General features: G+C 72.2%; 45 protein-coding genes (2 of these 45 only partly in view). 32 read left to right on the top strand and 13 right to left on the bottom strand.

Annotation, left to right across the window (positions count from 1 at the left end; genetic code table 11):
* Together WMF36_RS16265 and mutS are read left to right on the top strand one after the other, a co-directional pair.
* Nucleotides 1–1724 carry the 3' portion of a hypothetical protein gene (locus tag WMF36_RS16265; RefSeq protein ID WP_437580518.1) on the top strand. The gene continues 1144 nt to the left of window position 1, outside the view, so 1724 of the gene's 2868 nt are visible here — the last part of the coding sequence; its start codon lies off the left edge, out of view; it ends in the stop codon at nucleotides 1722–1724.
* Nucleotides 1725–1864: 140 nt separating this feature from the next.
* The gene (gene mutS / locus WMF36_RS16270) at nucleotides 1865–4558 is read left to right on the top strand and encodes a DNA mismatch repair protein MutS (protein ID WP_437580519.1); all 2694 of its coding nucleotides are present in this window, start codon (nucleotides 1865–1867) and stop codon (nucleotides 4556–4558) included.
* Between the two features lie 34 nt (nucleotides 4559–4592).
* Here mutS and WMF36_RS16275 read toward each other — a convergent pair whose 3' ends face one another.
* Both WMF36_RS16275 and WMF36_RS16280 read right to left on the bottom strand, forming a co-directional pair.
* Nucleotides 4593–6629: an IgGFc-binding protein gene (locus WMF36_RS16275; protein ID WP_437580520.1), complete on the bottom strand. Its 2037-nt coding sequence runs from the start codon at nucleotides 6627–6629 to the stop codon at nucleotides 4593–4595.
* Nucleotides 6629–8734, bottom strand: a complete 2106-nt coding sequence (locus tag WMF36_RS16280) for an IPT/TIG domain-containing protein (RefSeq protein WP_437580521.1) — start codon at nucleotides 8732–8734, stop codon at nucleotides 6629–6631. The genes WMF36_RS16275 and WMF36_RS16280 overlap by 1 nt, the downstream gene beginning before the upstream one ends.
* Nucleotides 8735–9157: 423 nt before the next feature.
* On the opposite strand from WMF36_RS16280, the gene rpsB reads away from it, so the two are divergent.
* From rpsB to WMF36_RS16305, 5 genes are all read left to right on the top strand, one after another.
* Nucleotides 9158–9988, top strand: a complete 831-nt coding sequence (rpsB, locus tag WMF36_RS16285) for a 30S ribosomal protein S2 (RefSeq protein WP_437581921.1) — start codon at nucleotides 9158–9160, stop codon at nucleotides 9986–9988.
* A 258-nt stretch (nucleotides 9989–10246) separates the two neighbouring features.
* Nucleotides 10247–11197 carry a translation elongation factor Ts gene (tsf, locus tag WMF36_RS16290; protein ID WP_437580522.1) on the top strand — a complete coding sequence of 317 codons (951 nt, stop codon included), beginning with the start codon at nucleotides 10247–10249 and terminating at the stop codon, nucleotides 11195–11197.
* 9 nt (nucleotides 11198–11206) lie between these two features.
* A complete protein-coding gene (locus WMF36_RS16295) occupies nucleotides 11207–12151 on the top strand; it encodes a polysaccharide deacetylase family protein (protein ID WP_437580523.1) in 945 nt (314 codons plus the stop codon).
* 43 nt (nucleotides 12152–12194) lie between these two features.
* On the top strand, nucleotides 12195–13559 hold the full coding sequence (locus tag WMF36_RS16300; protein ID WP_437580524.1) for a hypothetical protein: 1365 nt from the start codon (nucleotides 12195–12197) through the stop codon (nucleotides 13557–13559).
* On the top strand, nucleotides 13556–15565 hold the full coding sequence (locus WMF36_RS16305; RefSeq protein ID WP_437580525.1) for a hypothetical protein: 2010 nt from the start codon (nucleotides 13556–13558) through the stop codon (nucleotides 15563–15565). The genes WMF36_RS16300 and WMF36_RS16305 overlap by 4 nt, the downstream gene beginning before the upstream one ends.
* Before the next feature lie 247 nt (nucleotides 15566–15812).
* Here WMF36_RS16305 and crcB read toward each other — a convergent pair whose 3' ends face one another.
* Nucleotides 15813–16196 (bottom strand): fluoride efflux transporter CrcB, encoded by a 384-nt coding sequence (gene crcB / locus WMF36_RS16310; protein WP_437580526.1) that lies wholly within the window; start codon nucleotides 16194–16196, stop codon nucleotides 15813–15815.
* Between the two features lie 88 nt (nucleotides 16197–16284).
* Here crcB and WMF36_RS16315 point away from each other — a divergent pair, with 88 nt between their 5' ends.
* Nucleotides 16285–17859: an ATP-binding protein gene (locus tag WMF36_RS16315; protein WP_437580527.1), complete on the top strand. Its 1575-nt coding sequence runs from the start codon at nucleotides 16285–16287 to the stop codon at nucleotides 17857–17859.
* A 72-nt stretch (nucleotides 17860–17931) separates the two neighbouring features.
* On the opposite strand, the gene WMF36_RS16320 is transcribed toward WMF36_RS16315, so the two are convergent.
* Nucleotides 17932–18855 carry an ABC transporter ATP-binding protein gene (locus tag WMF36_RS16320; protein WP_437580528.1) on the bottom strand — a complete coding sequence of 308 codons (924 nt, stop codon included), beginning with the start codon at nucleotides 18853–18855 and terminating at the stop codon, nucleotides 17932–17934.
* A 111-nt stretch (nucleotides 18856–18966) separates the two neighbouring features.
* On the opposite strand from WMF36_RS16320, the gene WMF36_RS16325 reads away from it, so the two are divergent.
* From WMF36_RS16325 to WMF36_RS16340, 4 genes are read left to right on the top strand one after another with little or no spacing between them, the layout of a single operon-like run.
* A complete protein-coding gene (locus tag WMF36_RS16325) occupies nucleotides 18967–19257 on the top strand; it encodes a hypothetical protein (protein ID WP_437580529.1) in 291 nt (96 codons plus the stop codon).
* 15 nt (nucleotides 19258–19272) lie between these two features.
* A complete protein-coding gene (locus WMF36_RS16330; RefSeq protein ID WP_437580530.1) occupies nucleotides 19273–20106 on the top strand; it encodes a CheR family methyltransferase in 834 nt (277 codons plus the stop codon).
* Between the two features lie 19 nt (nucleotides 20107–20125).
* A complete protein-coding gene (gene glnD, locus WMF36_RS16335; protein WP_437580531.1) occupies nucleotides 20126–22987 on the top strand; it encodes a [protein-PII] uridylyltransferase in 2862 nt (953 codons plus the stop codon).
* The gene (locus WMF36_RS16340; RefSeq protein ID WP_437580532.1) at nucleotides 22984–24042 is read left to right on the top strand and encodes a tetratricopeptide repeat protein; all 1059 of its coding nucleotides are present in this window, start codon (nucleotides 22984–22986) and stop codon (nucleotides 24040–24042) included. The genes glnD and WMF36_RS16340 overlap by 4 nt, the downstream gene beginning before the upstream one ends.
* A gap of 43 nt (nucleotides 24043–24085) precedes the next feature.
* On the opposite strand, the gene WMF36_RS16345 is transcribed toward WMF36_RS16340, so the two are convergent.
* Nucleotides 24086–24997 carry a ParB/RepB/Spo0J family partition protein gene (locus WMF36_RS16345; RefSeq protein WP_437580533.1) on the bottom strand — a complete coding sequence of 304 codons (912 nt, stop codon included), beginning with the start codon at nucleotides 24995–24997 and terminating at the stop codon, nucleotides 24086–24088.
* Complete coding sequence (locus WMF36_RS16350; protein WP_437580534.1) at nucleotides 24994–25920, bottom strand: ParA family protein; 927 nt, start codon at nucleotides 25918–25920, stop codon at nucleotides 24994–24996. The genes WMF36_RS16345 and WMF36_RS16350 overlap by 4 nt, the downstream gene beginning before the upstream one ends.
* 657 nt (nucleotides 25921–26577) lie before the next feature.
* Between WMF36_RS16350 and WMF36_RS16355 the strand changes: the two genes are divergently transcribed.
* From WMF36_RS16355 to WMF36_RS16400, 10 genes are all read left to right on the top strand, one after another.
* Nucleotides 26578–26739, top strand: a complete 162-nt coding sequence (locus WMF36_RS16355) for a transcriptional regulator (protein ID WP_437491693.1) — start codon at nucleotides 26578–26580, stop codon at nucleotides 26737–26739.
* Between the two features lie 214 nt (nucleotides 26740–26953).
* A complete protein-coding gene (gene tig, locus WMF36_RS16360) occupies nucleotides 26954–28222 on the top strand; it encodes a trigger factor (protein WP_437580535.1) in 1269 nt (422 codons plus the stop codon).
* A 297-nt stretch (nucleotides 28223–28519) separates the two neighbouring features.
* Nucleotides 28520–29164, top strand: a complete 645-nt coding sequence (locus WMF36_RS16365; RefSeq protein ID WP_437491697.1) for an ATP-dependent Clp protease proteolytic subunit — start codon at nucleotides 28520–28522, stop codon at nucleotides 29162–29164.
* A gap of 326 nt (nucleotides 29165–29490) precedes the next feature.
* A complete protein-coding gene (gene clpX / locus WMF36_RS16370; RefSeq protein ID WP_437580536.1) occupies nucleotides 29491–30747 on the top strand; it encodes an ATP-dependent Clp protease ATP-binding subunit ClpX in 1257 nt (418 codons plus the stop codon).
* Nucleotides 30748–30767: 20 nt separating this feature from the next.
* On the top strand, nucleotides 30768–30923 hold the full coding sequence (locus WMF36_RS16375; RefSeq protein ID WP_437580537.1) for a hypothetical protein: 156 nt from the start codon (nucleotides 30768–30770) through the stop codon (nucleotides 30921–30923).
* 68 nt (nucleotides 30924–30991) lie between these two features.
* Nucleotides 30992–33484: an endopeptidase La gene (lon, locus tag WMF36_RS16380; protein ID WP_437580538.1), complete on the top strand. Its 2493-nt coding sequence runs from the start codon at nucleotides 30992–30994 to the stop codon at nucleotides 33482–33484.
* 68 nt (nucleotides 33485–33552) lie between these two features.
* On the top strand, nucleotides 33553–35121 hold the full coding sequence (gene purH / locus WMF36_RS16385) for a bifunctional phosphoribosylaminoimidazolecarboxamide formyltransferase/IMP cyclohydrolase (protein WP_437580539.1): 1569 nt from the start codon (nucleotides 33553–33555) through the stop codon (nucleotides 35119–35121).
* 167 nt (nucleotides 35122–35288) lie between these two features.
* Entirely contained in the window at nucleotides 35289–36716 is a 1428-nt protein-coding gene (locus tag WMF36_RS16390) for a ParA family protein (RefSeq protein ID WP_437580540.1), read from the top strand.
* 209 nt (nucleotides 36717–36925) lie between these two features.
* Nucleotides 36926–37270 (top strand): hypothetical protein, encoded by a 345-nt coding sequence (locus tag WMF36_RS16395; RefSeq protein WP_437580541.1) that lies wholly within the window; start codon nucleotides 36926–36928, stop codon nucleotides 37268–37270.
* A 315-nt stretch (nucleotides 37271–37585) separates the two neighbouring features.
* Entirely contained in the window at nucleotides 37586–38290 is a 705-nt protein-coding gene (locus tag WMF36_RS16400) for a Bax inhibitor-1/YccA family protein (protein ID WP_437580542.1), read from the top strand.
* 165 nt (nucleotides 38291–38455) lie between these two features.
* Here the strand turns inward: WMF36_RS16400 and WMF36_RS16405 are convergent, their stop codons facing one another.
* Nucleotides 38456–38956: a DUF4112 domain-containing protein gene (locus WMF36_RS16405; RefSeq protein ID WP_437580543.1), complete on the bottom strand. Its 501-nt coding sequence runs from the start codon at nucleotides 38954–38956 to the stop codon at nucleotides 38456–38458.
* A 100-nt stretch (nucleotides 38957–39056) separates the two neighbouring features.
* Between WMF36_RS16405 and WMF36_RS16410 the strand changes: the two genes are divergently transcribed.
* Nucleotides 39057–39581, top strand: coding sequence for a DUF4126 family protein (locus tag WMF36_RS16410; RefSeq protein WP_437580544.1), 525 nt, complete (start codon nucleotides 39057–39059; stop codon nucleotides 39579–39581).
* 203 nt (nucleotides 39582–39784) lie between these two features.
* Entirely contained in the window at nucleotides 39785–41386 is a 1602-nt protein-coding gene (locus tag WMF36_RS16415) for a hypothetical protein (RefSeq protein ID WP_437580545.1), read from the top strand.
* An 18-nt stretch (nucleotides 41387–41404) separates the two neighbouring features.
* On the opposite strand, the gene WMF36_RS16420 is transcribed toward WMF36_RS16415, so the two are convergent.
* The gene (locus tag WMF36_RS16420) at nucleotides 41405–41584 is read right to left on the bottom strand and encodes a hypothetical protein (RefSeq protein ID WP_437580546.1); all 180 of its coding nucleotides are present in this window, start codon (nucleotides 41582–41584) and stop codon (nucleotides 41405–41407) included.
* 74 nt (nucleotides 41585–41658) lie between these two features.
* Here WMF36_RS16420 and WMF36_RS16425 point away from each other — a divergent pair, with 74 nt between their 5' ends.
* The gene (locus WMF36_RS16425; RefSeq protein ID WP_437580547.1) at nucleotides 41659–42306 is read left to right on the top strand and encodes a hypothetical protein; all 648 of its coding nucleotides are present in this window, start codon (nucleotides 41659–41661) and stop codon (nucleotides 42304–42306) included.
* Nucleotides 42307–42324: 18 nt separating this feature from the next.
* Here the strand turns inward: WMF36_RS16425 and WMF36_RS16430 are convergent, their stop codons facing one another.
* The 4 genes from WMF36_RS16430 to WMF36_RS16445 all read right to left on the bottom strand — a co-directional run bounded on the left by WMF36_RS16430 (nucleotide 42325) and on the right by WMF36_RS16445 (nucleotide 47846).
* The gene (locus WMF36_RS16430; protein WP_437580548.1) at nucleotides 42325–44265 is read right to left on the bottom strand and encodes a molybdopterin-dependent oxidoreductase; all 1941 of its coding nucleotides are present in this window, start codon (nucleotides 44263–44265) and stop codon (nucleotides 42325–42327) included.
* Nucleotides 44266–44315: 50 nt separating this feature from the next.
* The gene (locus WMF36_RS16435; protein ID WP_437580549.1) at nucleotides 44316–45278 is read right to left on the bottom strand and encodes a hypothetical protein; all 963 of its coding nucleotides are present in this window, start codon (nucleotides 45276–45278) and stop codon (nucleotides 44316–44318) included.
* Between the two features lie 230 nt (nucleotides 45279–45508).
* Nucleotides 45509–46561, bottom strand: coding sequence for an RluA family pseudouridine synthase (locus tag WMF36_RS16440; protein WP_437580550.1), 1053 nt, complete (start codon nucleotides 46559–46561; stop codon nucleotides 45509–45511).
* Nucleotides 46562–46673: 112 nt separating this feature from the next.
* A complete protein-coding gene (locus WMF36_RS16445) occupies nucleotides 46674–47846 on the bottom strand; it encodes a vWA domain-containing protein (RefSeq protein WP_437580551.1) in 1173 nt (390 codons plus the stop codon).
* A 401-nt stretch (nucleotides 47847–48247) separates the two neighbouring features.
* Here WMF36_RS16445 and glgA point away from each other — a divergent pair, with 401 nt between their 5' ends.
* The 6 genes from glgA to hflX all read left to right on the top strand — a co-directional run bounded on the left by glgA (nucleotide 48248) and on the right by hflX (nucleotide 56548).
* On the top strand, nucleotides 48248–49705 hold the full coding sequence (glgA, locus tag WMF36_RS16450; protein ID WP_437580552.1) for a glycogen synthase GlgA: 1458 nt from the start codon (nucleotides 48248–48250) through the stop codon (nucleotides 49703–49705).
* 141 nt (nucleotides 49706–49846) lie between these two features.
* The gene (locus tag WMF36_RS16455) at nucleotides 49847–50836 is read left to right on the top strand and encodes a hypothetical protein (RefSeq protein ID WP_437580553.1); all 990 of its coding nucleotides are present in this window, start codon (nucleotides 49847–49849) and stop codon (nucleotides 50834–50836) included.
* Entirely contained in the window at nucleotides 50829–51290 is a 462-nt protein-coding gene (locus WMF36_RS16460; protein ID WP_437580554.1) for a FixH family protein, read from the top strand. The genes WMF36_RS16455 and WMF36_RS16460 overlap by 8 nt, the downstream gene beginning before the upstream one ends.
* A gap of 11 nt (nucleotides 51291–51301) precedes the next feature.
* Nucleotides 51302–52726, top strand: coding sequence for a WD40/YVTN/BNR-like repeat-containing protein (locus WMF36_RS16465; RefSeq protein WP_437580555.1), 1425 nt, complete (start codon nucleotides 51302–51304; stop codon nucleotides 52724–52726).
* 228 nt (nucleotides 52727–52954) lie between these two features.
* Nucleotides 52955–54874: a GAF domain-containing protein gene (locus WMF36_RS16470; protein ID WP_437580556.1), complete on the top strand. Its 1920-nt coding sequence runs from the start codon at nucleotides 52955–52957 to the stop codon at nucleotides 54872–54874.
* A gap of 237 nt (nucleotides 54875–55111) precedes the next feature.
* Nucleotides 55112–56548 carry a GTPase HflX gene (gene hflX, locus WMF36_RS16475; RefSeq protein WP_437580557.1) on the top strand — a complete coding sequence of 479 codons (1437 nt, stop codon included), beginning with the start codon at nucleotides 55112–55114 and terminating at the stop codon, nucleotides 56546–56548.
* Nucleotides 56549–56583: 35 nt separating this feature from the next.
* Here the strand turns inward: hflX and WMF36_RS16480 are convergent, their stop codons facing one another.
* Nucleotides 56584–56781: a hypothetical protein gene (locus tag WMF36_RS16480; RefSeq protein WP_437580558.1), complete on the bottom strand. Its 198-nt coding sequence runs from the start codon at nucleotides 56779–56781 to the stop codon at nucleotides 56584–56586.
* A gap of 123 nt (nucleotides 56782–56904) precedes the next feature.
* On the opposite strand from WMF36_RS16480, the gene WMF36_RS16485 reads away from it, so the two are divergent.
* Nucleotides 56905–57320 carry the 5' portion of a DUF309 domain-containing protein gene (locus tag WMF36_RS16485; RefSeq protein WP_437580559.1) on the top strand. Its footprint extends 16 nt past the window's final position, so 416 of the gene's 432 nt are visible here — the first part of the coding sequence; it begins with the start codon at nucleotides 56905–56907; its stop codon lies off the right edge, out of view.

Genomic DNA, 57320 nt, shown 5'->3' on the forward strand with positions numbered 1-57320 from the left:
TGAGCCAGCCGTTGCCGCCCGACTTCCGCCGCTACCTCTACGCGGTCGACGCGGGCGACGGCAGCGTGATGGTCTTCGACGTCAGCGACGGCGCGTCCGGCCAGTCGCCGCTCGTGCGCCCTCACCCGGAGTGGAACCCGTTCCAGCCGCCCGACCGGATCCGCCTGACCGCGCCGGTCCGCGATCTCGTGGTCGTGCAGCGCGATGCCCCCGCGATCCTCCCCGCGACGGGCGTGGCCCCGGAGGGGCTCCGGTGCGATCCCGATCCGAGCCTCAAGCCGTGCGACAGCAACGTCGCCTCGTGCGACCTCGAGACGCTGTACCGGACGTCGGCGAACCGCGACGCCGGCGCCGGCCCGCTGAAGCTCCGCGGCTCGTTCGCGTACCTGGTGCTCACGAACGGCCAGGTCGCGATCGTCGACGTCGACGACCTCGACGCGGCGTGCCGCGGGCCCGAGCAGCGGAGCCTCCGCGCCGGCTGCGCCGAGGCCGCATCGGAGGGCGACCCGCGGCTCGAGACGAGCGGCGAGGTCTCCTGCAACGTCGTCCTCCCGCACGCGCTCCGCTCGGAGAGCTACGTCGCGACGAGCGACGCCGTCGGTGTGCGCGAGCCCGGCGTGCAGGGCCTGCCGATCCTCTACGATCGCAGCGGCACGGTCGTGCAGCTCTCCGCGGCGAGCCCGAAGATGCGCGCCACGTTCCCGTCCGACGCGGCGGACGCGCCGGCGCTCACGCTCGCGGTGGGGGTCGAGCCCCAGGCGATCGCGTCGGTCGACAGCGTCGAGAGCGCGCTCGACGAGCAGGGGCTCGTGCTGAGGTCCGGCGAGCCGCATCACGCGCTGACGATGAACGTCGAGGACCCCCGCGTGCACCTCGTCAACGAGACGTGGATCGTGACCTACGAGGGGGTGCTCCCCGGGTTCACGAAGACCTTCGTCCACTTCGACGGGGACGGCCACCTCAGGAGCGGCGACGCCCGCTTCTGCCGTCGCGGCGTGCAGAGCCTGAACAGCGTCAAGGACCAGCCGATCCCCGCGGGCGTCGACGCCGCGCAGCTCGCCGACTTCGTGCAGATCACGTCCGAGCTCCCGGGCGAGGACACCCAGTACTGGACCGACGTCGACAAGGCCGTGTGCTCGTTCGACAGCTGCAACGCGAAATACGGCAACGTCATCACGTCGCGCCCGGGGCTCCGCGTCGTGGAGGCCTACGATGACCACCTCGAGCTCGATCAGGGCGACCCCGAGGTCGCGTTTGCGGCGTGCTGCTTCCCCGGAGAGATGCAGATCGGTGTCCGCGCCGGGGGCCAGTGGGTCGTCCGGAGCAACGCGGCCGGCTTCCTGCACCACGTGATCACCGATCCGGCCACGGGCACCTGCCGCAACTCGTGCGACGCGCGCCTCGCGCGGCTCAACGGGCGCGTCGTGCACACGCCCGGCGACGGGCGGGTCACCGACGGCGATCCGGGCGCGTTCGTCAACCCGATGTTCCGCTTCGCGATCACGGGCGGCGCGCCCGAGCCCGAGCAGGACATGCAGTTCCGCTTCACCACCCAGGGGGCGTTCAACCCCCTGCTCGTCGAGCTCGTGAACGAGGCGGAGCTCCAGCCGCAGGCCATCCGGCTCGTCCCGGCGACCGGAGAGCTCGCCATCACCGACGGCTCGCTCCAGGGCCTGATCCTGCTGGGCGGGAGCGGCGCCGAGGTCGTGCGCCGGTTCCACTGAGCCGCTCGCCCAGCCCGCGCGCCATTCCGATCTCCTCGCCAATTTTTCCACGAAAACGTGGCGAAAACGTCGAGCGAACGCTGAAATAACGCTCGAATCCCGCGTAGACCTCATCGGGCGTCGCGGCTAATACGCCGGCGATGCATCCGTCCGAGCAGCCTGCGGCCAGGAAGAAGCTGACGCCGGTGATGCGCCAGTACGAGGAAGCGAAGGCGCTCCACCCGGACGCGGTCCTCTTCTTCCGGATGGGCGACTTCTACGAGATGTTCAACGAGGACGCGGTCCTCGTGTCGCGCGCGCTGAACCTGACGCTCACGAGCCGCAACAAAGGGGAGCCCGAGGAGTCCCCGATGGCCGGCGTCCCGCACCACGCCGCGCACGGGTACATCGCGCGGCTCCTCGCGCTCGGCCACAAGGTGGCGATCTGCGAGCAGATCGGGGACCCGTCGAAGATCAAGGGGCTCGTGCCGCGGCAGGTGGTGCGCGTCGTCACGCCGGGGCTCGTGACCGAGACCGATCAGCTCGACGCGCGCGCCAACCACTACCTGGCGGCCGTCGACGGCGGCGGCGCGCCGCGCGGCGACGGCGGCGCCGCGGGCGGGCCGTACGGCCTCTCGCTGCTCGATCTCTCCACGGGCGAGCTCTCGGCCACCTCGCTCCCGGACGCCACGACGCTGCTCGCGGAGCTCGCCCGCGCGGATCCGCGCGAGGCGCTGATCGCCCGGGATCTGCCGGACATCCGCGCCGCCGCGACCTCGCTCTCCTGCCGCGCGGCGCTGCGCGACGACGACGAGCTCGACAGCGCGCAGGTCGCGTCGATCCTCGACGACGCCGCGATCGAGCCGATCTCGGCGGCGGCGCTGGCCGAGCACCCGCTCCCGGCGGTGCGCGCGGCGGCGCGGGCGCTGCGCTTCGCGCGCCGCTGCAGCCCCGGCGCGCGCATCCCGGTGCGCCGCATCGCCCCGCACGACACCTCGGGCACGCTGCGCATCGACGAGACCGCCCAGGCGCACCTGGAGCTCGCGCGCGCCGCCGACGGCGGTCGCCGCGGCACGCTGCTCGACGTCATCGACGGCACGGTCACCCCGGGCGGCGCCCGGCTCCTGCGCCGCCGCCTGCTCACGCCGCTCGCGGACGTCGCGGCCATCCGCCGGCGCCTCGACGAGGTGGAGCTCTTCGTCGCGCACCCGCGCGCCCGGGGCGAGCTGCGGGAGGCGCTCGGCGGCGTCGGCGACCTCGAGCGCCTCAGCGTCCGCGCGCTCCTCGGCGAGGCCACCCCGCGCGACCTCGGCTGCCTGCGCGACGGCCTCACGGCGGCCCCGGGGGCCGTCGCCGCGGTCCGGTCGATCCCCGACCTCGGCGACGCGGGCGCCGAGCCGCTGCTCGCCGAGGCGGCGGCGGTGGATGTCGTCGCCGACGTCTGCGCCGAGCTCACCGCCGCGCTGATCGAGCGGCCGCCGCCGAACGCGCGCGAGGGCGGCATCTTCCGCGAGGGCTACGACAAGGAGCTCGACGAGGCGCGCGCCGTCGAGAAGAACGCGACGGAGCTCATCCTCGCGCTCGAGGCGAAGCTGCGCGCGCAGACGGGCGCGCCGTCGCTCCGGGTCAAGTACACGCGCGTGTTCGGCTGGTACATCGAGGTGACGCGCGCGCACGTCGCCAAGGTCCCGGAGAGCTTCCGCCGCAAGCAGACCGTCGCGACCGGCGAGCGGTACACGAGCGACGAGCTCGACGAGCTCGCCGACAAGATCGAGCACGCCGGCGCGCGCGCGCTGGAGCGTGAGGCGGCGCTCTTCGAGCGCGTGCGGGGCCTCGTCGCGAAGAGCGAGGGCCGCCTCCGCGCCCTCGCGCGAAAGGTCGCGTCGTGGGACGTCGCCGCCGCCCTGGCCGACGTCGCCCACCGCAACGACTACGTGCGGCCGCACGTCACGTCGGGCGAGGCGATCGCGATCCGCGACGGCCGCCACCCCGTGGTCGAGCGCTACGCGGCCGCGGGGCACTTCGTGCCGAACGACACCCGCCTCGATCTCGCGGGCGAGCGGCTCTGGCTGATCACGGGCCCCAACATGGCCGGCAAGTCGACGCTCATGCGCCAGGTCGCGCTGATCGTGGTGCTCGCGCAGATGGGCAGCTACGTGCCGGCGCGCGAGGCGGAGATCGGCCTCGTCGACCGGATCCTCTCGCGCGTGGGCGCGAGCGACAACGTCGCGCGGGGCGAGAGCACGTTCATGGTCGAGATGCGGGAGACGGCCGAGATCCTCCGCGACGCAACGCGGAGATCGCTGGTGATCCTCGACGAGATCGGGAGGGGCACGAGCACCTACGACGGCCTCGCGATCGCCTGGGCGGTGGCCGAGCACCTGCTCGACGCGATCGGCTGCCGCGCCCTGTTCGCGACGCACTACCACGAGCTGACGGAGCTCTCGTCGCGCGCGCCGGGCATCGCCAACTACTCGGTCGCCGCGCGCGAGCACGGCGACGACGTGATCTTCCTGCACAAGCTCGAGGCGGGCCCCGCGAGCCGCAGCTACGGCGTGGCGGTCGCGCGGCTCGCGGGCGTCCCCGAGGGCGTGCTCGCGCGCGCCCGCGCGATCCTCGCGACGCTGGAGTCGGGCGCCGCGCTGCCGGGCGGCAAGCACGCCTCGCTCCGCGGCCGCACGCGCGGCGGCGCCGCGCAGCTCGACCTGTTCGTCCCCGCGCAGGCGGCGGTGGCGCCGGAGCAGGCGGCCGTCATCGAGACCCTGCGCGCGGTGGACGTCGATCGCCTTGCGCCGCTCGACGCGCTGAGGCTCGTGGCGAAGCTGAAGGGCTTGCTCGGCGGCGCCGGCAAGTGACGGCGGCCCTCGCGCCGGCCGCGGCCGGCGCGGCTCAATCCGGCGCCGCGAGCTCCCGGAGCTCGGTGCCGCCCGCGTACGCGTAGCTCACGAACGAATCGAACCCGGTGACGAGCAGCCCCACGGGCGCGGAGGCCGCGATCCGGTGCACGCCGTCGCGCTGCCGCCCGGGCAGCACGTTGTCCGGCGCCTGCTGCGCCGGATCGATCGTCGCGAAGCTCAGCTGGCAGCGGTAGACGACGAACGGCGGCGCGCGGCGCCCGCGCTCCTCGTCCGTGAGCCCGTCCGCGGGCGCGATCTCGCACTCCTCCGGCCCGAGCGCCACGCCGTCGAGCCGCACGACGGCCGACCGCGGCGCGATCACGGAGATGAAGTCGAACGCGTACTTGTCCGGCGTCAGGAACACGTAATCCGGCCGGAACTGCTCGATCGGCGGCAGGATGACGAGGCTCGGGTCTCCGCCCGGCAGCCCTTGCCTGACCCCGGTCGCGTTCTGGCTGGCCATGATCTGCGACACGATGACCGGCTCGGAGCTCTCGATCAGGAAGTCGCCCCAGGCCATCACCTCGTGGAACTGGCCCTGCGACGCCAGCGTGATCTGGTCGTCCGGCGGCGGCAGGGTCGTCTTGATCACGGCGCCCTGGCCGGTGGCGGCCATGATCCTGACGTACTCCGGCTCGGGCACGACCTCGATCTGCGCGCCGGCCTGCTTCACCGTCTGCGACCGGTTCGGCGTGTGCGGCACGGCGAACCGCTTGCCGGTCGCGCGGATCGGATCGAGCTGATCCTCCAGGTGGTCGGCGCAGCAGCGCCGATCCGCGAGCGTGGCGAAGTGGGGCGCGTCCGAGGCCTCGCTGCCGGTGAAGACCGCGATCGGCTGATCGGCCCTGACGATCGAGCCGGTGAAGTCCGCGTTGAACCCGCCGGTCTCCAGGTTGAGCACGTCGAACGCGCCGAGCTTGACCTCGATCGACCCGCCCGCCGGCGTCTCCGGGACCGGCCCGCCGCCGACGACCTTCGCCGTCGTCTTCACCTGCACGGTGGTCTCCTCGCGCGTCCCGACGATGGTCAAGAACGCCCGCAGATCGATCGGGTTCAGCGGATTGAAGTTCGTGTCCGGATCGTCCGTGCTCGCGATGGTCTGCGGCCACCCGGCGACGACGTACGCCGTCGACATCGCGCCCGGGTTGTACGTCAGCGCCTCCCGCGGCTTCAGCAGCGAGGCGTCGTTGGAGAACACGTTGGCGTTCTCCAGCGGGTTGAACTGGTAGGCGACCACGGGAAACTTCGACGTGATCTTGTACGCGTGCCGCGTGAGCGCCGTGTGCGTGCCCGTGTTGTACTTGCCCTCCGGGCTGCCATCGACCTCGCGCGGCCCGAGCTTGAACACCTGGAGGTAGAGCGGCGCGATCAGCGCGCTCGCGATCTCCACCGGGGCGGGCGGATCGCCGGGCGCGCCGTCGTCCTGGAAGATGTGGACCTCGTTGGGCACGTCCGGCTGCGGGTTCGACACCACCACCGCGAACTGCTGCGCCGCCGCGTTGCTCGTCGCGTCGATCCGCGCGTTGTCCAGATCGACCGCCCAGTACTCGCACCCCACGTTGCTCCGCTCGACCTCGGCGACGGCGCAGAGCGGGAGGCAGCTGCCGCCGCGGCACGCCTCGGCGGCGTCCGTGTCGCACGTGTCGAGCACGTCGCCGAAGCTGCCGTCCGGCTCGCAGGTCACGACGTCCTGCCCTCGGCACGACGTCACGCCGGGCACGCACGGCCTGCACCCGAGCTCGATCGACGCGCACACGAGCCCCCGGGCGGCGCAGTCGTCGAGCGTCACCCAGGCCGGCCCGGCCGCCGTCTCCTCGCAGCGCGCGAGCTCCGCGCCGCACCGGGTCTCGCCGGCCGTGCAGGGCGGCGGCTCCTCCGGGCGATCGCCCCACCGCACGCCGCGGTCGAAGCAGCTCGGCGAAAGCGCGAGCCCCGCGGCGGTGGCGAGGAGGGCGGCGGCCGCCGCGGGCCGCGGGCGGGCGCGGCGTCGTGACCTGCGGGCTCGCCTCGGGGGGACCGGCTCGCTCATCACAGGTGCGCGCTGAAGCTGTCGAGGGAGTAGGCCGCCATCCCTTGCGGCTTGAGCTGCCGGTAGACGAGCTTGCCGTACTCGAAGGCGTCGATCCGCGCCCCGTACACGCCGATCGTGACCGGCCCCGGCGGCAGCGCGCCGTGCTCGATCCCGAGCTGCCGGAGGTCCGGCAGCTCGACGGCGTGCGACCCTGCCGGCACGGCCACGGTCCACCGGATGAGCCCGCTGCCGCTCGCGATGTCGTAGACGCTGAGGTCGACGGGCGCGCCCGCGCTGAACGAGGTCGCGAGGTGCGCGCCGTCCCAGGCGCTGTTCTGCGCCGGCGTCTCCACGGTTGGTACGCCCACGAAGTCGCCGATGCGCACCGGCTCGCTCGTGCTCGTCGAGAGCACCCGCCCGACGACGGACAGCGGCGCGAGCCCGGCCTGGCCGGTGACGGCGCGCGCCGAGGAGTGGTAGCTCGCCCCGAACAGATCGCGGTTGAGCGGCGGGACGCCCACGAACGTCAGCCGTCCGTCGAACGGGATCAGCGGGCTCTGCGCGCCGATGGGCAGCGTGGCGAACCCGTCGTTGCCGATCATCAAGGACACGTTCGCCTGGATCCGATCCGGCCCCTTCGGCCCCTTCGCGGGCGCGATGACGTCCATCGAGAGAGCGTGGTCGAGCGGCTGGTCGATCCGCACGAACACGTCCGTCGTCACCTGGTTCGGGAGCAGCGGGATCCCGCGGACGACCCCCATGGCGTAGGCGGTGAACCGCGGCGGCGTCGTCGATCGATCCTCGAGCCCTGCCAGCGCGTAGATCGAGCGGTTGCCGGGCGCGAGGTACATCGTGAACCCATGCCCGAGCTCTCCCGACGTGTCCGGGGTGATCGCCTGGTACTCGGGCGGCAGCTGGAAGGTCGCGAGCGGATCGACCCCCGTCGTGAACACGTACGCCGCCTGGCGCTCGGTCGCGCGCTTCGGGTTCGGGATGTTGCCCCACGCGGCGCTCCCCGGGTCGAGCGACTCGTCCCAGACGAGCTCGCCTTCGAGCGCGCCCGCGCTGCCCACCTTGCCGCCGACCGGCGGGGGCGGATCGCCGGAGGCGCCGCAGGCGGGGGTGAGCACCGGGTCCAGGTACACGGTCACCGTGTCGACCGGCACGTCGACGAACGAGATCGGGCTGTGGCACGTCGCGGCGACGGTGACGGTCCGCGGGGCGTCGAGCGAGGGGTTCTCGAACACGGCGACGCCGGACGCGTCCGCAACGCCGTCGAGCGCGGACGACACGTTGTTGCCCACGAGGACGCGCGCTCCCGGGATCGGGTCGCCGGTGAAGTTGTTGTAGGCGAGGACCTTGAGCCGCCCGGCGAGGGGGGCGCCGCTGAGCCCGCCCTTGTAGCCGTTCTGGCTGTCCTCGTAGGTGTAGCCGTCGAGCACGAGGATCGTGTCGTCGCCGGTCGTCACCGAGATCGTCTTCGCGCCCGGCGTGCCCTGGGGCACGGTGCAGACGAGCCGGGTCGGCCCGTCGACGGCGAGCGACGTGCACGGCTTCTGATCGATCCTGGCGACGGTCGTCGCGTCCCAGCGCGTGCCCTGCCCGATGAGCTCGATCGTCGTTCCGCCGGAGATCGGCCCGCTCGATGGAGACGCATAGAGCGCGTCGTAGACGTAGCCGCCCGGCAGCGATCTCCGGGTCGAGGTGTCGTCGCCGTTCTGCGCCGTGAGCTCCACCGGCCCTGCTTCGCCCGGCGGCGCCGCCACCTGGACCCGGCTCGGATCGATGGGCACGATCGCGGACGGATCGACCTCGACGTCGCCGAACCAGACGCGGACCTTGGAGCTGAAGCCGTTGCCATGGAGCAGGACGCGCTGGCCTCCGTTGAACGGACCGTGCGTCGGGTCCGCGCCGAGCAGGGCGTGCGGATCGGCGTCCGGCAGCCCCGTGCTGGTGGTGGACGACGTGGTCTGCGGGTCCACCGTGAAGTCGCCGCCGCCGTCGCCGTCGGTCTGCCGGCGGATGCCCTCGGGGGCCGAGGCGATGCAGGCGGAGACGACCGTGAGGCCTGCGCAGATCGGGGCGAAGCGTGCAGTAAGAAAGCGTCGTGACGCGGTTCGCACGAACCGAGTCTACGCCATCGAGGGTGCTGGGCCACGGCGCGCGCGCCCAGGAGCGGGAGCGCGGCGCGCGGCGCCGCGCTCCCGCTTCCCGAACCCTGCGGAACCACGTGATAATGTCGCCCGCTGACGCTCCCGCACCGCCGCTTGACAAGCGCGGCGCATCGGGGTAGCAAACCGCCCCCTTCTCGCGGTCTCGTGACGAGGGGGACAGCGGAGGTTGAATCCTCGCTTTCGCTGTCGCAGCGCCCAAATCCACACGCTCTCCTGGCACCCACGGCATTCCGCGACCCGGTGCCCCATCGACACGGACGCTTTTTGTCCGCGCGAGGGGGTTGGTGGCGGGAGGGGGAGCGGCGGACCAACCGAAAGGACAAAGCCGTGACCGATACAAGCTTCTCCGAATCCGTTCCCGCGGCCGACACCATGCAGGCCGTTGCCCCCCAGCCGGGGGATTTCCCGCTCCCGCTCCGCTCGCTGCTCGACGCGGGCGTGCACTTCGGCCACCAGACGAAGCGCTGGAACCCGAAGATGCGGCCGTTCATCTACGGCGCGCGCAACGGCATCCACATCATCGATCTCGACCAGACGACGCGGCTCTTCAAGCGCGCGTACGACTTCCTGACCGACGCCGTCGGCCGCGGCGGCCACGTGCTGTTCGTCGGCACGAAGCGCCAGGCGCAGGACATCGTGCAGGAGGAGGCCCGTCGGTCGGGCATGTACTTCGTCACGAACCGCTGGCTCGGCGGCACGCTGACGAACTTCCGGACCATCAAGCAGGGCCTCGATCGCCTCCGCACCCTCGAGCGCATGAAGGAGGACGGGACCTACGAGCAGCTGCTCAAGAAGGAGGTCGTCCGGCTCGAGAAGGAGCGCGAGCGGCTCGAGAAGTACCTGGGCGGCCTCAAGGGCATGGGCGGCCTCCCGGCGGCGATCTTCGTGATCGATCCGCACCAGGAGTCGATCGCGATCAGCGAGGCGCGCAAGCTGAACGTCCCGGTCGTGGCCATCACGGACACGAACTGCGACCCGGATCTCGTCGACTTCGTGATCCCTGGCAACGACGACGCCATCCGCTCGATCCGGCTGATCACGGCGCGCGTCGCGGACGCGTGCGTCGAGGGTGCGCAGCGCCGCCGGGATCACGGCGACGGCTCGCAGCCTTCGGCCGGCGGCGGTCGCGGCCAGCGCGACGAGATCAACGTGTACCAGGGCGGCCGCGGCGGCCGCGGCGGTCCGCGCCAGCAGGCGTCGTAGCGCGGCGCGAGCCGCGTCGGAGCGGCCCAGCGCTCGGGCGGCGGGGGTGACGGCGTCGCCTCCGCCCGGGAGACGCGGCGATCGCAGGAGCGCAGAGGGCGCGGGGACAGAAATGAAAATTTCGCGCCTCTGCGCCTTCTGTGCCTCTGCGGTTCGGCCGGCTCGCCGCGCGGGCCCTCGTGGTCACCAGTCTGAAGTGCGATGAAGAGGGGCCGCTCGGCGCGGCCTCTTCCTATCTAGGTTGAAGGAGAGAGATCCATGGCCGGCATCAATGCTCAGGCGATCAAGGAGCTTCGTGAGCGTACCCAGGCGGGGATGAGCGACTGCAAGGGCGCCCTCACCGAGGCCGAGGGCGACATGGAGAAGGCGGTCGAGATCATCCTGAAGAAGGGTCTCGCGAAGAGCGCCAAGCGGGCCGGCGCGTCCGCTACCGAGGGTGAGGTTCGCGCGGCGGTCGCGGCCGATCGGCGCAGCGCGACGATGGTCGAGGTCAACATCCAGACCGATTTCGCCGCCCGCAACGACGCGTTCCGGCAGTTCGTCGGCGAGGTGCTCGCCGCGGCCGAGAAGGCGCCCGAGGGTTCGGACGCGAGCCAGCTCTCGATGGGCGGCAAGTCGGTCGCCGACGCCGCGACGGAGCTGACCGCGCGCATCGGCGAGAAGGTCGCTGTGCGCCGCTGGGATCGCGTGTCGATCCCGGAGGGCAAGCACGGCGTCGCGCACGCGTACGTGCACCTCGGCGGCAAGATCGGCGTGCTCGTGGCGGTCGAGGCGTCGAGCCAGGCGGTGGCGGAGCACCCCGAGGTGCAGAAGTTCATCGACGAGACGGCGATGCAGGCCGCCGCGATGAGCCCGCTCGTCCTCCGTCGCGACGAGGTCTCGGCGGACCTGAAGGCCAAGCAGCAGGAGATCTTCGAGGCGCAGCTGCGCGAGGATCCGAAGCCGAAGCCCGAGGCGGCGTGGCCGAAGATCATCGAGGGCAAGTTCAACAAGTGGTACTCGGAGGTCGCGCTCCTCGAGCAGGAGTCGGTCGAGGCGGCGTCGCGCGGCGCGGCGGGCCAGACGATCGACAAGCTCCGCCAGGCGGCGGAGAAGGCGGCCGGCGGCGAGCTCACGCTCACGCGCTTCGTGCGGTACGAGCGCGGCGAGGGCATCGCCAAGAAAGAGGACGACTTCGCCGCCGAGGTGGCGAAGATGGCCGCGAGCTGACGCGGTCCGATGCGGGGGCGTCTCGCCGCCGTCTCGATCGACCTCGACGAGGTCCCGAACTACTTCGCCATTCACGGGCTCGCCGTCCCGGAGCGTTCCGGGGCGGCGGTCTCGCTGAGCGCCGTCTATGACACGGCGCTGCCGCGCATCGCGGCCTTCGCTGCATCCCACGGCATCCCTGTCACGCTGTTCGCGATTGGCCGCGACCTCGCCCGCCCCGAGAGCGCGGCGGCGTTGCGCGCGCTGAGCGACGCGGGCCACGCGGTCGAGAACCACTCGTACGGGCACCGTTACGACCTCTCGCAGCTCCCGCGCGCCGCGATCGCGTGGGACGTCCTGCTCGGCGCCGAGGCGATCGCCGAGGCGGTGGGCCGGCGTCCGACGGGCTTCCGCGCGCCGGGGTACACGGTGAGCGACGCGCTGTTCGACGCGCTCGATGCGATCGGGGTCGCGTTCGACTCCTCGGTGTTCCCGTGCCCGCCGTACTACGCCGCCAAGGCGCTCGCGATGGGGGTGCAGCGCGTGAAGGGGAGGGGATCCTCGGCGATCCTGGACACCCCGCGCGTGCTCGCGGCGCCGCGCCGGCCTTACCGGCCTGGGCGGCCGTGGTACACGCGCGGCGGGCGGCGCTTCGTCGAGCTGCCGATCCAGGTGACGCCGGGGTTGCGGCTGCCGGTCATCGGGACGAGCGTGGCGCTTTCGGGCGTCGCCGGTGCGCGGCTCTTGGCGCGCGCCTGCGCGGGGGAGAGGTTCGTCAACCTGGAGCTGCACGGGATGGATTTCCTCGACCGGGGCGACGGCCTCGAGGCGCTCGCGCCGTACCAGCCGGAGCTCCGTGTGCCGCTCGGCAGGCGGCTCGAGGCGCTGGGGGCGTTCGTGGAGGAGGTTGCTCGGGGAGGGGCAACGTTCGTGCGACTGGACGAGGCGGCCAGCGAGCGCGGGCTCATCGTGTGACGGGGGGTCGACGTCGGCTGGCGGCGCGAATTCCCTGACGAGCATGGTGCCGTCGGGTACCTTCCCGGCGATGGAGTTCGAGCGCCTCCAGGAGCTCTACAACCGCTGCAACCCCGACGAGCCGCTGTCGCCGGGCGACGACCGCAACGTGGACATCGACCACCGGGGCGTCCGCGGGGCTCACTGGACGAACAAGCTGGCGCGTCAGATCGAGCTCTCCAGGACGCCGGTCTGCCAGCTCTTCACCGGCCTCCGCGGCACGGGGAAGAGCACCGAGATCCAGCGGCTCGCCGAGCGGCTCTCCGATCCGAAGCGGCGCAACCTGCTCACGGTCCTGATCGACGCCGACGATGTCCTCGACCTCACCGTGGAGATCGACATCTCGGACGTGCTTGCGCTCGTGCTGCTCCACGCCGAGCGCACCGTCCTGGCCGCGGAGGGGGGCGACGCGGCCAGCGCGTTGACGGACGGGCCTCACCGGCGGCTCTGGGCGTGGCTCTCGCGGACCGACGTGGAGATCGGGAAGCTCACCGCGGGCGTTGACGCGGGGGCGAAGGCCGGTGTCGAGCTCAACCTCAAGACGAACCCGACGGTACGCCACCGGGTCCGCGAGATCGTCGCCAGGCACCTGTCCACCTTCGTCCGCTTCGTGCACGACGAGCTCCGGGAGCTCGACTGGCGCGCGCGCAAGCTCGGGCGCTCCGGCCTCGTGATCCTCTTCGACTCGCTGGAGAAGCTCCGGGGCACGAGCCTCACGTGGAAGCCGGTGCTCGAGAGCGCCGAGCGCATCTTCTCGACCGGCGCGCCCTACCTCCAGCTGCCGGTGCACGTGCTCTACACGATCCCGCCGGCGCTCGCGCGCCGCATGGTCGAGCCGCCCGTGTCGTTCCTGCCGATGATCAAGGTCCGGGACGCCGAGGGCACGCTCCACCCCGACGGGGTCGAGGTCATCGCGGAGCTCGTGAAGAAGCGCATCGACGAGGCCGCGCTCGAGGAGATCTTCGGCAAGGCGGCGCTCCGGAATCGCATCCGCGACATCGCCTTGTGGTCGGGCGGCTACCCGCGCGAGATCGTGCGGCTGCTCCAGACGCTGCTCGAGCTGGAGACGTTCCCCGTCGACGCGAAGACGCTCGAGCGGGAGCTCTACCGCGCGGGGAACGCCTACCGGAGCATCGTCTACGACAGCGGCGCGATCCCGTGGCTCGCCACGGTGAACCGCACGAAGCGGCTGATCACCAGCAATGATCAGGAGCGCGAGGCCGCCGATCACCTGCTCCAGAACAACGTCATCCTGCGTTACCTCAACGATGACGAATGGGTCGACGTCCACCCGTCGGTGGCCGGAATGCAGGAGCTCGCCGGTCCCTCGCCCGATGGGAAGGATGCCGCGCCGGAGAAGGGCGCATGACCGGCGCCGCGGGCGGGGAGCGCTCGCGGCTGGTCCGGGCGCTCGCGCTCTCGCGGCGGTTCCACCTGTACCTCGCGCGGTGCGCGAGCCCCCGCGCGGCGGATGAGCTTGTCGCGGAGCTGTCGGCGGAGCTCCCGCGGCTCGGGCGCGCCGAGGTCCGCCTCGTGCGCCTGGAGCCGTACAGCGGGCGGCCGGGGGACACGCCGCTCACCGACGGCGAGCTCGCGGAGCGCGTCCTGCTCCCGCTCCTCGATCCGCCCGAGGAGCTCCGCGGCGCGATCCACCTCGTGGACGCATCGCGCGCGGCGTACGTGGACACGGAGGCGTGGGCGCGGCTCTTTGCGCTCTGGAACGAGAAGCGCAACGTCCTGGGCCCGTCCCGCGGCGAGGTCGTGGTGATGCTGCCGGCCGCGCTCGCGCCGGTGTTCGCGGCCGCGGCGCCGGATGTGTGGTCGATCCGGAGCGGGGAGTACGCCATCGAGGAGGACCGGAGCGCGCGGGGAGCCGGCCTGGAGGTTTCGGCGCAGGGATCCATCTCGTTTGTGGGCGTCGCCCGTGGGGCCCTTCCGACCCTCTCGGCGACGGCGGCGGGGGGCGTGAGCGGGCGCGTCGACGACGCGCTGCTGCTCTTCCGCGCCGTGTCGCCGCTGGCGCTCTTCGGCGGCGATCTCGTGGTCAGGCCCTGGGTTGATGATCTCCTCGCCGCGCGCTGGGCCGGTGATCTGTTGATCGAGCAGCGCGGGCTATCGGACGTTGAGCCGTCCATCCTGGCGCAGCGGGAGTTACGCCGCGCCGATGCGATGCTCGCCGAGCGGTCCTTCCACGCTGCCGAGGAGCTCCTCGTCGGTCTCCTGGAGCGCGCCGACGCCGGCTCCACGGAGCTGACCGCCGTCGCGCTCTCGGACCTCTCCATCGCGGTCGCCGCGCAGGACCGCGCCGCCGAAGCCGCCGTCCATGGGCGTCGGGCGCTTTCGCTCGTCAACGTCGAGCCCGGCGGCGCGGGCGTCAGCGCGACTGTGTCGCCGGGCGTGACAGCGTGCGTGCTGCGGGCCAACGCGCTCGCGCAGTGGTGCCTCGGTCATCTCGAGGACGCGGAGCAGCTCGACCAGACGCTCGCCGCCGGGATCGAGGCGTCGGCGGAGGCCGCACGACGGCTCCTCCTCCCCTTCGTCTCTCGATCGCGTCTCCTCCGGCTCCTCGAGCGCGGCCATGTCGTCGCGGCGCGAGAACAGGTCCCCGGGCTGCTCGATCCCGGGCCGCAGGCCGGATCTCTCCGGAGTCCGTGGGGGGCAGCGGATGCGATCACGCGTAGTGTCCTCGCGGATCTCGAGTTTCTCTCCGGTCACCTCGATTTGTCGATTCGGGAGCATGAACGAGCCCTCGTCGAGGGGACGACCTGGCCGGACGAGCACGCGAGCCTCCCTCGCCGCGGGGAAGTCGCCATGGCGCTCGTCGAGATCGTTCGCGGAAACGAGGAGCGGGCCTCGAAGCTCCTCGGGCGTCCGAGGGATCCACCGGCTCCCTCGGACTGGGGGGAGCTCGAGCCAGAGGGCGGCTTTCGAGCGGACGCGTTCCACGCGGTGACGTCGGGGCTCCTCGCGATGGTCACGGGGGATCCTGGGGGCGCATCGACGTGGTTTGAACGCGCGCGCGGCTTGGTCGCCGACTGGGGTCGATGCGGCCTGGACCGGCGATCGCGCTTTCGCGCGCAGCTTCTCGTGGAGCTGCTTCGGACCTCGCTCGACCCGGAGGGCGATCGCGTCCTCGCGTCGGCGCGCGATCTCGCCCACGAGGCCGAGGCGCTCCTCGGATCCACTGCGGAGGACCACATGAGCCGCGTGCTCGCGGTGGCGGCGAACCGCGAGCACGCGCGGCGGCTCGCGTGGGCCGGCGCCGGTGACGCTCGCTCCGTCGCGCAGCGCGCTGCGACGCTCGCCCGGCCCCTCGGCGGCCTCGGCGTGCCCGCGTGGGACGAGCTGCTCCGCGCCGCAGAGCGCTCGCTCTGAGTTTCCCTGCGGGCGGCGGCCCGTGGCGCGGCTGTTGCCGGCTGGCGGCCAGGGGCGAGACTGACGCCGCCAAGAAGGCCCCGCCCGGCGGAGAAAAGCCCCCGCCTGGCGGAGGCGGCGCGCAGGGCGATGTCCCCGCGATGCAGGAAGAGGCGACGCCGATCCTCGGGGCCGATGGCTGATCCCCGTCCCCGGACCCTGGGCGGCGCATGCGGCGCGCGATCGTACGAGGCCTCCCTCCGGCGCCTCAGCTCGCGACGAGCCGCCGCGCGAACGCCATCCCGAGCACACCGGCGAGCAGGCACCCGACGACGGTGACCACGACATTCACCACGCCCGTCATCCACGCGCGGTCCTCGAAGAGCTTGAGCGTCTCGTAGTTGAAGCTCGAGTACGTCGTGAACCCCCCCATCACGCCCGCGCCCAGCCCGAGGCGGAGCGTCGGCGACAGCAGCTCCGTCGTCGCGGCGACCTGCATGATGACGCCGAGCAAGAACGACCCGATCACGTTGACCGCGAGCGTCCCATACGGAAACCCGGCGCCGAAGCGCTGCTGGCACCACGTCGATAGACCGTAGCGGGCGAGGGTCCCCGCCGCGCCGCCGAGCCCGATCCAGAACCACCGATCCATTCGCTTCACTCTATCGCGCCCGTCGCGCGCTTTGAGGCCGGCGGCTGCTCCCTTGCTTCTTCCGGGCCGATGGCCCAAGGCTCGCCGGGTGAAGCGCCGCTTCAACACGACCGGCCCCTGCCGCCCCGATCTGCACTACATGATCCCGGCGGACAGCCGGCTGCCCGAGGCTCCGGGCCTCGTCGAGCAGATGGGCTATTTCGTCGTCCACGCCCCCCGGCAGACGGGCAAGACCACGACCCTGCGCGCCGTCGCCGAGCGGCTCACCGCCTCGGGCCGCCACGCCGCCGTCCTCTTCTCCTGCGAGGAGGGCAGCGCCGCCGGCGACGACTACGGCTCCGCCCAGCGCGCCATCCTGCGCGAGCTGACGCGCGCGGCCCAGATCGCGCTCCTGCCCGAGCTCCAGCCGCCCCCGTTCTCGCTCGAGGGCGACGAGGGCCTCCTCTCCGCAGCGCTCACCGGCTGGGCGCGCGCTTGCCCGCGCCCGCTCGCCCTCATCTTCGACGAGATCGACTCCCTGCGCGGCCAGGGCCTCCTCAGCGTCCTGCGCCAGCTCCGCGCCGGTTTCCCGAGCCGCCCCGAGCACTTCCCCGCCTCGGTCATCCTCTGCGGCCTGCGCGACGTGCGCGACTACAAGGTCGCGAGCGGCGGCGATCCCGAGCGCCTCGGCACCGCGAGCCCGTTCAACATCAAGCTCGAGTCCTTGCGGCTCGGAGACTTCTCGGAGGAAGAGCTCCGCGCGCTCTACGCCCAGCACACCGAGGACACCGGCCAGGTCTTCGTCGACGCGGCGCTCGCCCGGGCCTTCGAGCTCACGGCCGGCCAGCCCTGGCTGGTCAACGCCCTCGGCCGCGAGATCATCGAGAAGATGGCCGTCCCCCCCGGCGAGCCCATCACCCGGGCGCACGTCGAGCAGGCCAAGGAGCGGCTCATCCTCGCGCGCGCCACCCACCTCGACTCGCTCGTCAGCAAGCTCGCCGAGCCCCGCGCCCGGCGCGTGCTCGAGCCCATGCTGGCGGGAACGTACGAGGGCGGCGGCGACACATACGACGACGACGCCTCCTACGTCCGTGATCTCGGCCTCGTGGCCCAGGGCAAGCCGCTGCGCGTGGCGAACCCCATCTACCGCGAGGTGATCGCCCGCGTGCTCTCCTCGTCGGCCGAGGAGCGGATCGACGCCCCGCCCGAGCGCTTCCTCCTGCCCGACGGCCGCCTCGCCTTCCGGCGCCTGCTCCGCGCGTTCGCCGCCTTCTGGCACGAGCACGGCGAGGTGCTCGCCTCCGGGATGCCGTACCCCGAGGTCGCCCCGCAGCTCGTCCTCATGGCCTTCTTGCAGCGCGCGGTGAATGGCGGCGGCTTCATCGATCGCGAGTACGGCGTCGGCCGGGGGCGCATCGATCTGCTCGTCCGCTTTCCCTACCGCAAGCCCGACGGCTCCCGGGCCGTCCAGCGGCGCGCGCTCGAGCTCAAGGTGTGGCGCGAGGGCCAGAAGGACCCGCTCCGCGAAGGCCTCGCCCAGCTCGACGACTACCTCGCGCGCCTGCGTCAGCGGCGCGGGACGCTCGTTATCTTCGACGCCCGCGGGCGGCTCGCCCGCAACGCACCTCGGTTCGACGAAGCCACGACGCCCCGCGGTCGCCGCGCCTCGGTGCTCCGCCTGTAGCGGCGCCGCCGCAGCGGGCAGCGCCTCGTGCATCGCAGCGGACAGCCCTCGCGCGCCGCAGCCGGCCGCGCCCTACTCCGCCGCCTTCCTGAACTCGATCACCCGGCCGCCCTCGTCGCTCTTGCTGTCCGCCAGCGCCGGCCGGTTCACCCGGGAGATGTGATCCGGCGCCACCCCCGCCGCCGCGATGAACTGGCGCGCCTGCTCGTTGTCGCCGGACGCCAGCTCGTCCGGCGTCCCCGACGCGACGACCCGCCCCTGGATCACGAGGAACGCCTTGTGCGCGATGCGGAACGTGCTCGCCATGTCGTGCGAGATCACCACGCTCGTCACCTTGTGGCGCGACCGCGTCTCCTCGATCAGATCGTCGACCATCCGGCTCGTCAGCGGATCGAGCCCGCTGGTCGGCTCGTCGTAGATCAGGATCTCGGGCTCGAGCATCAGCGCGCGCGCCAGACCCACGCGCTTGCGCTGCCCGCCCGAGAGCTCCGACGGCATCCGGTCCTCCTTGTTCTCGAGGCCGAGCGAGTTCAGCATCCCCACGACCTTCTCGCGGATGTCCCGCTTCGACATGTGCTTCCGGTGCTCGCGCAGCGGGAACGCCACGTTGTCGAAGATCGTGAGCGAGTCGAGCAGCGCCGCGTACTGGAACACCATGCCGAACCGCTGGCGCATCCGGTTCATCTCGTAGTCGTCGAGCGCGCCCATATCCACGCCGTCGACCCAGATGTGCCCGCTGGTCGGCCGCTCCAGGCCGATGAGCAGCCGGAGCAGCGTGGTCTTGCCCGCGCCCGATCCGCCGATGACCACCGCCGTCTCGGTCCGCCGGAGGTGCATGGTGATGCCGTGCAGCACCTTCGTCGCCCCGAACGACTTCTTGATGTCGTCGACGAAGAGATGATCCTCCGGCTCCCATCCCGGCGGCATCGCGACCCCCGGCTGCGCCCCGGAGGCGGCCCCGTTCCGGGGGGGCTGGCTGGGCGGCCTTCTCGACATCGGCGCGGCACGGTACCACGGAGGGGGCCCCGCAGGACGCCGATCGCCTTGCATTGCCGTAAGGGCGAGCACGCGCTTGACGCGGCCGGGCGCGGGACGGAAACGTTGCTCATGACCGACGACCTACTCAAGGCAGCCCTCGACACGGCCGAGGCCAAGACCGACAAAGACGGCTGGGCCGAGCTCCCCGAAGGGCGCGCGCTCACGCTCTACGCAGCCCACGATGGCGTGTCGCTCCCGGTGACCAAGATCGATGCCGTGCTCAGCGTGGGCGGGCTCCTCAAGGCGCGCAGCACCAAGGGCGAGACCTTCGTGCTCGCGCTGAAGGATGTGTTCGCCATCGCCCTCGACGGCGGCGGCGGCAAGGGATCCCAGACCAGGAAGGCCGGCTTCCTCGGCTGAACGCGGCGCCCTTCCATGGCCAGATCGCCGAGAGCGGGAGGAGGTCCTGCGGCGCGCTCCGCCGAGCGGGCCGTCGACCTGGCGCTCGCCGAGCTGGAGCGCCGCTTCGGCCTGGGCCGCAGCCTCGCCGCTCCGGGATGGGTGCGCGAGCGGGTCCTCGCCGTCCTGAGCGCCGTGGCCGCGCGCCACGGCGTGTCCCCGCTCGCGGCCGCCGAGCGGCTGCACGAGGACAGGGAGGCGGTCGAGGAGATCGTCAGCGCGCTCCGCGTGGGCGAGACGCGCTTCTACCGCGATCCGATCATCTGGGAGGCCATCGCCGCCGCGGTGCTGTCCAGGATCCCGCCCGACGTCCCGATCGCCGGCCTCTCGGCCGGCTGCAGCACCGGCGAGGAGGCCTATACCCTGGGGATGGTCCTCGCCAGCGCCGGCCGCCGCTTCAGCGTGCTCGGGGTCGATCGCGCCACCCCGGCGATCGACGCGGCGCGCGAGGCCGTCTACTCCGCCGAGGCCGCCGACCAGCTCCCCCCGGCCTTCGTTCAGCGCTACTGTGAGCAGAAGGGCGGCGCGCTGCACGTCTGCCAGAAGCTCCGTGACGTCGTATCCTTCGAGGTCTGCGATCTGGTCCACGCCGTGCCGAGCGGCGGCTTCCAGATCATCTTCTTCAAGAACGTCCTCCTGTACCTCGCAGAGCCCGCGGGCGACGCGGTCGCCCGCCGCCTCGCCGCCGAGCTCGGCCCCGGCGGGCTCCTCTTCTCGGCCGCGAGCGAGGCGCCGCGGCTCTGCGGCGCCGGCCTCACCGCGGTCAGGGTGAACGCGCAAGTCACCGCCTTCCGCGCCCCGGGCACCTGAGAAAGCGACAACCCATCGCATGAGCGTCGACCTCTCCCCCACGTCCAGGCCCAGCGGGCTCGCCGAGCTCCGCGCCGCCTACGCGCGCGAGCGCGCTGAGCTCGATCGCACCGTGCCGAGCGGCCCCACCCCGGCGGCGGATCCGTCCGCGCTCGGCGTCGCCCTCGGCCGGCGCCACGCGCGCCTGCTCGACGATCTCCTGGCGCGCCTCTTCCACCTGCTGCGCGAGTCCGGCTCCCCGAGCCGCGCTGCGTGGGACGCGGTGGCCATCGCCGGGGTCGGCGGCTACGGCCGCGGCGCCGCCGCGCTGCGGAGCGACCTCGACGTGCGCATCCTCGCCCGCGACGCCCAGCGCGCCAGCGCCATCGCGGACGCGCTGCTCTACCCGCTCTGGGACATGGGGGTCACCGTGGGGCACCAGGTCGTCACCATCGACGACCTCGTCGAGGGCGCGCGCGAGGATCTGCCCACCGCGACGAGCCTGCTCGACTGGCGGCACGTCGTCGGCGACGCGTCGATGTCCGAGTCGCTGTGGCAGCGCGCCGCCGCGGGCCTCTTCGCGCACTCGGAGCTCCCCCGCTTCATCGAGCGGCTCGGGAAGGAGATCTCGCAGCGGCACGAGCGCTTCGGCGGCTCGGTCTACCTGCTGGAGCCGGACGTGAAGAACGGCGCGGGCGGGCTGCGCGACCTCGACGTCGCCCGCTGGGCGGCGAAGGCGCGCTACGGCGTCGGCGAGTTCGACGCGCTGGTCCGCTTCGGCGCGCTCGTCGCCCGCGAGGCCGAGGAGATCCGCAACGCCGCGGAGATGCTCTGGCGCATCCGCAACCTCCTGCACGCCCACTCCGGGCGGAGGACCGACCGGCTGACGTTCGACGAGCAGGAGCTCTGCGCGGGCGTGCTCGGCTACAACAAGGCCGCCGAGGTGGCCGGGAGCGGCCGGAAGGGCGCGCCCCCGCCCGACGAGCCCGCCGTGTCGCCCGAGGCGATCGAGCGGATGATGAGCGATTACTACCGGAGCGCCCGGACCATCTCGCGGGCCCTCGACATGATCGTCTCGCGCGCCACGCCGACGCTCACGAAGCGCCGCCGCCGCGACGAGGACCTCGGCGGCGGCATCCGCCTCTTCGACGGCTGCATCACGATGAGCGATCCGGATCTGCTCCGGACCGACCCGCCGATCGCGCTGCGGCTCGTCGCCGCGGCCGTCGAGCGCGGCGTCCCGCTCCTACCCTACGCGCGCGGGGCGATCGTCCGCGCCGCCGGCGACCCGGCGTTCTGCGCGGCGCTCCGCGAGAGCCCCGAGGCCGCCGAGCTGTTCCGGACCCTCGTCGCCACGTGCAAGGAGACGGAGCTCCAGAGCGGCTCCGTCGTCCGCGAGCTGCACGACGTCGGCCTCCTGCTCGCCATGATCCCCGAGTTCTTGCCGGTCGTCGGGCGCGTCCACCACGACGTCTACCACGTGTACACGGTGGACGTGCACTCGGTCGCCGCGGTCGATCGGCTGGCGGCGCTCGTGCGGGGCGAGCTCGCGGCCGAGTTCGGGCTCCCGTGCCGGCTCGCCGCCGAGGCGACGCGGCCGACGATGCTGTTCTTCGCCACGCTCCTGCACGACGTGGGCAAGGCGATCGGGGGCACCGATCACAGCCGGCGCGGCGCCGAGATGGCGCGGAAGATCCTGGCGCGGCTCGGCTTCACCCCGGAGGACATCGACGAGGCGTGCCACCTCATCCTGAAGCACCTCGTGATGTACCTCATCGCGACCCGGCGCGATCTCGACGACCCCGCGACGATCTCGGAGTTCTGCCAGGAGGTGCACGGCCGCGAGGGGCTGCGCGATCTCTACCTGCTCACGGTCGCCGATCTGTCGACAACGAGCCCCACGTCGATGACGTCGTGGAAGGCGCGGATGCTCGACGAGCTCTACCTCTCGGCGGACGCGGCCCTGCGCGGCGCGCGGGGGGAGGGCGGGCCGCTCGGCATCGACGATCAGCGCATGGCCCGCGCGATCAGCGGCACCGTGGGCGCGCTCGAGGATCTCCCGGCCGCGAGCGAGGCGGAGCGGCGCGCGCAGCGGGACTTCCTGGCCCGGTACCTCGCGTCGATGCCCGAGCGCTACCTCCTCGCGAACAGCCCGGCCGCGATCGCGGCGCACTCCGAGCTCGCGCGGCAGCAGGAGGGCGGCGGGAACAGCGTCTCGGTCGCGCTCGTGCCGTCGCGCCACCCGGAGGCCGCGGAGCTCTGCATGGTCGCGCCGGATCGACCCGGCTTGCTCGCGGCGATCACGGCGGCGCTCGCCTCCTCGCGCCTCGAGGTCCACGCCGCGCAGATCCACTCGCGCGCGAGCGACGATCCGGGCGTCGACGAGAGCGGCGTGCTCCGCGCGAGGACGGGCTCGTTTCCGCCCGCGGGCGTGCGCCTGCAGGCCGTCGACCTGTTCTGGGTGCGCGATCGCAGCGAGGGGGTCGCGGGGGTGGCCCGCGCCATCCCGAAGCTCGTGACCGACATCCAGGCGGCGCTCTCGGGCCAGATCTCCGGCGCCGAGCTCGCCAAGAAGCGCCGGGGCGGCGGGCTGCGCGAGCGCCCGACGCCGAAGGTCAAGACGCAGATATCCATCGACGACCGCGCGTCCCATCACACGGTGATCGAGGTCCTCACGCGCGACCGCCCCGGCCTCCTGTTCGCGATCTCGGACGCGCTCTACCAGCTCGGCCTCTCGATCTCGGTCGCCAAGATCAACACCGAGGGGACGCGCGTGGCCGACGTGTTCTATGTGAGCGAGGCGGACGGGACGAAGGTCGCGAACGGCAAACGGCTGCAAGAGGTCGAGGAGCGGCTGCACGCGGTGCTCCAGGGCCTGGACGGCGAAGGGAGTGTCGGATGAACAAGAGGTGGCTTTCGCGTGCGGCGCGGGCGGCGATCGCCGCTCGTCGCGGCGGTGTGTGTGTGGCGCTCGCGGCGTGCGTCGCGGCGTGCGGGGGGGCGCAGGAGCCCCCGCGCGAGCAGTTCGCGGATCCGCTGCTCGCCGATCCGCCCGACGGCAGCGACGCGGCGACCTCGAAGGGGACGTCGACGAGCGCGCTGGACCGGGGCGTCGCTTACATCAAGAACGAGAAGTACGAGGAGGCGAAGGAGCACCTCCTCCGGGCGATCGAGCACGAGCCGAGCAGCGCCGAGGCGCACTACTACCTCGGGCTCGCGCGCGAGAAGACGAACGACCGCGCCGGCTCCGAGGCGTCGTACAAGAAGGCGCTCGCGAGCGATCCCAAGCTGGAGGCCGCCGCGCTGAACCTGGCGGCGCTCTACCTGGACGAGCCCCCCCGGCCCGACGAGGCGATCGCGGTGCTCTCGAAGGCGCTCGAGCAGGCGCCGGGCCGGTCCGCGCTCCACCAGAACCTGGGCTACGCGTACGGCCTGAAGCGCGACGTCGCGAGCGCGAGCAAGCACTACGAGGCGGCGCTCAAGGCCGAGGACACGGCCGCCACGCGCTTCGCCTACGGCGCGATGCTGTTCGAGGCGAAGGAGCTCGACCGGGCCGCGGCCGAGCTCAAGAAGGCGCTCGCCGCGACCGGCGACGACGTGGCGACGATCGCGACGATCGGGCGGATGCTCGGGCCGGCCAAGGCGTACGCCGACTGCGTGGCGGCCTTCGACCGCGCCATCAAGCTGAAGCCGGAGGCGGAGTTCCATGTGCGCCGCGGCACGTGCCGGCACGAGCTCGGCGATGAGCCGGGGGCGCGCGCGGACTTCCAGGCGGCGATCAAGGTGGACCCGCGGTTCGCGGCCGCGCACTACTACCTCGGCCTGTCGTTCCTGGCCGAGCGCAAGCCGCAGAGCGCGCTCGCGGCGCTCACCGAGGCCGGCAAGCACGGGGGCGACACCGAGATCGGCAAGCGCGCCCGCGCCAGGGTGAAGGAGCTCAGCGTCAGGGTGAAGTAGCGCGGCCGCCCGCCGATCCCGCTCGCCGGAGCGGGGCGGCGGCTCACGCGCCGAGCAGCGCGAGGATCCTGTCGAGCTCGTCGAGCGAGCCGTACGTGACGCCGAGCTCGCCGCGGCCGCCCTCGTCGCGCACCTCGACGCGCGTCCCGAGCCTCCGCATGAGGCGCGCCTCCAGGTCCTTGATCGCGGGCGACTTCCCCGCGGGCTTCTTCTCGCCGGGGTCCTCCCCGCCGTTTTCGGCGGCCCGGCTCTCCTTCTCCTTCGCCGCCTTGATCAGCGCCTCGACCTTGCGGACCGGGAGCTTGCCGTGGACGGTCCGCTCGGCGACGTCGGCCATCACCTTGTCGCTCGGCGCCCCGAGCAGCGCGCGCGCGTGGCCCTCGCTGAGCTCGCGCGAGATCACCATGCTGCGGATCCGCTGCGGCAGCCGGAGGAGCCGGAGCGAGTTGACGATCGTCGTGCGGTCCTTGCCGACGCGCTCCGCGAGGGTCTGGTGCGTGTAGCTGTGCTCGCGCAGCAGCCGGTCGAACGCCTCGGCGATCTCGATCGCGTTCAGGTCGGCCCGCTGCACGTTCTCGACCAGCGCCAGCTCGAACGCCTCCTTGGGGGAGACGTCCTTGACGACGACGAGCACCTCCCTGAGCCCCGCGCGCTGCGCGGCGCGCCACCGCCGCTCGCCCGCGATGAGCTCGAAGCTGTCGTTCCCGGCCTGCGTCCTGCGCACGATGAGCGGCTCGATGAGCCCGTGCTCGCGGATGCTCCCGGTGAGCTCCTCCAGCTCGGCCTCGTCGAAGTGCTGCCGCGGCTGCCCCTTCTGCGGGACGATCTTCTCGATCGCGCAGACGAACACGCTGCGCCCCTCGGCCGCCGTCGACGTCGCCGGCGGCGGCGCCGGGAGCAGGGCGTCGAGCCCCCGTCCGAGCGCGCGCCGCGCCCCTTTCTGATCGGCATTCATGATCTGGGTCGTGCGTCCCTCGCGCGCGCTCCGGTGGTGGGCGGGGGCTCGGCCTGCGGCTCCGCCTCGTCATTCGCGCGCTGCGTCTTCTTCGGATCTGCCGCGGCGGCGGGCGGGCCGTCCAGGATCTCGCGCGCGAGGCTCAGGTAGCCCTGCGCCCCCTTCGACTGGGCGTCGTAGAGCAGCGCCGGCTTGCCGTGCGACGGCGCCTCGCTGAGCTTCACGTTGCGCGGGATGATCGCGTCGAAGACGCGGAAGTGCGCCCTCACCTCGTCGGCCACCTGGTGGGTGAGCGAGTTGCGCCCGTCGAACATCGTCAGGACGACGCCCTCGACCGTGAGCTCCGGGTTGAAGGCGCTCTTCACCCGGTCGATCGTCGCCATGAGGTGCGTCAGCCCCTCGAGCGCGTAGTACTCGCACTGGAGCGGCACGAGCACGCGGTGCGCCGCGGTGAGCGCGTTCAAGGTGAGCAGCCCGAGCGACGGCGGGCAGTCGAGGACGACGAACGCGTACCCGTCGAGCTGCGGGCGCAGCGCCTGGCGCAGCCGCGTCGCGCGGTCGGCCGCGTCGACCAGCTCGAGCTCCGCCGCGACGAGGTCCTGCGTCGCCGGCACCACGTCGAGCAAGGGCACCTCGGTCGCGACGATCGCCTCCTTCAGCGCTGCCTGCCCGATCAGGACGTCGTAGAGGGACAGCTCGAAGCTCCCCCGCCGCACGCCGACGCCGCTCGACGCGTTCCCCTGGGGATCGCAGTCGACGAGCAGCGTCCGGTACTCCGCCGCGGCGAAGCTCGCGGCCAGGTTGACCGAGGTCGTGGTCTTGCCGACGCCCCCCTTCTGGTTGGCGACGGCGAAGATGACAGGCGAAGGCTTGGGAGCGGCGCCGGCCTTGCCGGGCGCGCCCCCCTGGTTGAGCGATGGCATCGTGCTGTGTCGCGTCCGACCCGGCTGCTTACACGACCCCCACCGGCACGTCGAGAGATGCAGGCGTCTCCGCTGCATGTTCGAACGGACGCGCGGGTCCGGCCCGGCCTGACCCAGGCTCCGGGCGCTCGTCTCAGCGCCCCGCCAACGCCCCGGGAGCACCGGGAGCACCCCTCCGGGCGGCTGGGCCGCGGCGCTCGGGCATGCCCGGACGCTGGACGGCGCCCGCCCGCTCGCCGTTCCCCCACCGTTCGCTCGTCGGATTGTTGGCCTGAACGGCAGGGGTGTCTACAGTGGCCCACATGTCGCTTGGTGTAGGCAAAAGTGACCGAACGACGGGGCCGTTGTCCCGCGGGCGAGGTCGTTGCTTCGGCCTCGGGGGGGCGCTGCTGTCCAGCGGCGACTCCGGCCCGGTCGATCGGATCCTTGCCCACGCGTTCTGGTGCGACGGGCGCGAGCCTGCGTTGCTCGCTCCTGCGCAGGTCCTCGTGCTTTCGCCTTCGCTTCATCGCAGGTCGGCGCTCGGCTCGCGCCGTCGTCTGCCCTCGACGCGCGTCGAGGGTCGGCGCTGACCGCTCCTTGATCACGGACGTGGTGCCCAGCTTCGCCGAGCAGACCGACGCCACGACGTCGCCTCGGCACATGTGAGGAGGACAGATGCCGCTTCCCAGGTCGTATCAGAACTTTGCAGAGTTCGAGCGCGAGATTCTCCGCCCGAACCGTGTGGGCTTCTCGCTCGAAGACATCGTCGAGGAGGGCCCCTTCGACGCCGAGCTCGATTTCGAGAAGGACCCCTTCGACGCCTCGGACAACGACTGAGCGCGACGGCCCCGCGCTCGCGCCGGTGCGGGCGCCGCGCGGCACATCAGCTTGCACGATCCCTCCCGGGATCCCCGAGCCCCGGCGGCCGCCTCTCCGCCGGGGCTCCTTTTTTTAAAGCAGCGTCCTGTCGGTCGTCTCGACCCCCCAGCGACGCGTGGCTTGACCCCCCCAGCGACGCGTGGCACGAGTGCCGCCCTTCGAAAAAAACGCCATGCAAGTCAACGTCGAAAAGCTTTCTCCCGTGCTGATGGAGTTTCAGGTGGAGGTCCCCGCGGACCGGGTCCGGAGCGAGGTCGACAAGGCCTATACGGCGCTCCAGCGGACGGCCCGGGTCCGGGGCTACCGGCCTGGCAAGGCGCCGCGCCAGGTGCTCGCGCACCTCTACGGCGGCCGCATCCACGCCGATGTCGCCCAGCGGCTCGTCGACTCCACGCTGAACCAGGCGCTCGCCGACAAGCAGGTGCAGCCCCTGTCCCAGCCGGCGATCGCGCCCGCCGAGCTGCGCCCCGACGACGCGTTCTCCTACAAGGCCCGCTTCGAGGTCCGCCCCGACATCGCCGAGGTGAAGTGGGAGGGCTTCGAGGTGAAGCGCCCCTCGACCACGCCGACGGAGGAGATGATCGACGCCGAGCTCACCGCCCTTCGGCGCGAGCACTCGACGCTGCAGGCGCCGGAGCCGGAGCGCCCGGGCGCCAAGGGGGACATGGCGACGCTCTCCTTCACGCTCGAGGTCGCCGGCGCCCTCCGCGACACGAAGCAGCAGGAGATCGAGACCGAGCTCGGCAGCGGCCAGATCTTCAAGGAGATCGAGGACGCGCTCCTCGGGATGACGCCCGGCCAGTCGAAGGACGTCCCGGTCACGTTCTCCGAGCAGCACTCGAACGCGGATCTGCGGGGCAAGCAGGCGCTCTTCCACATCACGCTGAAGGATCTGCGTGAGCGCATTTTCCCGGAGGTCGACGACGAGTTCGCGAAGGACTGCGGCGAGGAGAGCCTCCCCGCGCTCCGCGAGTCGGTCCGCAAGAAGATCGAGAAGGAGCTGACCCAGCGCGCGAGCGACGCGGTCGCCGAGCAGCTCGTGATCGAGCTCTGCAAGGCGAACCCGATCCCGGTCCCGCCGTCGCTCGTCGATCAGCAGGCGCAGCTCGCCGAGCGCGAGCTGCTCGCGACGGCCCGGCGGCAGGGGCAGCGCGTCGATCCGACGCCGGAGTTCCGCGCCCGCGTGCGGCTCGACGCCGAGATGAAGGTGCGCGCGGGCCTGGCCATGGCCGAGATCGCGAAGGCGAAGGCGGTCAGGATCACCGAGGCCGATCTCGAGAAGGGCTACCAGGAGCTCGCCGAGCAGAGCGGCAAGAACGTCGCGAAGATCAAGGCGGAGTACCGCGAGCCCCAGAAGCGCGAGCTCTTCGCCGGGATGATCCTCGAGGACAAGATCCTCGACATCATCGAGGCCGCCGCGAAGGTCACGGACGCGAGCTAGGCGCCGCGCCGCCGGATCGGCTCCGGCGGCGCGGTTCGTCCGGGTCGTGTCGCGCGTCGCTGCGCGGCGCCCTCATCGAGGCACATCGCCTGCGTCGAGCGTGCGTTCAACGCGCGCGCGCCGGCGCTTCGCGCGCCCCGCGCAATCTGCGCGGAGGCGCGGAGGCGCGGAGGCGCGGATGCCAACGAGCGGCCGACATTTCCGGTAACCTCGGGCGCGTTCGGTCTTGCGATCGGACGCAGTCTGGCCCAGGAGTAGAAGCCCTGCCGCGCGGCAGGAAACCCCCCGGAGCACCGGATGACCCGACGAGTCGAAACCCGCACCCAAGCCATCGAGTTTCTCGAACGCGAGAAGGCCTACATCCTCCCGACGGTCACGGAAGTGACCCACCGCGGCGAGCGGGAGTGGAACATCTTCAGCCGCCTCCTCAAGGATCGCATCGTCTTCATCGGCACGGAGATCGATGACTTCGTCGCGAACGCCGTGATCGCGCAGTTCCTCTTCCTGGAGAGCGAGGATCCCGAGAAGGAGATCCAGGTCTACATCAACAGCCCGGGCGGCGTGGTGACGTCGGGGCTCGCCATGTACGACACGATGCAGTACGTGCGGTGCCCGGTGTCGACGATGTGCATCGGCCAGGCCGCGTCGATGGGCGCCGTGCTGCTCGCCGCGGGTCGCAAGGGCCGGCGCTTCGCGCTGCCGCACGCCCGGATGATGATCCACCAGCCGCTCGGCGGCGCGCGCGGTCAGGCGACGGACATCGAGATCCAGGCGCGCGAGATCAAGAAAATCAAGGAGACGCTGATCGACATCCTCGTCGAAGCGACCGGCAAGAACCGGGACGAGCTGGCGAAGGACATCGAGCGCGACTTCTACCTGAGCGCGACGCAGGCCAAGGAGTATGGCCTCATCGACGAGGTCTTCCCGAAGCGGATCAAGTAGGTGCCCGCGCCCCCTCGTCCGGCGGGCGTGCCCTGGCGGAGGGCCGGCGCGAGCGGCGTCGGCCGGCGGCGCGCAGCCTCATCGGGGGCTCGCGCCGCGGCGCCATCAGGCGATTCCCTGACTTCGGCCACAGGCTGGAGACCACCCCCGTTAGCTTGCGACGGTACGGGCACCGGACTAGAATCCGGGCGCGGCGTTTGGCTGCGCATCGCTGAAAATACAGGGAACGGTGGAAGCCGTTCCCGTTCCAAGTTGGAGGGGCCGCCGCGGCGGGACCCTACCTCTCATCGAAGCGGACGCGTCGGCCGGCCGCACTGAGGGTCGAAGTGGAGCGAAGGCGGGACGATCACTCGAATGGCAATTTAAGCTGCTCCTTCTGCGGTAAGTCGCAGAAAGAGGTGAAGAAGCTCATCGCGGGCCCCACGGTGTACATCTGTGATGAGTGCATCGGGCTCTGCAATGACATCATCGCGGAGGAGGTCGAGAAGGACGAGCCGTACGCGGGGTCGACCCCGGTCCCCAAGCCCGCCGACATCAAGGCGACGCTGGATGAGTACGTCGTCGGCCAGCACCGCGCCAAGAAGATCCTCGCTGTGGCGGTTCACAACCACTACAAGCGCATCGACAGCCGGGTCGCCGCGGACGATGTGGAGCTGTCCAAGTCGAACATCCTCCTGCTGGGCCCGACGGGCTCCGGCAAGACGCTCCTTGCGCAGACGCTCGCCAAGATCATCAACGTCCCGTTCGCGATCGCGGACGCGACGACGCTGACCGAGGCTGGCTACGTCGGCGAGGACGTCGAGAACATCATCGTCCAGCTCCTCCAGAACGCGGATCACGACGTCGAGCGCGCGCAGCGCGGCATCGTCTACATCGACGAGATCGACAAGATCAGCCGGAAGAGCGACAACCCGAGCATCACGCGCGACGTCTCGGGCGAGGGCGTGCAGCAGGCGCTGCTCAAGATCATCGAGGGGACGATCGCCAACGTCCCACCGAAGGGCGGACGCAAGCACCCGCAGCAGGACTTCCTCCAGGTCGACACGACGAACATCCTGTTCATCTGCGGCGGCGCGTTCGTCGGCCTGGACCAGATCATCCAGCGGCGCATCGGCCAGAACACGCTCGGCTTCGGCGCCGAGATCAAGGCGAAGAAGGACTTCAAGCTGGGCGATCTGCTCAGCGTCGTCCAGCCGGAGGACCTCCTCAAGTTCGGGCTCATCCCCGAGTTCATCGGCCGCCTTCCGATCATCGCGACGCTGCACGAGCTCAACGAGGAAGCGCTGATCGACATCCTCACGAAGCCGAAGAACAGCCTGGTCAAGCAGTACCAGAAGCTCTTCGAGATGGACGGGGTGAAGCTCAAGTTCACCCGGGGCGCGCTCGTCGCGGTGGCCCGTCAGGCCCTCGAGAGGAACAGCGGCGCCCGCGGCCTGCGCGCGATCCTCGAATCGGCGATGCTCGACATCATGTACGACGTCCCGTCCCGCACGGGCATCAAGGAGGTCGTCGTCAGCGAGGACGTGATCGTCAAGCACGAGGCGCCGCTCATCGTGTACACGAAGGAGGCGGAGCTCGCGTAGCGCTCGCCCCGAGGGGGTTCTTGGGTCAGGGCGCGCGGCCCGAGCGCGCGCCGTGGTGGAAGGCGCGCGTGCGGCGCGCCCTCGCCGCGATCGCCTGGATCGCCCCCTTCGATGATGCCGGCATCGCGCGCGTCCCCGGGGGGACGCGCGCGGCTCCGGTGGAAGTTCAGCAGTAGATCAAGCCACGTGTGACAACCGAGGTGGGGGCTGCCCCGGCCTCCCGATACTCCCGGAAAGACGGCGGATGTTCTTCAAGAACGACAGTGATCGCGGCAAGAACGCACCCGAGCGCGGGATCGTCCCGTTGCTCCCGCTACGCGACATCATCGTCTTTCCACACATGGTCTCACAGCTGTTCGTCGGGCGCGAGCGCAGCATCGCCGCGCTCGACGAGGCGATGAACCGCGGCAAGGAGATCTTCCTGGCCGCGCAGCGGAACGCGAAGACGAACGACCCGACGCCGGACGACATCTTCGGCGTCGGCTCGGTCGGCGCTATCATGCAGCTGCTCCGTCTGCCGGACGGGACGGTCAAGGTCCTCATCGAGGGCAAGCGCCGGGCGCGCATCCGTCGTTACGTCCAGAGCGATGCGTACTTCCTGATCGAGTACGACGAGATCGTCGAGAGCTCGGTCGCGAGCGTCGAGGTCGAGGCGCTGATGCGCTCGGTCCAGTCGACGTTCGAGATGTACGTCAAGCTCAACAAGAAGATCCAGCCCGAGGTCCTGATGGCGGTGCAGGCGATCGACGAGGCCTCGAGGCTCGCCGACACCATCATCGCCAACCTGCCGACCATCAAGCTGACGGACCGGCAGGCGCTGCTCGAGATGGAGGAGCCGCAGAAGCGGCTCGAGCGTCTCATCGAGCTGATGCAGTCCGAGATCGAGATTCTCCAGGTGGAGAAGAAGATCCGGAGTCGCGTCAAGAAGCAGATGGAGAAGACGCAGAAGGAATACTACCTCAACGAGCAGATGCAGGCCATCCAGAAGGAGCTGGGCGGCGGCGAGCGCGACGAGTTCAAGAACGAGATCCAGGAGATCGAGGAGGCCCTCAAGACCAAGCGGATGAGCAAGGAGGCCGCCGCCAAGGTCAAGAAGGAGCTCAAGAAGCTCAAGATGATGCACCCCACGAGCGCCGAGGCGACCGTGGTGCGCAACTACATCGACTGGATCCTGGAGCTCCCCTGGTACGACAAGAGCGAGGAGCGTTATGACCTCGTCGAGGCCGAGCGGATCCTCGATGAGGACCATTACGGCCTGAAGAAGATCAAGGAGCGGATCCTCGAGTACCTCGCGGTCCAGGCGCTGACGAAGAAGCTCAAGGGGCCGGTGCTCTGCTTCGTGGGCCCGCCCGGCGTCGGCAAGACGAGCCTGGCGAAGTCGATCGCGCGCGCGACGGGGCGCAAGTTCGTGCGGCTGTCGCTCGGCGGCGTGCGCGACGAGGCGGAGATCCGCGGCCACCGGCGGACGTACATCGGCGCGCTGCCTGGCAAGCTGATCCAGTCGCTCAAGAAGGTCGGGACGAACAACCCCGTTTTCCTGCTCGACGAGGTCGACAAGATGTCGACCGACTTCCGCGGGGATCCGGCGGCGGCGCTGCTCGAGGTGCTCGATCCGGAGCAGAACCACACCTTCAACGATCACTACCTGGATCTCGATTACGACCTCTCCGACGTGATGTTCATCACGACGGCGAACACGCTGTCCGGCATCCCGGTGCCGCTCCAGGACCGCATGGAGGTCATTCAGCTCTCGGGTTACACGGAGTTCGAGAAGCTGAACATCGCGGTGAAGTACCTCGTGCCCCGGCAGCGGAAGGAGTGCGGCCTCGAGGACGTGTCGCTCGACGTCACCGAGGGGGCGCTCCGGACGATCATCCACCACTACACGAAGGAGAGCGGCGTGCGCTCGCTGGAGCGCGAGATCGCGAGCGTGTGCCGCAAGGTGGCCCGGAAGGTCGTGTCGGACGGCAAGGAGAAGCCGATCGAGGTCGTCGCGAAGAGCATCCCGAAGTACCTCGGCGTGCCGAAGTTCCGGCTCGGCAGGCGCGAGGAGCGCGACGAGGTCGGCCTCGTGAACGGCCTGGCCGTGACCAACGTCGGAGGCGATCTGCTCCCGGCCGAGGCGACGGTGGTCCCGGGCAAGGGCAAGCTCGTCATCACCGGGCTGCTCGAGAAGGGGATGGAGGAGAGCGGGCACGCGGCGATGAGCTACGTGCGCTCGCGCCTCGATCGCCTCGGACTCGAGGCGGACGTCTATCAGAAGGTCGACGTCCACATTCACTTCCCCGATTTCGTCAGGAAGGACGGGCCCAGCGCCGGCGTCACCATGGTGACCGCGCTCGTGAGCGCGCTGATGAAGGTGCCCGTCCGGCGGGATCTCGCGATGACGGGCGAGATCACCCTGCGCGGCCGGGTGATGCCGATCGGCGGGCTCAAGGAGAAGCTGCTCGCCGCCCATCGCGGCGGCATCACGACCGTGATCCTGCCGAAGGAGAACCGGAAGGATCTGCGGGACGTGCCCCGGCGTGTGCTGAAGTCGCTGCGGCTCGTGCTCGTGGAGCACGTGGACGACGTGCTCCGCGAGGCGCTCGTCCTGCCCGACGCCTACGCGATCTTCGGGCCGCCCAAGGGCGTTTTGGAGTACCGGGACGGCGAGCTCGTGACCGAGGACGCGCCGGTCAAGGCGCCGCCGGCCGCGGCCGGCGAGCCGACGCCGGCCCCTCCGCCCGGCGCGTGAGCGGCGGGAGCGCGGCGACGGACGGATAGGCTGGCGGCGCGCGTCGAGACGCACTAGCTGGCGTCGCGATGATTCGACGCGCATTGATCTCGGTATCCGACAAGACGGGCCTGCTCCCGCTGGCCCGGCGGCTCGCGGAAAAGGGCGTGGAGATCCTCTCGACCGGGGGGACGCAGCGGGCGCTCAAGGACGCCAACGTGCCGGTCGTCGGCGTGGAGGCCTATACCGGCTCGCCCGAGGTGATGGATGGCCGGGTGAAGACGCTCCATCCCCGGGTGCACGGCGGCATCCTGATGCGCGGCGCGATCGACGACGACGACCTCGCGCGGCTCGGGGGCCAGCCGATCGATCTCGTCGTGTGCAATCTCTATCCGTTCGAGGCGACGGTCCGGAAGCCGGGGGTCACGCACCCCGAGATCATCGAGAACATCGATATCGGCGGGCCGTCGATGGTGCGGAGCGCGGCCAAGAACCACGCGCGCGTGGCCGTGGTGGTCGATCCGGCCGACTACGACGCCGTGCTCGCCGAGATCGACAGGGCGGGTGAGGTGTCGAGCTCCACGCGCCGCCGGCTGGCCACGAAGGCGTTCGCCCATACGGCGGCTTACGACGGGATGGTGTCCGGCTACCTGTCGTCGCTGCCGGAGGAGGGCGAGCCGAACGCCGACGAGCGCGAGGCCTATCCGCGCTTTCTGACGCTCGCCCTCGAGCGGGCCTACCCGCTCCGGTACGGCGAGAACCCGCACCAGTCGGGCGCCTTCTACCGCGAGCGCGGCGCGGCCGCGGGGTCGCTCGCGCTGGCCGAGTCGCTGGGTGCGGGCGGCAAGGAGCTCTCGTTCAACAACCTCGTCGACGTGGACGCGGCGTTCGAGGCGGTGCGCGAGCTCACCCAGCCCGCCGCGGTCGTCGTGAAGCACACGAACCCGTGCGGCGTCGCGATCGGCAGCGATCTCGCGACCGCCTACCGGACGGCGCGCGAGGCGGACCCGGTGAGCGCCTTTGGCGGGATCGTCGCGCTGAACCGCGAGGTCGACCGGGCGGCTGCGGAGGTGCTGGTCGAGACGTTCCTGGAGTGCGTGATCGCGCCTGCCTACGCCCCCGAGGCGCTGGAGGTGCTCCGGACGAAGAAGAACCTCCGGGTGCTCGCGACCGGCGCGCTCCTGCCCGCGGATCATCGGGAGCTGACGTTCAAGCGCGTCGGCGGGGGCCTCGTGGTCCAGGATCGGGACGCGACCGCGGGGGGCGAGGTGCGCGGCGGCAAGGTCGTGACGAAGCGGGCGCCCACGGCGCAGGAGATCGACGCGCTCGATCTCGGCTGGCGCGTTTGCAAGCATGTGAAATCCAACGCGATTGTGCTCACGGTACCCGGGAGCACGGTCGGGGTCGGCGCCGGGCAGATGTCGCGGGTCGAGAGCGTGCGCATCGCCTGCAGCAAGGCGGGCGAGCGGGCTCGCGGGAGCGTCCTCGCGTCGGACGCTTACTTCCCGTTCCCGGACGGCCTGGCGCTCGCCGCCGAGCACGGGATCACGGCGGTCGCGCAGCCGGGAGGCAGCGTGAGGGACCCGGAGGTCATCGCCGCGGCGGACGCGGCGGGGGTTGCGATGGTGTTCACCGGGGTCCGGCACTTCCGTCACTGAGCCGGCCAGCCCTCGTCCCGGCCCCGCCCCGTCCCGGGATGCGCGATCTTTCCTTCCGCTGGAAGGGTGCGCCGCGTTCGCAAAAAGTTGACCTTTGTTCCTTGACTGTGATGATGGTCAACGCTGCGCCTGGGCAAAGCGCTGTGCGCGGCGCGAAGGAGCGAGCTGTGGGCGGAATCAGCGAGACGTGCAGCGTGTGCGGGACCGGATTCGAGGTCCAGTTCCGGTACCAGATGGAGGAGAAGGACGGCGGCTTCTCCTTCTTCTGCTCGCAAAAATGCCTGGAGAAGAGCCAGCTCGGCGGGGAGAGCGGCGCCTCGCTCGCCACGTGCGACGCGTGCGCGAAGCGCTTTCCCCCGGATCTCGTGTCGCAGGTGCTCTACGTCGCCGGGCGGCGGCACTACGCGTGCTCGCTCGGGTGCCGGGCGCAGCTGGTCCGCGAGGCGAAGGGGGTGCGGCTCGGAGACATCGCGGCGGCGGCCGCGGCGCCGGCCGAGGGGCTGTCGCCGACCCGCCGCGAAGTTCCGTTGTCGGGGAGCGGCTCCCGCGCCGTCGCGGAGGCCGGTGAGCCGGCGTCCCCGGAGCTTTCGGCGCGGGCTGGCGCGCAGGCAGGGGCGTCGGCCGTTGCGCCGGGCGCGCCGGCTGCGCGCCCGGCGGAGCCCAGGGGGCAGGGGGCGGTCGCGGTGCCCGTGTCGCCGGCGGGGAGCGCGAAGCGGGCGCCGCAGCGCCCGGCCGGGGTGCCCCGGTATCTGGCCGTGTTCAACCACAAGGGCGGCACGGGCAAGACGACGACGGCCGTGAGCGTGGCGGCCGGGCTCGCGGCGCGCGACAAGCGGGTGCTCCTCGTCGACACCGACGCGCAGGGGAACGTCTCCGTCTCGCTGGGCGCGGGCGCGGAGCGCTCGCTCTATCACGTGCTCGTGATGGGGCTCCGGGTCGCGGACGCGACGAGGGCGGTGCGGCCGAACCTGGATCTCCTCCCATCCAACGAGACGCTGGCCGCGGCCGAACTCTACCTGGCGGGGCGCCAGAACCGGGACCGCGTGCTCTCGGATCGCCTCTCCGCGGCTGCGGCCGACTACGACTACGTCGTGCTCGACTGCTCGCCGAGCCTGTCCCTGATGAACCAGAACGCGCTTGTGTTCGCCGACAGCGTGCTCGTCCCGGTCGCGTGCGATTACCTGTCGCTGGTCGGCGTCCGGCAGGTGATCAAGACGGTGAAGAACGTGAACGCGCTGCTGCACCATCCGGTGCAGATCTGGGGCGTGCTGCCGACCTTCTTCGACGGTCGCGCGAGGATCGCGCGTGAGGCGGTCAGCACGATGAAGCAGCACTTCGGGGAGCGCTGCCTCGCGCCGATCCGGCAGGCGATCAAGGTCAAGGAGGCGCCTGCGCAGGGGCAGACGATCTTCGAATATGCGCCGGGGACCCCGGCGGCCGACGATTATCTGGCGGTGGTCGATCGCATCATCGAGAGTCGCGAGCGGGGCGCGGCCGGCTCGGAGGCAGGGGCGGCGCGCGAGCCGGGATCGTGGGGCACCGACCGGGCGGACGCGGCGGCAGAGCGGCCGGGCGCTGCGGCGGCCGGTGCATGAAGGGACCTGCGGCAGCGGGTCTCGCTGGATGAAGGGACCTGCGGCAGCGGGTCTCGCTGGATGAAGGGACCTGCGGCAGCGGGTCTCGCTGGATGAAGGGACCTGCGGCAGCGGGTCTCGCTGGATGAAGGGACCTGCGGCAGCGGGTCTCGCTGGATGAAGGGCCCGCGCTCGCGGAGCCCCGACCGGGCAGAGAGCTGGAGGACGCAATGAAGAGCGAAGGCGATCTCGGGGGCGCCGCGCGGGCGCTGCTCGATCGCGACGAGGTGGAAGGTGTTCTGTCCGGGGCGTTCTATACACCCACGGAAGCGCCGCGTTCGCGCGCGAAGACCCGGACGACCGGCGCCGCATCCGAGCCAGGTGCTGCGCCGCCGCCCGAGAGACCGCAGCACTACAAGGTCATCTGTATCTCGATGTACACCGGGGATCTCGAGAGGCTGGATGAGATGGTCAGCGCCCTCAAGGCGCGCGGCATGACGAAGGCCAATCGAAGCGCGCTGATCCGGCATGCGCTCTCCCAGGTGGACCTCGACAAGATCCCCAAGGGGATCTAGGTCGACTTTCCAGGAAGACCTCGACGAGGCGAGGGGGATCGAGGCCAGCTTTTTCACCATCGCGCCACGGGCACCGCGCGAGCCGCGGCGGCCTTCCGCGGCATCGGTGGGGCAGAGGCCGCCCGGTTCCCTGGGCTCGGGCGAGCGGTGGAGGGGCGGGGCACCGGCGCCGCCGCTCGCGGTGTGAGGCGATGCGCGGCCTCGCCGGGCGCGTCCTCGCCCGGCAGCAGCGCCGCGGGTATGTCGCGTGCTAGTGTCGGGATCAGGAATCGGGGAGCCACGAGCCGAAAATCGAGGCCTACCCAGAGAGGGAACATGGACCAGAACTTCGCAGGATACGGGACCCGTTCTTCGGCGCTCCGTGCCGCCGCGGATTCGCGCGAGCGCTTCCTCGTGCGAACGTACAATCACCTGTTCGGGGCGATCGTGCTCTTCGCGGCGATCGAGGTCGCGCTGTTCAAGACCGGCGTCGCCTCGGTCATCGCCAGGGCGATGATGGGCACGAGCTGGCTGGTGGTGCTCGGAGCCTTCATGCTCGTGAGCTGGCTCGCCAGCCGCGCGGCGCACACGTCGATGTCGAAGCCGGTGCAGTACGCCGCGCTCGGCGGCTACGTGGTCGCCCAGGCGATCATCTTCGTGCCGCTCCTCTACATCGCGGACATGGTCGCGCCCGGCGCGATCCAGAGCGCCGCGCTCGCCACGATGGCGGGCTTCGCCGGGCTCACCGCGATCGCGTTCGTGACCCGCAAGGATTTCTCCTTCCTGGGCGGTCTCCTGCGCTGGGGCGGCATCTGCGCGCTCGTCCTCATCGGGGCCGGGCTGCTGTTCGGCTTCCAGCTCGGCACGTTCTTCAGCGTCGCCATGGTCGCCTTCGCCGGCGCCGCCATCCTCTACGACACGTCGAACATCCTGCACCACTTCCCCGAGGACAGGTACGTCGGCGCCGCACTCGAGCTCTTCGCGTCCGTCGCCCTGCTGTTCTGGTACGTACTCCGACTCTTCACCTCCTCCCGCAACTGAGCGAGCGGCGCGCGCCCGCTGCGGATACGGGCCCATCTCGACGTTTTCGGTGCTCGGCGTACTGGAGTACGCCTCCGCGCCGAAAACGCCGATCTGGGCCCGTCTCCTGTGCGGGCGCGCGCCGCTCGGGCAGCGGGGGGGACGGGGGAACCGGGGGGCGGGGGTTTAGGGGGCGAGGAGGGCTTGTAGCGCTCTGGTCAGGGAGAAAAGTAGGAGGCCGGCCAGCGCTAGGAGGCAGCCGACCGCTACGATCAGGCCGGCGTAGAAGCCTCGATCAGAGGGGCGGGCGCCGAGCTGCGCGCGCGCGACGAGGTGCGCTCGCAGGAGGTCGAGGTTGCGCGCGTTCGACTTGTAGGCCGCGTCGAACAGGTCGCCCAGCAAGGGAACCGTGCCGAACAACGTCTCGAGACCCACGTTGAGCATCATCCGAAGCACCGTCGAGACGGGGAGACGGTAACGCGCCGCCGAAAGCACGATGTACATCGAGAGACCGAAGCCGATGAGATCCCCGACCCCAGGGACCAACCCGATCAGCGCGTCGTAACCGACCCGATAGCCGACGCCGGGGATGCGGATCGCATTGTCCAGAAAGTGGCCGAGCGCGTTCAGGCGCTTCAGCCGCTCCTCCTCGAGATCGACGGTCTTCAGCGTGGTGAGGGGTGTCACAGGGATGACGGACCGGTTCGGGGCCGGGTGAGCTGTCCCTCGTAGTGTACTTCGCGCGCCCCAGACCCACCAGGGCATATGCGTTGCTTCTGGGACCGCCATGGAGACGGTAAGGGCTGTGGGAAGCGCCCGGCAGTCGCGCCACTCGGAGATTCTTCTCCTGGGGCAGGCAGCAGGGCTCGGGATGGTGACAGGAATGCGTTCCATGCTGGGCGTGAGGCTCCTCGCGGCCAGCGCCCGGCGCGGCGCGTTCGACGGGCAACGCGGGAGCTTCTGGCGCACGCTTCGCTCGCCCGGAGCGCAGCGCGCGCTCAGCGTGCTCGCGGGCGGAGAGCTGTTGATGGACAAGCTGCCCTCCGCGCCGAGCCGCCTCGCGAGAGGTCCGCTCGGCGCGCGGCTCCTGATCGGGGCGCTCCTGGGCGCCGCCGTCGGCACGCAAAGCCCCGAGAGGAACATGCGGTTCGCAGGCGCCGTGGTCGGGGCAGCGGCGGCCGCCATCGGCGCGCTCGTCGGGAATCGCGCCCGCGTGTGGCTGGACCGCGGGACGCGCATTCCCGCCCCGGTCGCAGCCGTCGTCGAGGATGCCATCGCCTTCGGCCTGGGCGCGCTGGCGGCGCGCCGCTAGTGCCGAGCGCCGGCGCGCCCGCCAGGGCCCCAGCCCCGGCTCCGCCGCGAGCAGCGCGCAGCCCCGGAGGCGAGGGAGGCGCGAAGAGGATGCGCGCCGTCGCACCCAGGGACGTCCCGGCGCGCGCACGTCTCCCGGCGCGCGCACGTCGCGTCCTGCCACAGCGGGGCACCGCTGCCGCTGCGGTCACGGCGCCACGAGCCATGCTGACGCCGGACACGCCACCGAGCCCGCACGCCCGCGTTCTCCGCTCCGGAGCGCGCGGGGCGCTGGCCGGCATCGTCGGCGCGCTCCTCGGGACGCTCGACGGAGCCGCGGTGCATGCACAAGGACGGTACGAGTCCGCGCTCCTCGGCGGGCGCTCGGCGCTCCTCGGAGGCACAGGGGTCGTGCTGGGCGTCGACGGCGCCGCGCCCTTCCTGAACCCGGCCACCATCATCCGCATCGAGGACCGGAACATCGCGTTCTCGTCGACGTTCTTTCGCTACGCGCATCGCACGCTGGAGGCGTGGCATCAGCCAGGTCCGGTCGACTCCGCCCTGTACGGCGACCTCCGGCTCGATCACACGACGGTGAGCGATCAGGGCCTGGACTCCCTCCCCGACGCGATGTGCTATTTCTTCGACTGGCAGCGCGGCGCGGGCGATGCGGATTCGAGGCGAGCGCGGGTCGGCCGCCAGACCGTCGCCGCTTGCCTCGGGAAGACCGAGGAGAACGAGTTCGGGTTCGACGCGCTGCGGTTCTCGGGGGAATCCGGCCCGCGCCGCGTGAGCCAGGCGCAGACGCTCCGCTACGCGTGGGGTCGCTTCAGCGCCGGTCCGTCGTGGAGCTACCGTGTCACCGATCGCCTCGCCGTGGGCGTCTCGCTCCCGGTCGTGCGCACCCGCTACGCGAGCTCGCTCGGCGTCGCCAGCGTCGTGGAGGACACAAGCACGGGCTCGGCGAGCAGCGCGACGTACCAGGCCGCGCTCTCCGGAGATTCCTGGGACGTGCTCGCGCACCTCGGGGTGACGTACCGGCTGACCTCGGTGTTCTCTGCCGGGATCAGCGTGCGGACGCCCAGCGTGCATATCTTCGACTCGCTGGACGCGAGCTATCACGACACGCTCGCCACCGGGACAGCGGCGGTCCGCACCTGGGCAGGTGAAGGGGAGTTCGTGGCTCCCTCGCCGGCGCGCGTGGCGGTGGGCGCGAGCGCGGAGTGGAGCAGGCTGCGGCTGGAGCTCGACGGCTTCTTCTACCTGGGCCAGCGCGAGCTCGCGCGGATCACCGCCGATCGGGAGGAGATCGCGATCGAGGGGGGCGCGGTGACGAGCCGGAGGCAGAGCCGGCTCGACATCGTCGAGGAGGCGGCGCCCATCGTCAACGTGGGGCTCGGCGCCGAGGTGTTCGTCACGCGCGACCTCAGCGTGGTGGGCGGCGTCGTCACCGATTTCAACGCGCTGTCGAGCCTGCGGGGCCCCACAACCGCCGAGTCGAAGCTCTTCCTGGAGCGGATGAGCGGCGTGCACGCGGGGCTCGGCATGGTCTCCTATACGAGGTACGGCGATCTCGTGTTCGGCGCGCGCTTCGACTACGCGGCGGGGCAGATGGCGGCGGTCAACGCGTTCGCGTCCCCCGTCCGGCTGGATCCGATCGACTGCCGCGAGATCGGCGCGACCCTGGTGCTCGCCGGGCGGATCAGCCTGCGCACCGTCGAGGGCGTGGCGCGCGAGATCGGGGACGCCGTGGAGGGCTCGGCCGCGGCTCCCCCCGAGCGCACCACGCCGAGAGAGCCGATGCGGGCGCCTGCGCAGGAGGACTGAGCCGCGGCGCGCCGCCGGTCAGGAGCCGCCCTCGTCCGGCTCGATGCGCACCCGCTCCTCGTAGAGCGCGCCGCCCTCGCCGATGTCCGTGGTGCGGGCGCGGATCAGCGCGTTGGCGCAGCGGCCGTCGCGGAGGTGGCCGCCCTTCGGGATGAGCGCGACGTCGCGGCGCTGCGCGGGATCGTGGCGGAGCTGCACCGTCCGCGAGCTATCACGACACGCTCGCCACCGGGACAGCGGCGGTCCGCACCTGGGCAGGTGAAGGGGAGTTCGTGGCTCCCTCGCCGGCGCGCGTGGCGGTGGGCGCGAGCGCGGAGTGGAGCAGGCTGCGGCTGGAGCTCGACGGCTTCTTCTACCTGGGCCAGCGCGAGCTCGCGCGGATCACCGCCGATCGGGAGGAGATCGCGATCGAGGGGGGCGCGGTGACGAGCCGGAGGCAGAGCCGGCTCGACATCGTCGAGGAGGCGGCGCCCATCGTCAACGTGGGGCTCGGCGCCGAGGTGTTCGTCACGCGCGACCTCAGCGTGGTGGGCGGCGTCGTCACCGATTTCAACGCGCTGTCGAGCCTGCGGGGCCCCACGACCGCCGAGTCGAAGCTCTTCCTGGAGCGGATGAGCGGCGTGCACGCGGGGCTCGGCATGGTCTCCTATACGAGGTACGGCGATCTCGTGTTCGGCGCGCGCTTCGACTACGCGGCGGGGCAGATGGCGGCGGTCAACGCGTTCGCGTCCCCCGTCCGGCTGGATCCGATCGACTGCCGCGAGATCGGCGCGACCCTGGTGCTCGCCGGGCGGATCAGCCTGCGCACCGTCGAGGGCGTGGCGCGCGAGATCGGGGACGCCGTGGAGGGCTCGGCCGCGGCTCCCCCCGAGCGCACCACGCCGAGAGAGCCGATGCGGGCGCCTGCGCAGGAGGACTGAGCCGCGGCGCGCCGCCGGTCAGGAGCCGCCCTCGTCCGGCTCGATGCGCACCCGCTCCTCGTAGAGCGCGCCGCCCTCGCCGATGTCCGTGGTGCGGGCGCGGATCAGCGCGTTGGCGCAGCGGCCGTCGCGGAGGTGGCCGCCCTTCGGGATGAGCGCGACGTCGCGGCGCTGCGCGGGATCGTGGCGGAGCTGCACCGTCATCGCGCCGACGCGCGACACGATCCGGCAGAGGCCGCCGTCGGCCACGCCGCTCGCCGCGTCGGGGTGGACCGTCACGACGGCCGGGCCTCGCTGGGGCCTGGCCCACTGCGACGACTGGGACTTCTCGGTGGACAGCGCCATGAGGAGCAGCGGGAGCTCGCGCGCGTCGGGATCCGCGCGCTCCTCCGGCCCCTCGGTGATGAGGTTGACCCGCCCGGTCGGGGTCGGGAACTTGCGGTCCTCGAACAGCACCTTCGGCGCCAGCGGATTGCGCACCGGCGCGCGCTCCAGCGCCTCGAGGGTGATGCCGAGCGGCGCGAGCCTGGGCTCGACGACCCGCCGCTTCCAGTCGCGGGCGCTGCCGTCGAGCGCGTCGCCGAGGCCCACGCGCTGCGCGAGCGCCTGCATGATCTCGAGATCGCTCTTCACCCCGTCCGGGGGCGGGACCACGGGCGTGGCGACGCCGAGGTAATGGTGGCCGTAGGCGCCGAGCACGTCGTCCGCCTCGAGCAGCGTCGTCGTGGGCAGCACCAGGTGGGCGAGCCGCGCCGTGTCCGTGAGGAAGGAGTCGGCGACGACGACGAGCTCGCGCGTCGCGAGCGCCTCCGCGACGGCGTCCGACGCGGGCAGCATCGCGACCGGGTTGCCGGCGGTCACCCAGACGGCGCGGATCGGCGGGTCGCTCATCCGGAGCACCTCCTGCCCGAACAGCGGCTCGCAGACGGTGCGGGGCGCGGGGCGATCGCCCCCGAACGGCGAGAGATCGAACGCACCGCGCCGCTTGAAGTAGAACGAGACGCCCCCGCCGGGGATGCCGAGGTTCCCGCTCACGGCCGAGAGCGCGTCGAGCGCGCGCACGATCGCCCCGCCCGTGGTGCGCCGGCCCATGCCCCAGCCCACGAGGATCGCCGCGGGCCTGTCGGCGAGGCGGCGCGCGAGATCCAGGGCGGCGCCCTCGGGCACGTCGGCCTCGCCGCACCACGCCGCGACGGAGCGGCCCCGCGCGAGCGCGCGGAAGGCGTCGAGGTGATCGCAGTAGTCCGCGGCGCGCGGATCGGTCCACCCCTCGTCGAAGAGCACGCGGGCGACGGCCATGGCGAGCGCGAAGTCGCCGCCCGGGCGCGGCTGGTAGAACGCCGCGCACAGGGAGGCCGTCCTGTGGTGCACGGGATCGACGAGCACGAGCTCCGCGCCGCGCGCCCTCGCCTCGCGCAGCACCGGCAGGGTGTGCGGGCTCGACGTGAAGACGTTCTTGCCCCAGAGGAGGATCTGCCGGGCGTTCTTCAGGTCGGCGAGGTCGTGGCTGTCCTCCTCGCCGAAATCGGCGAGCTGCGCGGCGTCGCCCGCGCCGGAGCAGATGTCGCCGCGCTTGACCGTGACCGGCCCGAACCGCGCGAAGAAGGCGTCGGTGATCCCCGTGAGCATCCCGAGCGAACCGCCGCTCCGATAATGGAAGATCGCGGCCGGGCCCGATTCGCGCCGGATCGCGAGCAGCCGCTCGGCCGCGGTGTCGAGCGCTTCCTCCCAGGAGACCGGGACGAGCTCGCCGCCCTTGCGGAGCAGCGGCGTCGTCAGGCGCTCGGGTGAGTACTGGGTCTCCAGGAAGCGCGACGTCCGGTAGCAGAGGAAGCCCCTCGTGACCGGGTGGTCCGGGTCGCCGCCGAGGCGCACGACGCGGCCGTCCTTCACGGTGGCCACGATGCTGCAAGCGTCGGGGCAGTCGCGGTTACAGACCGTCTTGCGGATCTCCTGCACAACGGCAGCCTAGAGCACGCGCGCGCGGCGGTACACCGCGCCGCGCGGGGCTAGTCGGCCGCGAGCCGCTCGGGGGCGTAGTCTCGCGAGTCGTCGCCGGAGACCTCCTGGGCGATGACGCGGAGCTGCTCGTAGCGCTCGCGCAGGAGCGACCACAGCCGATCGCGGATGTCGCGCGAGTCGAGCCGCTCGGTCGGGCGGGTGTTGCTGAGCAGCCACTTCGCGGTGCTGTTCACCCGGGTCACCTCGTCCCTGGTGAGGGAGATCCGGCCTTGCACGTGGTTCCACCGGTCCAGGATGAGGTTGGTGATGCTGGCCGCCGCGCTCGCGGGATCTCCGGCGACGAGCGCGCGCCGGACGATGCCGTAGGTCTCCGGGACGATCCCGCGCGGGAAGCACACCTCGGCCGCGGCGAGCGTCGGGCGCAGCGCCTCGTAGAGCACGTCGAGCCGCTCGGCCACCTCCGGCGGCGGCGCGCTCTCGGGCTGCATGCGCGCCACCGCATGGTCGAGCGCCATCGCGAGCTCCGGCAGGCTGCGGATCGTGTCGAAGCGGGACTTCGGCAGCCGGCGCCGGTGGCGCGCCGGATCGCGCGTCACGGACTGCACGGCGCGCCGGACGATCGCGAGCACCCCGCCCGCGTCCCCGCGGAAGGCCTGCACGTGGGCCGCGGGGAGGTCGCTCGCGGGCATCGCGTACCGCTCGTAGCGCTCGCGATCCAGGCTCTCGTCGCCCCGGGAGCGCGGGTCGGCCTCGGACGGCGCGACGCCGGCGGAAGAGGCCGGCTCCGACCGCTCCGAGCTCGCCCGCTGCGGCTCGTCCGCGTCGGGGCGCTCGCCGTCCGCGCCGGGAAGCTCCCCTGGAGAGGGCGTCTCGGTGGCCTGTGTTGTCTCTTCCGGACCGGGCTCCACCGGCCCGGCTGCCGTGCGCTGGGCGGTGCTCTCGGCCTCGAGCGGTGTGGACCGAAGCGCTGGATCCCGCAGCGCCTCGAGGTCGTCTCGCGCACGCGTCATCCGGGTCATCGTACGTAAGTCGGCGCGACGGTACAAGATCCGCGGCCCCTCGCGCGCGCCGCCGGCGGGGCCGCCGCGGCAGGGGCGCCGCGCGCGGGGCGTCTCGACCTCGCCCGCGGGCCTCGTCCCACCTCGCCCGCGGGGGTCATGGCGCCTGCCGGCGTCACCTCGCACACAGAGGCCACGAGGCGCGGGCCGCGCGCGAGGCGGCCCCCGTCCTCGGGCGCGGATCAAGCGTCGAGCGCGTCCCAGAAGATGCGCAGATCGTCCGAGAGCGGCGCCTCGATGCGCACGCGTCCGCCTGTCGCCGGATGCGTGAGCTCCAGGAGCGCGGCGTGGAGAGCGTGGCGGTCGAGCTCGAGCGCGCGGCGGTCCTCGTCGGTGAGCTCGCCGTCGGCGCCGCGCGCGAACATGCCCTCGTCCGGCCCGTAGAGCTTGTCGCCCACGAGCGGCAGGCCGCTCGTCGCGAGGTGGACCCGGATCTGGTGCTGCCGGCCGGTCTCGAGCGTGCAGCGGATCAGCGCGTAGCGCCGGCCGGTGAGGGGGTCGGCGCGGCGGCCCAGCACCTCGCACGCCGTGGCTGACGAGAGGCCGCGGCCCGGCGTTGCCACCCGCATCTTCACCTTGTAGCGGCTCGCCGTGTCGAGCTCGAGCGGCAGCTCGACCCGGAAGGCGTCGTGCTCGGGCCAGCCCCAGGTGATCGCGACGTAGCGCTTGAGGACGCCGGTGCGCTCCTCGAACTGCGCCTTCACCCTCCGATCGGCCTCGGGCGTTCGGCAGAGGAGGAGCACGCCGCTCGTCTCCCTGTCGATCCGGTGCGCCAGGAACAGCCGCTCGCCGGGGCGCGCGGCCTCCATCATCTTGATGACGGTGCTCTTGTGGTACCGCGCCGTGGGGTGCACGGGCAGGCCCGGCGGCTTGTTGACGGCGAGCAGCGCTTCGTCCTCGTGGAGCACCGGGATCGCCGTGTCGGGCGCCTGCTCGTCCCACGGCGCGCGCCAGAGGAGGATGCACTGCTCCGGCCGGACGCGATCGCTGCCGCGCAGGCGCCGCGCCTCGGGCGAGTAGGCGCCGCGGGAGACGATCTCGGCGGCGCGCGTGCGGCTCGTCCGCTTGAGCTGCGACTGCACGAACCGGTCGAGCCGCATGCCCGCCGACTCGGGCGGCACGCGGAGCACGGTGACGACCGATCCTTCCGGCACCTCCTCCGGCCGCACCACCTGTGTGCCGCGGCCGAAGGGGCCGCTCGTGCCGGCGAGCTCCCGCGCGCTGATCCTGGTCATGGGTCGAGGTTGCCGTGGGGCTTTAGCAAAGGCGCCGGCCGGGTGCGCGGAAAAGGAAGCCGCCCGCGGGCGCCGCGTCGAGGCGCGCGCGGAAGGCGCGCCGGCCCGCGGCTCACAGGGGGTCGATGATCTCGCAGGGGAAGTTGAACGAGATGCCCTGCGTCGCGCTCTTGAGCTGCGCGCAGGCGTCGCCGGCGAGGACGAGCTGGGTCGGGCTCTCCATGGTCCAGCCGTTCTGCGCGTCGTAGGGCACGGGCGTGCCGTCGATGAGCACCTGGCCTTCCGACGCGTGATCGAGATCCACCGCGATCGAGCCCTGGAGGTCGAACGTGCAGCTCTTGGCGCCGGAGATGGCCGCGTTGAGCTCGTTCTCCAGGGCGGTCGCGTTGGTCGGATCCGGCGTGTAGTACATCGCCGAGCCGCCGGCGTCGGCGTAGGTGCCCGCGCCGGTGAAGCAGTCCTGCTGGGTGTTCTGGGGTCGCCGGACCGGCTGGCCGACGCCGGCGTTCGCCAGATCCTGGAGGTGCTCCGCGAAATCGCCGTCGCCGAGGCCGAACACGAACGTCCCGATGCCCTGCGTGTACGCGGACTGCACCGCGCCTACCACGTCGTCGCGCGCGCACACGGCGGGCCCGTCGTCGCAGCGATCGGGCTCGCCGTCGGTGACGAAGAGGATGTACTTGGGGCCGGGCTCTCCGAAGGCGACGAGATCGGGGATGACCGTCTCGTTGAACGTCATGCCGGTGGGCGTCTCGAGCTTCTGACCCGGCCTCATGGAGGCCTCCTCGTAGGCGGCCGCGATGTCGGCGTGGCTGTTGAGGGCGATGACGTCGGTCCCGGTGAGCAGCGGGCACTGCGCCGGAGCGACCCCCGTGAACGTGAGGAAGCCGAAGCGCACGTTCGCCTGCAGGCTCTCGACGACGTTGAGCACGGCCGTCTGCAGCGGAGCCCAGTAGCCGCTGTCGTACATGCTGCCGGAGCGATCGACGACGATCATCACGGTCGGCGTCTGCGGCTCGAACGTGATGTCGAGCTGCTGGCAGGCGCCGCCGGCGCCGCCGCTTCCGCTTGTGGCGATCAGGCCGCCGCCGCTGCCGACGAAGATCGGCTCCTCGCCGCCGCCGGTGGAGCCGACGCCGCCGGCCGCGCCGCCGCTGCCGCTTACGGAGCCGGAGCCCTGGGGCGGTGGCTCGCCGTCGTTGTTGCCCCCGCAGCTCACGGCGATGCCGGTGGCGAGGAGGGCGAGGTACCAAGAGAGCCTGGGAAAGATAAGTGTGCTGCTCACGAGGTAAAGATACACAGAGTGGCTCGGCGTGTCTCCGCCGTGCGCGGCCAGGGGCGCTCGGAAGTGATTCACTGTGCAGCAGCGCCTGTGCGAACCGATTCTGAAGTAAAAAATCACACAAATCTGTCTGCGAAACTGCACAGGGAAGTAAGGGTACGCGCAGGTCTGGAAGATCGGTGACTACGCCCACGGCGACGACTTCGAGCCGATCACGCCGCGGCTCCTGTCGCGGGCTCACCCGGCTCAGGCCGCCGTGGAGACGGTCGAGGCGCTCGACGAGGAGCCGGAGGCGGAGGGCACGGCGCCTTGGCCACCTCGCGTTCTTCACCCTCAACCCCCCCGCCCGGGTGTGCGGAAGCCGCCCCGTACGCCCCCCGGTTCGTGCTACACACCGCGCCCGCATGGACATTCTCTTCGCTGCTTCCGAGATCGCGCCCATCGTCAAGGTCGGCGGGCTGGCTGACGTCGTGTCGTCGCTCTCGAAGGCGCTCCGGCTGCTCGGCCACAAGGTGACGATCGCGCTGCCGCGCTACCGGGCCCTCGATTCGAGCGGGCTGATGATGGCGCGCCGCCTCACCCCGATGCCGCTCGAGGTCGACCCGCAGGTGTCGCCGGGCGGACCCATCCAGGTGACGCTCCTGGACGGGCGGCTCAGCACGGGCGTGGAGCTCATCGTCCTCGACGTGCCCGGCTTCCACGATCGGCCCGGCATCTACGGCGAGGAGGGGCGCGACTACGAGGACAACGCGCGCCGGTTCTCGCTGTTCTCCCGCGCCGTCGTGGAGCTCGTCCGCCAGCGGGCGCGGTCCGGCTCGCCGTTCGACATCGTGCACGCCCACGACTGGCCCACCGCCATGGTGGCGTACCTGCTCCGGCACCAGCAGCCGCCCGTGCCCGGCAGGAGCGTGCTGACCCTCCACAACGTGGCCCACCAGGGCCTCTTCCCGAAGGACACGCTCCCGTCCCTCGGCCTCGACAGCGACCACTTCCGGCCAGACCGGCTCGAGTTCTACGGCCAGCTCAACTTCCTGAAGGGCGGCATCCTGGCCGCGGACGCGCTCACCACCGTCTCGACCACCTACGCGAACGAGATCCTCACGCCGAAGCAGGGCGAGCGGCTCGACGGCGTGCTCCGCACCCGGACGAACCAGCTGACCGGCATCGTGAACGGCATCGACTACGCCGTCTGGAACCCGATGACCGACCCGGCCATCATCGCGCGCTACGACGCCGAGGACGTGAGCAACAAGGGCCGCTGCAAGAGCGCGCTCCTCCAGGAGATCGGGCTCGAGATCCGGCCGGACCGCCCGCTGCTCGTGTCCATCGGCAGGGTGGTCGCGCAGAAGGGTAGCGACCTGCTCGCGAACGCCATGCCGAAGATCCTGAAGGGCGACGTCAGCGTCGTCGTGGCCGGCGAGGGCGACCCCGAGCTCATGGAGAAGCTCACCGCCGCCGCGGCCAAGGCGCCCGAGCGGGCGAAGTTCCTCGGCGGCGTGAGCGAGGCCGTCGTGCACCGGCTCATGGCCGCAGCCGACCTCGTGCTCGTGCCGTCGCGCTTCGAGCCGTGCGGCCTCGTGCAGCTGTACGCGCAGCGCTACGGCGCCGCCCCGGTGGCGTGCAGGACCGGAGGCCTCGTCGACACGATCGTCGACCTCGACGCCGCCCTGGAGACAGGCACGGGGTTCCTGTTCGACAAGCCGACCGCCACCTCGCTGCTCGGCGGCGTGCAGCGGGCCCTCGCGGCCCTGACGTCGCCCCGCTGGCCCGCCGTCCAGCGCCGCATCATGCGCCTCGACCTCGGCTGGGACCGACCCGCACGCCGCTACGTCCAGGTCTACCGGCAGACGCTCGCCAGCTGAACACCGCGCGCCGGAGCGCGCGGCGCCGGACGGAGCGCCGGAGGGGCCCGCCGCAAGGGGCAACCCGACCGCGATACGGCGCCTCCCGCGCGACAACATGACGCATGTCACCGGGGAGCCGCGTCGCCTATAGCAGCGCCCGTGCTGCCCAGAGCCCTCGCCGGCGCCGCGATCCTCCTCTCGCTCGCGGCGTCTCCAGGCGTCGCGCGTGCGTCCGCCTGCTGCGGGACGGGCCACGGGATCGCCCAGTGGCTCGCGCCCTCGGAGCGCGCCGCGGCGAGCTTCTCGCTCCGGTTCACCGAGCAACTCGGGACGTGGACGCCGGAGCGCGACTTCGACGCCCTTGGCGAGGGCGTCTACCACCGCGAGCTGAGGGCCGACGTCGGGTGGATGGTGCGGATCGAAGAGCGCCTCCAGCTCGGCATCTCCCTCCCGCTGCGGCACACCTGGATCGGGGCGGGCCTCGACGGCACGTTCTCCGGCGGCGACGTGGGAGACATCAGCGCGGCAGGCCGCATCGCGCTGATCGAGGGCGCCATCTCCCCGTGGATCCCGTCCGCCGCGTTCACGCTGAGCGTCGCGCTCCCGACCGGGTACGGCGAGGACCCCGTGTTCGAGCCCATCGGCGTCAGCGCGTCCGGCGGGGACACGGGCGGCACCAGCGCGATTGACGTCGGCGCGAACGGCGCCGACACGACCCGCCTCGGCGTGGCCGAGTTCCGGCCGGGGATCGTCTTCGAGAAGTCGTGGGGCTCGGTCCAGGCGCTGCTCGCCGCGTCGATCAGCGTCCGCACGGCCTACCATGCCGCGGGCGGCGAGGAGGTGCAGCCCGCGGACCGCCTGCAGGTCGTCGCCGCGGCGGGGCCCGTGTGGGCCTCCGGCACCTCGCTCAGCGTGGGCGGCCTCTACGAGCGTGAGGGATCCCCGCGCGTGGCCGGCCGCCTTCCCGTGCGGGGCGGAGAGCGTGAGCGGACGGCGCTGCTCGCGGTGCTGGCCCACGACGTCGGCGCGCGCTGGACCGCCGTCGGCAACCTCCAGGTGGACGTGCCGATCTCCGGGATCGGCCGCAACGAGGGCGCCTTCGCCGCCCTGTCGGCAGGCCTCCGTTACGTGTGGGGACGACATGATTGAACCGCGTGATCGGCTGCTCACCAGGTCATCTCGGGAGCCCCGCGGGGCGCGGGCCCGCCGCGCGGCGCTCGCGGCGCTCGCCCTTCTCTTGCTCCAGGGCTGCGGATCCTCGGACCGGGAGCCGGATCCCGGGGACCGGCTGGACGTCGGCGTCAACGGGCGCATCGAGTTCGACGTGCAGTCGACCGAGCCGATCAAGCGGGGCCCGAACACCTTCAACGTGCGGCTCACCTGGACCGACTCGGGGAACCCGGTGAAGAGGATCAAGCTCCGCGTGTACGCCAGGATGCTCTCCATGGGGCACGGGTCCGGGCACGACGGCGTGGAGATCGAGCCCGGCCTGTACCAGGTGGTCAACGTGCCCCTCTCGATGGTGGGCGCCTGGGATGTGGAATGCCGCGCCCTGGCCGCGTCCCTCATCGACGAGGCGGGATTCACGTTCGAGGTGCAGTAGGCTTCCGCCCCGTGCACCCCCTTGCAAAGGCGACGTCTCGCCCACGCCAGAGGCCGAGCGCGCCGCGGCGCGGCCGCCTGGCCCTCTCCGCCGCGGCGCTGCTCTCGATCGCGGCGCTCGCCGCGCCGGCCTCGGCCAACGGGCGCTTCCCGGCCGCAGGCCTGATCGCGAGCCACCCGAGCGATCCGTCGCGCCTGATGGTGCGCGCGACCTACGGCCTGCTCTCCACGCACGACGGCGGCGAGGCGTGGCGCTGGATCTGCGAGCCGGTCGTCGGCTTCGGCGGGAACGAGGACCCGATGGTGGCCTTCCTCGCCGACGGGACGATCCTCGCCGGGGTCTTCGACGGGCTCAGCGCATCGAAGAACGGCGGCTGCGACTGGTCGTTCGCCCAGGGCGAGCTGCTGGACCGCTACGTCATCGACCTCTCGGCCGATCGCGAGGACCCCTCGCGGGCCGTGCTCGTCGTCAGCGCGGGGCTCGGGGCAGGGCGGTTCCTGACCCAGCTCTGGGAGACGGACGACAACGCGGACCGCTGGACGAAGGCGGGCGCCGACCTGCCCGAGGACTTCCTCGCCCACACGGTCGACGCAGCCCCGTCGAACCGCGATCGCGTCTACGTGAGCGGCCGCTTCGGCTCGCCCGAGTACACAGGGGCCCTGCAGCGGACCGACGACCGCGGCGCGACCTGGGAGCGGCTCGACATTCCGGGGAGCGACGACATGCGCCTGCCGTACATCGGCGCGATCGATCCCGCCGACCCCGATACGATCTACGTGCGGCTCGACGGCGATCCGACCGACGCGCTGATCGTCTCGCACGACGGTGGCGAGAGCTTCACCACGGTCTTCGAGAGCCAGGGCGACCTCCTCGGCTTCGCGCTGTCGCCGGACGGAGCGAGCGTGATCGTGGGCGGCCCCCAGGACGGGATCTTGCGCGCGCCCACGAGCTCGCTCGAGTTCGAGAAGATCTCGGACGTCGGCGCGCGATGCCTGACCTGGACCGCCGCGGCGCTCTTCGCCTGCGGCGACGAGTTCGCCGACGGCTTCACCGTCGGTCGCTCCGTCGACGAGGGAAAGAGCTTCGAAGCCCTCCTGCACCGCGACGGGCTCTGCGGTCCGCTCGAGTGCGCGGAGGAGAGCGGCGCGGCCTCGACCTGCACCGACCTCTGGGGCGCGACGGCGCTCACCATCGGCTCCCGTCAGTGCGGCGGCGACGCCGGCACCGGCAGCGGGGGATCGGCGCCGCCGCCCGCCGAGGAGCCGGCCGGGTGCGGGTGCAAGATCGGCGCGCCGGGCGCCGCGAGCGTCGGCGCCGCCGCGCCGCCCGGCGGCAGGGGCGTGAGCTGGCTCGCGCTCTCGGCCGCCGGGGCGCTCGCGCTGGCGCGCCGGCGGGCGCACGCGAGCGGGCGCGGACCCGCGCCGGGTGCGCCCTGAAGCGCGGCGCGCCGGCGGGCGAGCGAGGGCCGCTCGCCGCTTCAACAACCGCTTATGGAAGGGCGCGCGGCGAGCGCCGGTCGAAGCGGCCGGACGGCGCGATCGTGACCGACGCCACGCCGTCCGTGGGAGAGCCGGATAGGCCGGAGGCCCTCCGGTTCGTTTCTGGATCTACGCCATCGCGGGCTGACGTAGACTGGGGGGGCCTCGGCTACGGCCAGCGCGTGAATGGCCCCTAGAGACCTGCCCAAGTCGCCGCTCGCCGCCTTCCTCCTCGCCCACGGCGCGGAGATCCTGGCGGCGTGGGAGCGCGCCGAGAGACGCCGCGCGCCGGGCGAGCAATCCCCGGGCTACGTCGCGCTGCGCGACGAGCTGCCCACCGTCTTCGAGCGCATCGCCGAGCGCCTCGACGCGGCCGTGTCCGCGGCGGTGGTGCCGCAGAGCGACGAGGCGCGCGACTCGTGGACCGGCGTCGAGTCGCTGTCCGCCGAGTTCCCCGAGCCGCTGCTCGGCTTCCGCGTGCTCGACAGGCTGCGCGACGGGTTCGAGCTGGAGGACGTGACGGCCCAGTACTCGGTGCTGCGCCGCTGCGTGCTCCGGCTCCTGGAGCGGACCGGCACGCAGCCGTCGTGGCTCGAGATGACCGTCCTGCACGAGGCGCTCGATCAGGTGATCATCGATCCGGCCACGCGGAGCGCCGCGGCCCGGGAGCGCGCGCTCGGGGCGCTCGATCGCGTCTCGGCCGAGGGCATGGGCAGCGTGCACATCGACCGGCTCCTGCGGCGGCTGATCGAGGTGCTGATCGAGTCGGCGCGCTCGGTCGACTGGGCGGTGATGCTGCTGATCGAGGGCGAGGTGCTGCGGATCCGCGCGGCCATCGGCGTCGACGAGGCGCTGTGGGGCCTGCGCGCCTACCGGCTGGCCGAGGGGTTCGTGGGCCGCGTGGTCCGCGAGCGGCGCCCGGTGGCGCTGCGCTCGGCGGCGCCGGATCCGCTCGCCACCGACGCCGGGGGCGGCGCGGCGGGGCCCGAGTCGGGCGCGCAGAGCGAGCGCCCGAGCGACGCGCTGCACGCGCTCTACGGCGTGCCGATGCTCTCGGAGGGCCGCCTCGTCGGCGTCGCGGTCGTGAGCTCCCGGCGCGTGGCCGAGTTCTCCGAGGGGGACCGGCTGCTCTTCAGGAAGGCGGCCGAGCGCGCGGCCGCGCTCGCGACGCAGGCCCAGCTGCGCGAGCAGCTCGCCTCGGAGCGCAGCCGGTTCGAGACGGCGATCCAGCGGCTCCCGGTCGGCGTGGCCGTGGCGGAGGGAGCGGCGGGCACCCTCGCGCTCAGCAACCGGCGGTTCGCGGAGATCGTCCGCGGCCCCGAGGAGACCCCGAGCAACGCGCCGATGCGGACGCTGCTCAGCGAGGCGGACGACGACCAGCGCGCGCGCTGGCTGCTCTTCCGGGCGCTGCACGGCGGCGAGACGGTCGTCCGCGAGGAGCTCGAGTTCATCCGCGGCGACGGGGAGCGCCGCCTCGGGAGCTTCAGCGCGACGCCTGTGCGCGACGCCGACGGGCGGATCTCGGCGGCCGTGATGACCGTCGAGGACATGACGGAGCTCCGGAAGGCCGAGCGCGGCCGCGAGCTCGTGATCGAGGCGAGCGCGCTGCTGGCGGAGTCGCTCGACCACGACGCGACGGTCGAGCAGCTGGTGCGGCTCGGCGGCGAGCGCTTCGCGGACCTCTGCGCGCTCGACCATGACGACGGCGGCCTCCCGCGGCTCGTCGCGTCCGCGCGCCTCTCCGATGCGCGGGCGCTCCTGCCGCGGCTCCTCAGGCACCCGCCGCTGCTGCTCGGCGAGGCCGGCCCGCTGGCCGAGGCGGTGGCCCGCCGGGAGCCCACGCTCGTCCCGCTGGTCACCGATCCGTGGCTGCAGCGGGTCGCCCGCGGGCCGGAGCACCTCGCGGCGCTGCGGGAGCTCGGGGCCCGCTCGGCGATCCTCGTGCCGCTCGCGGCGCGCGGCCGCAAGCTCGGCCTCCTGAGCCTCTGGACGGTGGAGCGCGAGCTCCGGCACGACGACACGGGCGTCGCCGCGGAGCTCGGGCGCCTCGCGTCGCTGGCCATCGAGAGCGCGCGGCTGCACCGCGAGGGGGCGCGATCGCGGTGAGCCGGCGCGAGCGCGGCGGCGCCTCGCGGTGCCGTCGCGCGGCGCACGGCGGGCGGGGCGCTCCGCGGAGGTGACGGCCTGCCGGCGGCGTCGGGGCGGCCCTGCACGGCCTCGTGGTCCGCGCCGGGATGAGCCCGGGGACGCCCCCCAGGGCGGTCTTTCGCGTGCGCCGGGAGAGCGCGCGGCTTGCGTCGCGGGGGTGGATATGGCGAAGCTCCCGCCCTCGCACACCACCGTATGACCACGACCCAAACCGAACGTCCTCTCGCTGTGCTTGTCGGGGTGCAGCTCCCCGGCGTCGACGATGTCGAGCACGCCGCTGATCTGGCCGAGCTGGGCCGCCTCGTTCACACGCTCGGCTTCGAGGTGATCGCGACCGTGTCACAGCGGCGCAGCGCGCTCGCGGCGGCCGCGGTGCTCGGGGAGGGCAAGCTCAAGGAGCTCGCGGAGCTCACGGGCGGCAGCGGCGTCGTGCCCTCGGGCGCGCCCGAGCGGAAGAACAAGGCGCGCGCGCGCCGGGCCGCGGAGAGCGGCGAGGGCGACGAGCCCGACGGCGAGCTCGGCGATGACGCCGACGACGCAGACGACGACGAGGACGGCGGCGTCGCGGCGCCGGGCGCGGGCGGCGCCCGGCAGGTGGCGCGCACGGCGACGGTCGTGGCGGTCGATCACGACATCTCGCCGAGCCAGGCGCGCAACCTGGAGCGCGCGACGGGCGCGCAGGTGCTCGATCGGGCGGGCGTGATCATCGAGATCTTCCACCGTCACGCGCGGAGCCGCGAGGCGAAGCTCGAGGTGGAGATCGCGCGGCTCAACTACGTCGCGCCGCGGATGCGCGAGATGGGCGGCGGCGCGGACCGGCAGCGCGGTGGCATCGGCGGCAAGGGCGCCGGCGAGAGCGCGCTCGAGCTCGATCGGCGCAAGATCCGCGACCGCATCGCGGAGCTGAAGCACGAGCTCGGCGCGGTCCAGCGCGAGCAGTCGACGCGCCGCGCGCTCCGGCAGGGGCAGCGCCGCGTCGCGCTGGTCGGCTACACGAACGCCGGCAAGTCCTCGCTGATGCGGGCGCTGACGGGGAGCGAGGTGCTCGTCGCGGACAAGCTGTTCGCGACGCTCGACACGACGGTGCGCGCGCTCCACCCGGAGGTGCGCCCGCGGATCCTCGTCTCGGACACGGTCGGCTTCATCAAGAAGCTGCCGCACGATCTCGTGGCGAGCTTCCGGTCGACGCTGGACGAGGCGCTCGAGGCGTCGCTCCTGCTCTACGTGGCCGACGCGTCGGACCCGACGTTCCGCGATCAGCTCGGGGTGACGCGCGGCGTGCTCTCGGAGATCGGCGCGAGCGAGGTGCCGAGCCGGCTCCTGCTCAACAAGGTGGACCGGCTGCCGGAGGAGGAGCGCGACGCGCTGCGCCTCGAGTTCCCCGAGGCGACGCTGCTCTCGGCGAAGACCCCGGCCGACGTGGCGGCGCTGCGCGAGGCGATCATCTCCTTCTTCGAGGAGTCGATGGTGGAGGCCGAGCTCCTCCTGCCGTACGCGAAGCAGAGCCTCATCGGGGAGATCTACGAGAACGCGCGCGTGCTCTCGGAGGAGTACGACGACGCCGGCGGCCGGCTCTCGGTGCGGGCGCACCCGGTGGCGCTCGAACGGCTGCGCAGCCTGCTCGCGCGCTGAGCGCGCCGCGGCGGCGGGCGGAGGCGCATGCCGCGTCAGCGCGGCGGGCGGCGAGGGGCGGAGGCGCGTGCCGCGCTGACGCGGCGGGCGGCGGGGGGCGGAGGCGCGTGCCGCGCCGACGCGGCGGAGGGCAGCGGGGGGCGCCGGAGCCGGTAGCGGCGCAGGAACAGGCCGATCCCGAACGCCACGAGGTGGAGCCCAACGATCACCCCGATGAGGATCCACCGCTGCACGCGCCGAGCGTAGCACCGGAGGGGCGGAGCGCGGGCGCGCCGGGGCGCATGCTATCGTTCGTCGTCTTCCGCTCGTCTTCCGCTCGTCTTTCGCTCTGCTCGCCTCTGCCGCCGGTCCGCGCCATGAACACCCCCGACGCCGAGCTCGAAGCGATCGTCCAGCGCGGGCTGGGAGCCTACCGCGCCGGGCTGTTCTACGAGGCGCACGAGCTGTGGGAGGCCGGGTGGCGCGACGAGCCGGATCCGGTGAGGAAAGCGCTCCTCCAGGGGCTCATCCTCGTCGCCGCGGCCCTGCACAAGCTCACGCGGATGCGAAGCCCGTCGGGGGCGGTGCGCCTGCTCGACAAGGCGCACGCGCGGCTCGCGGGCGTGCCGGAGGGCATGGGCGGCGTCGCGGTCGGTCTCCTGTCCGGCGACATCGCCCGCGCAGCGCGCGCGATCGAGCAACTCGCGAGCGAGGGGAGGACAGAGCTCGACGCGTCGCTTCTGCCCAGGATGGAGGTCACGGATGAGATCGCATCGTCCTCACCGGCCGGCGC

The organism is Sorangium sp. So ce887 (assembly GCF_051521455.1).
In the GTDB taxonomy this organism is placed as follows: Bacteria; Myxococcota_A; Polyangia; order Polyangiales; family Polyangiaceae; genus Sorangium.

What these genes read in the sequence shown, in the direction of transcription:
- WMF36_RS16400 (WP_437580542.1), top strand. Translation starts at nt 37,586, where the DNA reads ATGGACCAGAACTTCGCAGGATACGGGACCCGTTCTTCGGCGCTCCGT.
- glgA (WP_437580552.1), top strand. Translation starts at nt 48,248, where the DNA reads ATGGACATTCTCTTCGCTGCTTCCGAGATCGCGCCCATCGTCAAGGTC.
- WMF36_RS16355 (WP_437491693.1), top strand. Translation starts at nt 26,578, where the DNA reads ATGCCGCTTCCCAGGTCGTATCAGAACTTTGCAGAGTTCGAGCGCGAG.
- WMF36_RS16365 (WP_437491697.1), top strand. Translation starts at nt 28,520, where the DNA reads ATGACCCGACGAGTCGAAACCCGCACCCAAGCCATCGAGTTTCTCGAA.
- hflX (WP_437580557.1), top strand. Translation starts at nt 55,112, where the DNA reads ATGACCACGACCCAAACCGAACGTCCTCTCGCTGTGCTTGTCGGGGTG.
- lon (WP_437580538.1), top strand. Translation starts at nt 30,992, where the DNA reads ATGTTCTTCAAGAACGACAGTGATCGCGGCAAGAACGCACCCGAGCGC.
- glnD (WP_437580531.1), top strand. Translation starts at nt 20,126, where the DNA reads ATGAGCGTCGACCTCTCCCCCACGTCCAGGCCCAGCGGGCTCGCCGAG.
- WMF36_RS16305 (WP_437580525.1), top strand. Translation starts at nt 13,556, where the DNA reads ATGACCGGCGCCGCGGGCGGGGAGCGCTCGCGGCTGGTCCGGGCGCTC.
- WMF36_RS16460 (WP_437580554.1), top strand. Translation starts at nt 50,829, where the DNA reads ATGATTGAACCGCGTGATCGGCTGCTCACCAGGTCATCTCGGGAGCCC.
- mutS (WP_437580519.1), top strand. Translation starts at nt 1,865, where the DNA reads ATGCATCCGTCCGAGCAGCCTGCGGCCAGGAAGAAGCTGACGCCGGTG.
- tsf (WP_437580522.1), top strand. Translation starts at nt 10,247, where the DNA reads ATGGCCGGCATCAATGCTCAGGCGATCAAGGAGCTTCGTGAGCGTACC.
- WMF36_RS16410 (WP_437580544.1), top strand. Translation starts at nt 39,057, where the DNA reads ATGGAGACGGTAAGGGCTGTGGGAAGCGCCCGGCAGTCGCGCCACTCG.
- tig (WP_437580535.1), top strand. Translation starts at nt 26,954, where the DNA reads ATGCAAGTCAACGTCGAAAAGCTTTCTCCCGTGCTGATGGAGTTTCAG.
- WMF36_RS16440 (WP_437580550.1), bottom strand. Translation starts at nt 46,561, where the DNA reads ATGACCAGGATCAGCGCGCGGGAGCTCGCCGGCACGAGCGGCCCCTTC.
- WMF36_RS16340 (WP_437580532.1), top strand. Translation starts at nt 22,984, where the DNA reads ATGAACAAGAGGTGGCTTTCGCGTGCGGCGCGGGCGGCGATCGCCGCT.
- WMF36_RS16325 (WP_437580529.1), top strand. Translation starts at nt 18,967, where the DNA reads ATGACCGACGACCTACTCAAGGCAGCCCTCGACACGGCCGAGGCCAAG.
- WMF36_RS16350 (WP_437580534.1), bottom strand. Translation starts at nt 25,920, where the DNA reads ATGCCATCGCTCAACCAGGGGGGCGCGCCCGGCAAGGCCGGCGCCGCT.
- WMF36_RS16395 (WP_437580541.1), top strand. Translation starts at nt 36,926, where the DNA reads ATGAAGAGCGAAGGCGATCTCGGGGGCGCCGCGCGGGCGCTGCTCGAT.
- WMF36_RS16295 (WP_437580523.1), top strand. Translation starts at nt 11,207, where the DNA reads ATGCGGGGGCGTCTCGCCGCCGTCTCGATCGACCTCGACGAGGTCCCG.
- WMF36_RS16300 (WP_437580524.1), top strand. Translation starts at nt 12,195, where the DNA reads ATGGTGCCGTCGGGTACCTTCCCGGCGATGGAGTTCGAGCGCCTCCAG.
- WMF36_RS16345 (WP_437580533.1), bottom strand. Translation starts at nt 24,997, where the DNA reads ATGAATGCCGATCAGAAAGGGGCGCGGCGCGCGCTCGGACGGGGGCTC.
- WMF36_RS16275 (WP_437580520.1), bottom strand. Translation starts at nt 6,629, where the DNA reads ATGAGCGAGCCGGTCCCCCCGAGGCGAGCCCGCAGGTCACGACGCCGC.
- WMF36_RS16415 (WP_437580545.1), top strand. Translation starts at nt 39,785, where the DNA reads ATGCTGACGCCGGACACGCCACCGAGCCCGCACGCCCGCGTTCTCCGC.
- WMF36_RS16470 (WP_437580556.1), top strand. Translation starts at nt 52,955, where the DNA reads ATGGCCCCTAGAGACCTGCCCAAGTCGCCGCTCGCCGCCTTCCTCCTC.
- WMF36_RS16435 (WP_437580549.1), bottom strand. Translation starts at nt 45,278, where the DNA reads ATGACGCGTGCGCGAGACGACCTCGAGGCGCTGCGGGATCCAGCGCTT.
- WMF36_RS16320 (WP_437580528.1), bottom strand. Translation starts at nt 18,855, where the DNA reads ATGTCGAGAAGGCCGCCCAGCCAGCCCCCCCGGAACGGGGCCGCCTCC.
- crcB (WP_437580526.1), bottom strand. Translation starts at nt 16,196, where the DNA reads ATGGATCGGTGGTTCTGGATCGGGCTCGGCGGCGCGGCGGGGACCCTC.
- purH (WP_437580539.1), top strand. Translation starts at nt 33,553, where the DNA reads ATGATTCGACGCGCATTGATCTCGGTATCCGACAAGACGGGCCTGCTC.
- rpsB (WP_437581921.1), top strand. Translation starts at nt 9,158, where the DNA reads ATGCAGGCCGTTGCCCCCCAGCCGGGGGATTTCCCGCTCCCGCTCCGC.
- WMF36_RS16330 (WP_437580530.1), top strand. Translation starts at nt 19,273, where the DNA reads ATGGCCAGATCGCCGAGAGCGGGAGGAGGTCCTGCGGCGCGCTCCGCC.